The sequence below is a fragment of the Cupriavidus sp. 05T42 genome, assembly GCF_056396345.1.
The window spans coordinates 1-57,275 of record NZ_JBFTLH010000025.1 but is presented as its reverse complement, the minus strand read 5'-3'; the positions used below and the strand labels follow the sequence as shown (position 1 = coordinate 57,275).

Annotated in this window: 54 protein-coding genes (1 of these 54 running past the window's edge); 40 read left to right on the top strand and 14 right to left on the bottom strand. The window is 68.0% G+C overall.

The window, feature by feature from the left end; all coding sequences use genetic code 11:
* The 3 genes from AC1EJR_RS24550 to AC1EJR_RS24540 form a co-directional block, all read left to right on the top strand.
* Window positions 1-333, top strand: the 3' portion of a protein-coding gene (locus tag AC1EJR_RS24550) for a TetR/AcrR family transcriptional regulator (RefSeq protein ID WP_441644811.1). Its footprint begins 297 nt before the window's first position; only the last 333 of its 630 coding nucleotides appear in the window; the start codon falls outside the window, past its left edge; the stop codon is at window positions 331-333.
* A gap of 78 nt (window positions 334-411) precedes the next feature.
* Complete coding sequence (locus AC1EJR_RS24545; protein ID WP_092296451.1) at window positions 412-1,335, top strand: bifunctional helix-turn-helix transcriptional regulator/GNAT family N-acetyltransferase; 924 nt, start codon at window positions 412-414, stop codon at window positions 1,333-1,335.
* Window positions 1,332-2,303 (top strand): DMT family transporter, encoded by a 972-nt coding sequence (locus AC1EJR_RS24540; protein ID WP_477147692.1) that lies wholly within the window; start codon window positions 1,332-1,334, stop codon window positions 2,301-2,303. The genes AC1EJR_RS24545 and AC1EJR_RS24540 overlap by 4 nt, the downstream gene beginning before the upstream one ends.
* On the opposite strand, the gene AC1EJR_RS24535 is transcribed toward AC1EJR_RS24540, so the two are convergent.
* Complete coding sequence (locus AC1EJR_RS24535; protein ID WP_477147691.1) at window positions 2,226-3,101, bottom strand: LysR family transcriptional regulator; 876 nt, start codon at window positions 3,099-3,101, stop codon at window positions 2,226-2,228. The genes AC1EJR_RS24540 and AC1EJR_RS24535 overlap by 78 nt on opposite strands.
* Before the next feature lie 96 nt (window positions 3,102-3,197).
* Here AC1EJR_RS24535 and AC1EJR_RS24530 point away from each other — a divergent pair, with 96 nt between their 5' ends.
* From AC1EJR_RS24530 to AC1EJR_RS24510, 5 genes are read left to right on the top strand one after another with little or no spacing between them, the layout of a single operon-like run.
* Complete coding sequence (locus AC1EJR_RS24530) at window positions 3,198-4,076, top strand: HpcH/HpaI aldolase/citrate lyase family protein (protein WP_477113787.1); 879 nt, start codon at window positions 3,198-3,200, stop codon at window positions 4,074-4,076.
* Window positions 4,077-4,125: 49 nt separating this feature from the next.
* Entirely contained in the window at window positions 4,126-5,121 is a 996-nt protein-coding gene (locus tag AC1EJR_RS24525) for a tripartite tricarboxylate transporter substrate binding protein (protein ID WP_092296442.1), read from the top strand.
* A gap of 26 nt (window positions 5,122-5,147) precedes the next feature.
* The gene (locus AC1EJR_RS24520; RefSeq protein ID WP_477147690.1) at window positions 5,148-6,356 is read left to right on the top strand and encodes a CaiB/BaiF CoA transferase family protein; all 1,209 of its coding nucleotides are present in this window, start codon (window positions 5,148-5,150) and stop codon (window positions 6,354-6,356) included.
* A 28-nt stretch (window positions 6,357-6,384) separates the two neighbouring features.
* On the top strand, window positions 6,385-7,239 hold the full coding sequence (locus AC1EJR_RS24515) for an amidohydrolase family protein (protein WP_477113786.1): 855 nt from the start codon (window positions 6,385-6,387) through the stop codon (window positions 7,237-7,239).
* 33 nt (window positions 7,240-7,272) lie between these two features.
* Entirely contained in the window at window positions 7,273-8,238 is a 966-nt protein-coding gene (locus tag AC1EJR_RS24510) for a tripartite tricarboxylate transporter substrate binding protein (RefSeq protein WP_092296436.1), read from the top strand.
* Here the strand turns inward: AC1EJR_RS24510 and AC1EJR_RS24505 are convergent.
* Window positions 8,210-9,157 (bottom strand): 2OG-Fe(II) oxygenase, encoded by a 948-nt coding sequence (locus tag AC1EJR_RS24505; RefSeq protein ID WP_477147689.1) that lies wholly within the window; start codon window positions 9,155-9,157, stop codon window positions 8,210-8,212. The genes AC1EJR_RS24510 and AC1EJR_RS24505 overlap by 29 nt on opposite strands.
* A gap of 383 nt (window positions 9,158-9,540) precedes the next feature.
* On the opposite strand from AC1EJR_RS24505, the gene AC1EJR_RS24500 reads away from it, so the two are divergent.
* From AC1EJR_RS24500 to AC1EJR_RS24490, 3 genes are all read left to right on the top strand, one after another.
* Window positions 9,541-11,691, top strand: a complete 2,151-nt coding sequence (locus tag AC1EJR_RS24500; protein WP_477147688.1) for an alkaline phosphatase family protein — start codon at window positions 9,541-9,543, stop codon at window positions 11,689-11,691.
* 115 nt (window positions 11,692-11,806) lie between these two features.
* A complete protein-coding gene (locus AC1EJR_RS24495) occupies window positions 11,807-13,192 on the top strand; it encodes a cytochrome-c peroxidase (RefSeq protein ID WP_092296427.1) in 1,386 nt (461 codons plus the stop codon).
* Window positions 13,189-13,857 (top strand): hypothetical protein, encoded by a 669-nt coding sequence (locus tag AC1EJR_RS24490; RefSeq protein ID WP_092296424.1) that lies wholly within the window; start codon window positions 13,189-13,191, stop codon window positions 13,855-13,857. The genes AC1EJR_RS24495 and AC1EJR_RS24490 overlap by 4 nt, the downstream gene beginning before the upstream one ends.
* 10 nt (window positions 13,858-13,867) lie before the next feature.
* Here the strand turns inward: AC1EJR_RS24490 and AC1EJR_RS24485 are convergent, their stop codons facing one another.
* From AC1EJR_RS24485 to AC1EJR_RS24460, 6 genes are all read right to left on the bottom strand, one after another.
* The gene (locus AC1EJR_RS24485) at window positions 13,868-14,548 is read right to left on the bottom strand and encodes a GntR family transcriptional regulator (protein WP_441593325.1); all 681 of its coding nucleotides are present in this window, start codon (window positions 14,546-14,548) and stop codon (window positions 13,868-13,870) included.
* 80 nt (window positions 14,549-14,628) lie between these two features.
* Window positions 14,629-15,630: a TRAP transporter substrate-binding protein gene (locus tag AC1EJR_RS24480; RefSeq protein WP_092296418.1), complete on the bottom strand. Its 1,002-nt coding sequence runs from the start codon at window positions 15,628-15,630 to the stop codon at window positions 14,629-14,631.
* Between the two features lie 83 nt (window positions 15,631-15,713).
* Complete coding sequence (locus tag AC1EJR_RS24475; protein ID WP_477147687.1) at window positions 15,714-16,979, bottom strand: TRAP transporter large permease; 1,266 nt, start codon at window positions 16,977-16,979, stop codon at window positions 15,714-15,716.
* 1 nt (window position 16,980) lies between these two features.
* On the bottom strand, window positions 16,981-17,631 hold the full coding sequence (locus tag AC1EJR_RS24470) for a TRAP transporter small permease (protein WP_477147686.1): 651 nt from the start codon (window positions 17,629-17,631) through the stop codon (window positions 16,981-16,983).
* A gap of 120 nt (window positions 17,632-17,751) precedes the next feature.
* Window positions 17,752-18,693 (bottom strand): dihydrodipicolinate synthase family protein, encoded by a 942-nt coding sequence (locus AC1EJR_RS24465; RefSeq protein ID WP_477147685.1) that lies wholly within the window; start codon window positions 18,691-18,693, stop codon window positions 17,752-17,754.
* A gap of 287 nt (window positions 18,694-18,980) precedes the next feature.
* Complete coding sequence (locus AC1EJR_RS24460) at window positions 18,981-19,829, bottom strand: amidohydrolase family protein (protein ID WP_477147684.1); 849 nt, start codon at window positions 19,827-19,829, stop codon at window positions 18,981-18,983.
* A 101-nt stretch (window positions 19,830-19,930) separates the two neighbouring features.
* On the opposite strand from AC1EJR_RS24460, the gene AC1EJR_RS24455 reads away from it, so the two are divergent.
* The 4 genes from AC1EJR_RS24455 to AC1EJR_RS24440 all read left to right on the top strand — a co-directional run bounded on the left by AC1EJR_RS24455 (window position 19,931) and on the right by AC1EJR_RS24440 (window position 23,015).
* Entirely contained in the window at window positions 19,931-20,701 is a 771-nt protein-coding gene (locus tag AC1EJR_RS24455) for a GntR family transcriptional regulator (protein WP_092296404.1), read from the top strand.
* Between the two features lie 35 nt (window positions 20,702-20,736).
* Window positions 20,737-21,711, top strand: a complete 975-nt coding sequence (locus tag AC1EJR_RS24450) for a tripartite tricarboxylate transporter substrate binding protein (protein ID WP_477147683.1) — start codon at window positions 20,737-20,739, stop codon at window positions 21,709-21,711.
* Window positions 21,712-21,756: 45 nt separating this feature from the next.
* Window positions 21,757-22,758 carry a Bug family tripartite tricarboxylate transporter substrate binding protein gene (locus AC1EJR_RS24445; protein ID WP_092296398.1) on the top strand — a complete coding sequence of 334 codons (1,002 nt, stop codon included), beginning with the start codon at window positions 21,757-21,759 and terminating at the stop codon, window positions 22,756-22,758.
* 62 nt (window positions 22,759-22,820) lie between these two features.
* Window positions 22,821-23,015 (top strand): DUF1059 domain-containing protein, encoded by a 195-nt coding sequence (locus AC1EJR_RS24440; RefSeq protein WP_092296395.1) that lies wholly within the window; start codon window positions 22,821-22,823, stop codon window positions 23,013-23,015.
* A gap of 65 nt (window positions 23,016-23,080) precedes the next feature.
* On the opposite strand, the gene AC1EJR_RS24435 is transcribed toward AC1EJR_RS24440, so the two are convergent.
* Window positions 23,081-23,299, bottom strand: coding sequence for a DUF2188 domain-containing protein (locus AC1EJR_RS24435; protein ID WP_092296392.1), 219 nt, complete (start codon window positions 23,297-23,299; stop codon window positions 23,081-23,083).
* A gap of 99 nt (window positions 23,300-23,398) precedes the next feature.
* Between AC1EJR_RS24435 and AC1EJR_RS24430 the strand changes: the two genes are divergently transcribed.
* Window positions 23,399-23,812, top strand: coding sequence for a MerR family transcriptional regulator (locus AC1EJR_RS24430; RefSeq protein WP_477113782.1), 414 nt, complete (start codon window positions 23,399-23,401; stop codon window positions 23,810-23,812).
* Here AC1EJR_RS24430 and AC1EJR_RS24425 read toward each other — a convergent pair.
* Window positions 23,781-24,716: a LysR family transcriptional regulator gene (locus AC1EJR_RS24425; protein WP_441593144.1), complete on the bottom strand. Its 936-nt coding sequence runs from the start codon at window positions 24,714-24,716 to the stop codon at window positions 23,781-23,783. The two genes, AC1EJR_RS24430 and AC1EJR_RS24425, sit on opposite strands and share 32 nt — an antisense overlap.
* 99 nt (window positions 24,717-24,815) lie before the next feature.
* Here AC1EJR_RS24425 and AC1EJR_RS24420 point away from each other — a divergent pair, with 99 nt between their 5' ends.
* The 6 genes from AC1EJR_RS24420 to AC1EJR_RS24395 all read left to right on the top strand — a co-directional run bounded on the left by AC1EJR_RS24420 (window position 24,816) and on the right by AC1EJR_RS24395 (window position 32,451).
* Window positions 24,816-25,805 carry an SLAC1 anion channel family protein gene (locus AC1EJR_RS24420; protein WP_092296386.1) on the top strand — a complete coding sequence of 330 codons (990 nt, stop codon included), beginning with the start codon at window positions 24,816-24,818 and terminating at the stop codon, window positions 25,803-25,805.
* 113 nt (window positions 25,806-25,918) lie between these two features.
* Window positions 25,919-26,209: a hypothetical protein gene (locus tag AC1EJR_RS24415; protein WP_092296383.1), complete on the top strand. Its 291-nt coding sequence runs from the start codon at window positions 25,919-25,921 to the stop codon at window positions 26,207-26,209.
* Window positions 26,210-26,388: 179 nt separating this feature from the next.
* Entirely contained in the window at window positions 26,389-26,691 is a 303-nt protein-coding gene (locus AC1EJR_RS24410; RefSeq protein ID WP_369823479.1) for a helix-turn-helix transcriptional regulator, read from the top strand.
* A 102-nt stretch (window positions 26,692-26,793) separates the two neighbouring features.
* Window positions 26,794-27,441 carry a LysE family translocator gene (locus AC1EJR_RS24405; RefSeq protein WP_441593138.1) on the top strand — a complete coding sequence of 216 codons (648 nt, stop codon included), beginning with the start codon at window positions 26,794-26,796 and terminating at the stop codon, window positions 27,439-27,441.
* 173 nt (window positions 27,442-27,614) lie between these two features.
* On the top strand, window positions 27,615-31,301 hold the full coding sequence (locus AC1EJR_RS24400) for an autotransporter outer membrane beta-barrel domain-containing protein (RefSeq protein WP_477147682.1): 3,687 nt from the start codon (window positions 27,615-27,617) through the stop codon (window positions 31,299-31,301).
* 22 nt (window positions 31,302-31,323) lie between these two features.
* The gene (locus tag AC1EJR_RS24395; RefSeq protein ID WP_477113780.1) at window positions 31,324-32,451 is read left to right on the top strand and encodes an NAD(P)/FAD-dependent oxidoreductase; all 1,128 of its coding nucleotides are present in this window, start codon (window positions 31,324-31,326) and stop codon (window positions 32,449-32,451) included.
* Here AC1EJR_RS24395 and AC1EJR_RS24390 read toward each other — a convergent pair.
* Window positions 32,361-32,897, bottom strand: coding sequence for an EF-hand domain-containing protein (locus AC1EJR_RS24390; protein ID WP_143093914.1), 537 nt, complete (start codon window positions 32,895-32,897; stop codon window positions 32,361-32,363). The genes AC1EJR_RS24395 and AC1EJR_RS24390 overlap by 91 nt on opposite strands.
* 193 nt (window positions 32,898-33,090) lie before the next feature.
* The gene (locus AC1EJR_RS24385; protein ID WP_092296370.1) at window positions 33,091-33,783 is read right to left on the bottom strand and encodes a type 1 glutamine amidotransferase domain-containing protein; all 693 of its coding nucleotides are present in this window, start codon (window positions 33,781-33,783) and stop codon (window positions 33,091-33,093) included.
* Between the two features lie 124 nt (window positions 33,784-33,907).
* Here AC1EJR_RS24385 and AC1EJR_RS24380 point away from each other — a divergent pair, with 124 nt between their 5' ends.
* The 3 genes from AC1EJR_RS24380 (at window position 33,908) to AC1EJR_RS24370 (ending at window position 36,385) form a co-directional block, all read left to right on the top strand.
* Window positions 33,908-34,810 (top strand): LysR family transcriptional regulator, encoded by a 903-nt coding sequence (locus AC1EJR_RS24380; RefSeq protein WP_441593129.1) that lies wholly within the window; start codon window positions 33,908-33,910, stop codon window positions 34,808-34,810.
* A gap of 384 nt (window positions 34,811-35,194) precedes the next feature.
* On the top strand, window positions 35,195-35,692 hold the full coding sequence (locus AC1EJR_RS24375; RefSeq protein ID WP_218158040.1) for a cupin domain-containing protein: 498 nt from the start codon (window positions 35,195-35,197) through the stop codon (window positions 35,690-35,692).
* Window positions 35,693-35,734: 42 nt separating this feature from the next.
* Window positions 35,735-36,385 (top strand): DsbA family protein, encoded by a 651-nt coding sequence (locus tag AC1EJR_RS24370; RefSeq protein WP_477105451.1) that lies wholly within the window; start codon window positions 35,735-35,737, stop codon window positions 36,383-36,385.
* Between the two features lie 15 nt (window positions 36,386-36,400).
* Here AC1EJR_RS24370 and AC1EJR_RS24365 read toward each other — a convergent pair whose 3' ends face one another.
* Both AC1EJR_RS24365 and AC1EJR_RS24360 read right to left on the bottom strand, forming a co-directional pair.
* Window positions 36,401-38,329: a sensor histidine kinase gene (locus tag AC1EJR_RS24365; protein WP_477147681.1), complete on the bottom strand. Its 1,929-nt coding sequence runs from the start codon at window positions 38,327-38,329 to the stop codon at window positions 36,401-36,403.
* A complete protein-coding gene (locus tag AC1EJR_RS24360) occupies window positions 38,322-39,029 on the bottom strand; it encodes a LuxR C-terminal-related transcriptional regulator (RefSeq protein ID WP_441593123.1) in 708 nt (235 codons plus the stop codon). Before AC1EJR_RS24360 ends, AC1EJR_RS24365 begins: the two co-directional genes overlap by 8 nt.
* A 392-nt stretch (window positions 39,030-39,421) precedes the next feature.
* Between AC1EJR_RS24360 and AC1EJR_RS24355 the strand changes: the two genes are divergently transcribed.
* From AC1EJR_RS24355 to AC1EJR_RS24285, 15 genes are all read left to right on the top strand, one after another.
* Window positions 39,422-40,606: a hypothetical protein gene (locus AC1EJR_RS24355; RefSeq protein WP_477147680.1), complete on the top strand. Its 1,185-nt coding sequence runs from the start codon at window positions 39,422-39,424 to the stop codon at window positions 40,604-40,606.
* A 408-nt stretch (window positions 40,607-41,014) separates the two neighbouring features.
* Window positions 41,015-41,590, top strand: a complete 576-nt coding sequence (locus AC1EJR_RS24350) for a Pvc16 family protein (protein WP_177219951.1) — start codon at window positions 41,015-41,017, stop codon at window positions 41,588-41,590.
* The gene (locus tag AC1EJR_RS24345; protein WP_441593119.1) at window positions 41,587-42,324 is read left to right on the top strand and encodes a hypothetical protein; all 738 of its coding nucleotides are present in this window, start codon (window positions 41,587-41,589) and stop codon (window positions 42,322-42,324) included. The genes AC1EJR_RS24350 and AC1EJR_RS24345 overlap by 4 nt, the downstream gene beginning before the upstream one ends.
* Before the next feature lie 24 nt (window positions 42,325-42,348).
* On the top strand, window positions 42,349-43,905 hold the full coding sequence (locus AC1EJR_RS24340; protein WP_477147679.1) for a phage tail sheath family protein: 1,557 nt from the start codon (window positions 42,349-42,351) through the stop codon (window positions 43,903-43,905).
* Window positions 43,906-43,961: 56 nt separating this feature from the next.
* A complete protein-coding gene (locus AC1EJR_RS24335; RefSeq protein WP_092296337.1) occupies window positions 43,962-44,420 on the top strand; it encodes a phage tail protein in 459 nt (152 codons plus the stop codon).
* 13 nt (window positions 44,421-44,433) lie between these two features.
* Window positions 44,434-44,904, top strand: coding sequence for a phage tail protein (locus tag AC1EJR_RS24330; protein WP_092296334.1), 471 nt, complete (start codon window positions 44,434-44,436; stop codon window positions 44,902-44,904).
* Between the two features lie 4 nt (window positions 44,905-44,908).
* Window positions 44,909-45,109 (top strand): hypothetical protein, encoded by a 201-nt coding sequence (locus tag AC1EJR_RS24325; RefSeq protein WP_477147678.1) that lies wholly within the window; start codon window positions 44,909-44,911, stop codon window positions 45,107-45,109.
* Complete coding sequence (locus AC1EJR_RS24320) at window positions 45,110-45,808, top strand: LysM peptidoglycan-binding domain-containing protein (protein ID WP_092296328.1); 699 nt, start codon at window positions 45,110-45,112, stop codon at window positions 45,806-45,808.
* 3 nt (window positions 45,809-45,811) lie between these two features.
* Window positions 45,812-47,599, top strand: a complete 1,788-nt coding sequence (vgrG, locus tag AC1EJR_RS24315) for a type VI secretion system tip protein VgrG (RefSeq protein WP_477113777.1) — start codon at window positions 45,812-45,814, stop codon at window positions 47,597-47,599.
* A gap of 98 nt (window positions 47,600-47,697) precedes the next feature.
* Window positions 47,698-47,970 carry a PAAR domain-containing protein gene (locus AC1EJR_RS24310; protein ID WP_255370870.1) on the top strand — a complete coding sequence of 91 codons (273 nt, stop codon included), beginning with the start codon at window positions 47,698-47,700 and terminating at the stop codon, window positions 47,968-47,970.
* 2 nt (window positions 47,971-47,972) lie between these two features.
* The gene (locus AC1EJR_RS24305) at window positions 47,973-48,392 is read left to right on the top strand and encodes a GPW/gp25 family protein (protein WP_092296319.1); all 420 of its coding nucleotides are present in this window, start codon (window positions 47,973-47,975) and stop codon (window positions 48,390-48,392) included.
* An 11-nt stretch (window positions 48,393-48,403) separates the two neighbouring features.
* Window positions 48,404-52,588, top strand: a complete 4,185-nt coding sequence (locus tag AC1EJR_RS24300; protein WP_477147677.1) for a hypothetical protein — start codon at window positions 48,404-48,406, stop codon at window positions 52,586-52,588.
* Window positions 52,578-53,396, top strand: a complete 819-nt coding sequence (locus AC1EJR_RS24295; RefSeq protein WP_477147676.1) for a hypothetical protein — start codon at window positions 52,578-52,580, stop codon at window positions 53,394-53,396. The genes AC1EJR_RS24300 and AC1EJR_RS24295 overlap by 11 nt, the downstream gene beginning before the upstream one ends.
* Complete coding sequence (locus AC1EJR_RS24290) at window positions 53,393-56,014, top strand: hypothetical protein (RefSeq protein ID WP_477147675.1); 2,622 nt, start codon at window positions 53,393-53,395, stop codon at window positions 56,012-56,014. Before AC1EJR_RS24295 ends, AC1EJR_RS24290 begins: the two co-directional genes overlap by 4 nt.
* A partial coding sequence (locus AC1EJR_RS24285; RefSeq protein ID WP_477147674.1) for a contractile injection system tape measure protein occupies window positions 56,011-57,275 on the top strand: 1,265 nt, incomplete at its 3' end. The genes AC1EJR_RS24290 and AC1EJR_RS24285, both read left to right, overlap by 4 nt.

The window sequence follows — 57,275 nt, the reverse complement described above, 5'->3', positions numbered from 1 at the left end:
GAGCATCGCGCGCTGGCTATCCTGCGTGCTTATTTCGGCACATTGCAGTGCGAGCCCCGCTCGGCCCGGGTGTTCCTGGTGGAGATCCGGGGCGTGAGCCGGTTGGTGGACGAGGCGCTGGGGCGGTCCCTGCGCGAATTCGGCGGACTGCTCGCCCGGACGCTGCTGCCGGGTGCGCCCGAGCCCGATCCGATGCTGCTGGCCGGCGTGGCGGGCGGCATCATCCACGTGGCGCTGCACTGGATTCGTCACGAGCATGTGCCGGAGGTGGATACGGTGGCCGCTACCGCGCTCCAATTGGCGCTGGTGTTGAAACTGGGCGCGAGGGACTGAGCGCGTCCATCGGAATTTCTTGATTTATTTGCCTGAGGCAACAAATAATTTGCCTCAGGCAAATAAATCGTCCCCGACATGTCTCCCAATCCGCAAGTTCTTGCGCGCGCCGAAACCGTGCGCCGCTTCAATCGCTTCTACACCCGCCAGATCGGCCTGCTGCACGAGCATCTGCTGGAAAGCGAGTTTTCTCTCACCGAAGCCCGGATCCTCTACGAGCTGGCCCATCGCACGGGCCTGACCTCGTCCGACCTGTGCCGCGAACTGGGCCTGAACGCCGGCTACCTGAGCCGGGTGATCGCCGGTTTCGAGAAGCAGGGGCTGGTCGCCAAGACCCGCTCGCAGGCCGATGCCCGCGTCAGCGAGCTGGCGCTGACCGATGCCGGCCGGGCCACCTTCGAGGTACTGAACCTGGCCTCGCGCAACGAGGTGACCGCGATGCTGGGCCGCATGACCGAGTCCACCCAGCAGCAACTGGTGGACGCCATGACGCAGATCGAAGCCCTGCTCGGCGAATCGACCCCGAGCTACATCCTGCGTGACCCGCAGGCGGGCGACATGGGCTGGGTCGTGCGCCAGCAGGCGGTGCTGTACACGCGCGAGTACGGCTGGAATAGCGAGTTCGAGGCGCTGGTGGCGGAGATCGTCGCCAAGTACCTGCGCGACTACGACCCGAGCGCCGAGCGCTGCTGGATTGCGGAGAAGGACGGCAAGGCGGTGGGTTCGGTGTTCGTCGTGCGGCATGACGCGGAGACCGCCCAGCTACGCATGCTCTATGTGGATGCCAGCGCGCGCGGGCTGGGTATCGGCCATCGGCTGGTGGATGAGTGCCTGCGCTTCGCGCGCGGGGTGGGCTACAAGCGGATGATGCTGTGGACCAACGACATCCTGACCGACGCGCGCAAGATCTACGAAAAGGCCGGCTTCACGCTCGTGGAGGAGGAGGCCCACCACAGTTTCGGCAAGGATCTTGTCGGTCAGATCTGGGCGCGGGATCTGTGAGGGGCGACCCCTCGGCCATCGTCGCGGCCGCGCTGACTGGCATTCTGGTGGGCGCGGCGATGGTGTCGACCCGGGCGGTGTCGGCCGATGCGTCGCCAGCCACGTTGGCCTTCCTGCGCTATCTGATTGGCCTGTGCGTGCTGATCGGGCCGGCCTGGCTCGGCATGCGCGCCCGGACCCGCACCCGCTTTGCCCGGAAGGATGTGGCGGTGCTCGCCGGGCTGGGCGTGTGCCAGTTCGCCGTGCTGATCGTGCTGCTGAACCACGCGATCGGCGTGCTCTCGGCCGCCACCTGCGCGCTGGTTTTCTCGACCATGCCGCTGTTCACGATGCTGCTGGCCGTGCTGAGCGGGCAGGAGGCGTTCAGCCTGCCCAAGCTGACGGGGCTGGTTTGCGCCGTCTMGGGCGTGGCGGTGTTGCTGCATGGGGCGCCCCTCGGTGGCGTCGGCGGCGGCACACACCTTGGTGCGATGGCCGCGCTGATCGGGGCGACCGTGATCGGCGCCGTGAGCAGCCTGTTGGTTCGGCCCTTGCTGCAGCGCTATCCCGCCTTGCCGACCAGCGTGCTGGCGATGTGCGCGGCGGTGGTGTTCCTGCTGGCGCTCTGCGCGACGACCGGGCAGCCGCTGTGGCCGTCCCTGTCGTTGACGCAGTGGGGGCATGTCGCGTTTATCGGGCTGTCCAGCGGCGTGGGGTACTTTTGCTGGCTCTGGGCGCTGACGCGGCTGGAAGCGAGCCGGGTCGTCGGCTTCCAGGCGCTGGGGCCGGTGGCGGCGGCGGTGCTGGAACTGCTGGTGGGTCGCCAGTGGCCGTCGGGGTCGTTGCTGGTGTCGATTGCGCTGGTGGTCAGCGGGCTGCTGATCACCCAGCAGGGCCGCACGGTCGCGCGATCAGGTACCCGCCGCCAGCCGGGCCTGCTCGAGGAAGGAGCGGATCACGCTGGCCCCGGGCGACGTCCGGCGCCATAGCAGGCCGAAGCGGCGCGGCTCCGGCTCGATCGGCAGATGGAGCTTGGCGATATGGAGCCCGGCGGTCAGCGGCGAGGCGATGTCCGGCACCAGCGACACCCCGAGTCCACGGTCCACCATCATGGCGATGGCCAGCAGCGAACTCAGCTCGAAGCGCTCCTGCGCGGGCGTGATGCCGGCCCGGCGCAGGTAGTCGCTGGCCTGCTTGCCGCCGCCCAGGCTGCGGTCATAGCGGATCAGGGGCCGGGTGCGCAGGAGTTCGTGCGGATCGGCGTCGCGGTCCTGCGCCGGCGCCAGTACCACCAGCGGCTCCTGCCGCAGCAAATCCCAGGCGAAGGTCTTGGGAAGGGCGAAGGGCGGATGCAGGCAGACGGCGGCATCGAGTGATTCATCCTTCACCGCATCGAACAATTCGTGGGACAGCGCCGAGCGGATATGCACCGACACCCCGGGGTGCACCGCCGCGAACCGCGCGAGCGCGTCCGGCAGCAGGCTGTGCAGCGCGGTGTTGATCGTGCCGATGCGCAGTTCGCGTACGGCGTCCGCCTGATTCACCCATCCCCTCAGTTCATCCACTTCCCGCAGCAGGGTCACGCAGCGCTCCGCCAKCCGTCGCCCGGACTCGGTGGGCGCCACGGTACGGCCGGCCCGGCCCAGCAACGTGGTGCCGAGTTGCCGCTCCAGCACCTGGATCTGCTGCGAGATCGCCGCCGGGGTCACATTGAGCCGCCGCGCGGCTTCCGCCAGCGTGCCGGTTTCTACCACCAGCGCGAAAGCCTTCAGGTAAGCGGTTTCCATAGAATTTCTAATGTACGAACGTAGTAAAGGATAGTTTATCTTTTTCATCGGTTCGCGGACACTGCCTGTCACCCCCACGGAGATACGGTATTCGCCATGAGAAGCAAGCTGTTCGTGCCCGGTTCACGCCCCGAGTTTTTCGCCAAGGCGCTGGCGAGCGATGCCGACGCGCTGTCGTTCGACCTCGAGGATGCGGTGGCCCAGGAGAAGAAGGGCGAGGCCCGGGCGCTGCTGTCCGGCTTGCTGCGCGCCGCCGAGACGCGCGCCAGCACCAAGACGCTGATCGTGCGCGTCAATGGTCTCGATACGCCACATTTCGAGGCTGATCTGGCGGCGGTGGTCGTGCCGGGTTTGCATCTGGTGAACCTGCCCAAGCCGGAAAGTGCCGATGACGTGCGCCGCGCGGCGGCGGCCATCGACTGGGCCGAACGGGCCAATGGGTTTGGCGATAGTGATGCGAAGGTTGGACTGCTGCTGAATATCGAAACGCCCCGGGCGCTGCGGCTGGCCGCCGAGCTGGCGGGCGCCCATCCGCGCGTGGCGGGCCTCCAGCTTGGGCTGGGCGACCTGTTCGAGCCGGCTGGCGTACATCGACGCAATACGGCGGCGATTGCCTCCGCCATGTTCGCCGTGCGGATGGCGGCCGCCGAGGCCAATGTCTATGCCTACGACACGGTGTTCGCCAATATCCGCGACACCGAGGGCTTCCGCGCCGAGGCCGAGATGTCCCGCCAGATGGGCTTCCTGGGCAAGAGCTGCATCCACCCGAGCCAGATCGCGCTGGCCAACGAAGTCTACCGGCCGTCCGACGAGGAAATCGCCCACGCGCTGCGCGTGGTGGTGGCTGCCGAGGAGGCGGACGCCAAGGGCGTGGGCGCCTATGTGGTGGACGGCAAGATGATCGATCCCCCGTTTGTGCGCCGCGCGCAGGCGATTGTCGAGATTGGCCGGAAGCTTGGATTGATCGCCGCCTGATCGGATTCCCCGCAGTATCTATATAAAAAACACACAGGAGACAAACACCATGACGAATCCATCGTCGCTGCGTGCCGTGGCATGCCTTGGCCTGACGGTTGCTGCAACGGCCGCGATCTCTGTGCCGGCTGTGGCCGTCGCCGAGGGCGCCTACCCCTCCAAGCCCATCACCCTGATCGTGCCGTACCCGCCGGGCGGCTCGAACGACATCTTCGCGCGCATCGTGGCCAAGGAGATCGGCGAGGAACTGAAGCAGCCCGTGGTCATCGACAACCGCCCCGGCGCGAGCGGCAACACCGGCACCGGCCTGGCGGCCAAGGCGGCGCCGGACGGCTACACGCTCGTCGCGGTGTCCTCCAGCATGACCACCAACGCGGCCATCCAGAGCAAGCTGCCGTTCGACGCCGTGAAGAGCTTCGCGCCGGTGGCGATGGTGGCCCACGGGCCGTTCATCGTGGCGGTCAGCAATGACTTCCCGGCCAAGACGCCGCAGGAGCTGGTCAACGCCATCCGCGCCAATCCGGGCAAATACAACTACGCGTCGTCCGGCCCGGGCAGCGTCAACCAGTTCGGCACCGAACTGCTCAAGGCGCAGGCCGGCAAGCTMGCCATCACCCACGTGCCGTACCGGGGCATGGGCCCGGCCGTGACCGACCTGATCGGCAACCAGACGCAACTGCTGATCTCCAGCGGGCCGTCGCTGCTGCCGATGGTGCGCGCCGGCAAGGTCCGCGCCGTGGGCATCACCAGCCTGAAGCCCAGCCCGATTGCGCCGGATCTGGTGCCGATGGCCACCGCCGTGCCCGGCTACGAGTTCGAACTCTGGTGGGGCTTCCTGGCGCCGGCTGGCACCCCGCCGGCGATTGTCGCGCGGCTCAACGCGGCGGTGAATCAGGCGCTGGCCAAGCCCGCCGTCAAGGAGGCGATCCTGAAGGAAGGCGCCGAGGTCACGCCCGGCACGCCGCAGAAGTTCGCCGAGACGATTGCCGCCGATGTGACCCGCTGGAAGGCGCTGGCCAAGCAGCAGAACATCGTCGCGGATTGAGTATTTAGAGAATTTTCGGAGTGAGTATGCAACCCAACACCAAGGGCCAGACCGAGGGCCAGGCGGGCGGTTTCGGCGCGCCACGGGCAGGACAGCCCGGTCCGCTGAGCGGCGTACGCGTGCTGGACCTGAGCGCCTATATCGCGGGGCCGTACGGCTGCTCGCTGCTGGCGGATCAGGGCGCGGACGTGATCAAGGTGGAGCCGCCCGTCGGCGACAACCTGCGCAAGTACCCGTCCACGCTGGAGACGGAGTCCCGCGCCTTCCTGGGCGTGAACCGCAGCAAGCTGGGCGTGGTGCTCGACCTGAAGGCTCCGGCCGATCTGGAGCGACTGCTGGCGCTGGTGCGCGAGGCCGACGTGCTGGTGCACAACTTCCGGCCCAGCGTGCCGGGGCGGCTGGGGATCGGCTACGCGCAGTTGGCCGCCGTCAATCCGCGCCTGATCTACTGCGCGGTCACCGGCTACGGCGAGGCCGGGCCGCTCAAGGACAAGGCCGGCTACGACCAGGTGCTGCAAACCATGACCGGCATGTGCACGCTGCAGGGCAAGCACGGCGGGCCGCCCGAGATCCTGTACGGCTCGGTGGTGGACTACTACGCCTCGGCGCTGGTGGCGGGCGGCGTGGCGTCCGCGCTCTATGAGCGGGAGAAGAGTGGGGTGGGGCAGTACGTGGGCGTGTCGCTGCTGCGCGCGGCGCTGACCATGCAGTMAGCCCGGATGGTCTGGGCCGATTCGGAGCCCCGCGACGTAGGGCGCGACATGCGCTCGGGCGGCATCACCGGCATCCATCCCACCCGGGACGGCTATCTCTACATCTCGGCCAACACCCCGCACTTCTGGCGCGCCCTGTGCGAGAAGACGGGTTTGGGGGAATTGCTCTCCACCGACCGCTACGACAGCGTGCGCAAGCGCGCCCAGCATCAGGGCGAGATCCTGCCCAAGCTGCACGCGGCCCTGCAGCAGCGGTCGGCGTTGGAATGGGAGGCCGAGTTCGGCGAGGAAGTGCCCTGCGCGGCGGCGCGCTCGGTGGAAGACATGTTCGATTTCCCGCAGGTGCTGGCCGAGGAGATGGTGACGACGTTCGATCACCCGGTGGTGGGCCGCTATCGCGGCTTCACGCGCGCCGTGAAGTTTGGCCGCACGCCGGGCCCGGAGCCGTTTGCCGCGCCGGCGCTGGACCAGCACGGGGACACCGTCCGCGAGGCGGCCGACCGGCTGGCTGGCCGTGGCTGAGGGGGAGACTGCGGGTGGCTTCCAGCCCGTGCCGAACAGTTCGGCCAGCGCCGCGCCACGCAGCACGGCATGGCCGGACGCCTGCGACGCCCATCTCCATATCTACGACTCGCGTTTCCCGGGCATCGCCCCGGCTGTGGCCAACGCCACCGTGGCGGACTACCGGCGCGTGCAGGCGCTGCTGGGCACGCGTCGCGCGGTGATCGTCCAGCCCCGCTGCTACGGCACCGATCACGGCTGCACCCTCGATGCGATTCGGCAGCTTGGCATCGCCAGCACGCGCGGTGTGGGGGTGGTGCGGCCCGATGTGTCCGACGAGACGCTGGAGACGCTCCATGCCGGCGGTATCCGGGGCATCCGCTTCTCGTTGTACACCCCGGCCCACGCCGTGGTGGGCTTCGAGATGGTGGAGACGCTGGCGCACCGCATCGCCGAACTGGGCTGGCATCTGCAACTGCACTGGACTGCCGACCAGATCGTCGCCCATGGCGACCTGCTGGCGCGGCTGCCCACGCCGCTGGTATTCGACCATCTGGCCCGCCTGCCGCTGCCCGGCGGCACGGCGCACCCGGCGTTCGCGCTGGTGTCCAGGCTGCTGGCGGAGGGCCGTGCGTGGCTGAAGCTGTCGGGCGCCTATCTGGATTCGATGGTCGGMGCCGGCGGTGGGTATGCCGACATCGCGCCGGTGGCCCGTGCGTGGGTGCAGGCGGCGCCGGAGCGGCTCGTCTGGGGCAGCGACTGGCCCCATTCCACCGAGCCGCACGCCAAGCCGGACGATGCCTTGCTGTTCGACCTGCTGGCCGATTGGGCCGGCACCGAGTCGGCGCGCCGCCGCATCCTGGTGGACAACCCCGCCGCGCTGTACGGATTCGAGGCCGCGTAAGCCGGTCCATAGAACTCAAGAACGGAGACAACCATGAGCAAGACCCTGCAACGCCTCGGCAAGGCCGTGGCGACCCTGGCTGCGGCCGTGCCGCTCGCCGCTTTCGCCTTCCCGGACAAGCCCATCCGCATGGTGGTGCCGTACTCGGCCGGCGGCGGGGCGGACAACACCGCGCGGGTCGTCGCCCAGAAGGTGGGCGAACTCCTCGGCCAGACCGTGGTGATCGACAACAAGCCGGGTGCCGGCGGCGTGATCGGCGCGGACGCCGTGGCGAAGGCCCCGGCCGATGGCTACACGGTGCTCTACGACGCCTCGGCCTTCGCCGTGAACGGCGCGCTGCGCAAGCTGCCGTTCGACCCATCGGCCGATTTCATTCCGATCTCGCTGGTCGCCACGGCGCCCCAGATCCTCGTGGTGGCCATCAACGCGCCGTACAAGACCGTGGCCGAGTTCATCGCTGCMGCAAAGAAGACGCCCGGCAAGCTGACCTACGCGTCCGCCGGCGCTGGCACGGGTTCCCATCTGGCCGCCGAGATGTTCAACGAGCAGGGCAAGATCGAATTGCTTCACGTGCCATACAAAGGCGGCGCGCCGGCGCTGACCGATGTGATGGGCGGCCAGGTGGCGTCCTACTTCGGCAATACGGCCTCTACGCTCCAGTACGTGACCGGCGGCAAGCTGCGCGCGCTGGCGGTGACCTCGAAGACGCGCCTGAAGGCGCTGCCCGATACGCCGACGCTGGCCGAGAGCGGCATGCCGAACTACGAGGTGCTGGAGTGGAACGGCGTCTTCGTGCCCAAGGGCACGCCGCCGGACCGCGTGCAGACCATCGCGAACGCGGTGCAGAAGGCGGTGGCGGACCCGGCCGTGCGCGCCAAGCTCCAGCAGGCCGGGCTCGATCCGGTCGGCAACACGCCGCAGGCGTTCAAGAGCTTCCTGCACACCGAATCGACGCGCTGGCAGGCGCTGGTCAAGGCGCGCGGGATTCGGGTGGAGTAAGTTCCTGGCGCTCGGCTTCGGCGGCGTGCACGAAGCGCCGCTGCCGCATCCACTTCGTCGCCACCCATTTCTCGCCGGCCAGCACTTCGGCGGCTGCATGCAAGGTGCGGCCGTCTAGCTGGCCGTGGTCGTCGCAGTACTCGAAGTACAGCGCATTGCCCTTGCGCGGCACCACGGACAGGCCGATCTCGGGGAAGAGCGTTTCCCCGCCCGCCGGCACGTCGTTCAGGTAGATCACCATCGTGCTCACACGCTGCCCGCTGCGCGCAATCKACGCCCGATTGGCGGCGTTGTTCGGCATCAGGAAGTCGAAGTGCGGGCGGCTCTGCGCCCCCGGGGCGTAGCGCAGCACCTGCAAGCCCTCGCCGTTCTCCATCGGCATCTGCATCAAGGCTGAAATGCGGGCGTCGAGCGTAGCCAGCCACGGCGCCTCGGCCAGGCGGAAGAACATGCCCTCGCTGGTGCGGTCCGGGCTCACGATGTGCTCGCCGGTGCGCGGATCGACAAGGGTCGATGGCGCGAGGCGAGGCCGCGCCGCCGCCATCAATGCATCGCACTCACCATGGCTGAGCACGCCTTCGAGCACGGCCACCACGGGGCGCTCGGTGCGGGATAGCACGGGTACGTCGCGGTCGCCACCGTGCAGCACCGACGCACGCGGCAGCCGGGGCTGGGCTGGCGCCGTGGCGGGGGCGGTGCGCTCCACCGTGATGCTGCCCTCCGGCATTGGCAGTCCCTCGCGCAGCACGCGGGCGAAAGCCTCCACCAGTTCGCGCGCCACGTCCGGCGCAAAGCGCTGCGCGGCCAGCGCGCGCACCAGTTCATCCGGACGGCCGCCGCGCTGCAAGGCCTGCACGATCCAGTCGCGCAACTCGGCGGTGAAATGCAGCGTGGCAAGCTGGCGCGGCGGGGTAGTCAAGGATTGGGGCGAGGCGTGCATGGGACGGCATGGGTAACGGGCGGCGCCAGTATCCCGGCATTGCGCGCGGCATGCAACCGGTTGCCGGCTTGAAATTTTCTGTAATTTTCGTGTGGTACCGGAGCAATCAAACGGTCATATTTGGCTCCTAGGATCAGGGCCGCTGCACACATGACAGGGAATCGCGTACCGGCTTTCCCCCGTCGAAAAACTCCCTCGCGCAGGCGGGCCACCCGCCAGAACCATCGCGACGGGGCGGGCTTTTGGGTGCGGCACTCCAACGATACCCACTACATATCGCCCTAGCCCGGCGAGCCAAAAATACAATGCACCCAAACCACCACAGCTTTGTTCCGTTACTCACGGCGCTGGCCGCAGCCGCCATGCTGACCGCCTGCGGCGGCGATGACGGCGGCACCCCGGCCGCGTCCACGCCCAACGCCACCCCGGCCACGGTCAGCGGCAGCGTGATGGGCACGGCGATCAAGAACCCGACTGGCGTCGCCCAATCGTCCGCCACGGGCGTGGACTACGCCAAGAGCAGCACGGGCGATGCCGTCCAGCAGACCATCGTCCCCATCGCCTATGCCAACGCCACCGTGTGTGCCGATACCAACGGCAACGGCGTGTGCGACAGCGGCGAAGCCGCCACGCGCACCGGCGCCGATGGCCGCTTCACGCTGACCACGGCGGCCACGAGCCTGGTGGCCGTGGTCGGCACGGACGCCACCTACACGGACGCCAGCGGCGCCCCGGCCAAGGTCGCCAGCAAGCTGGTGCTGCGCAGCGCGGCCGACCAGGCGGCAAATGGCGCTCAGGTAGTCATCAGTCCGTTATCGACGGAAGTGGTGCGCCTGACCGAAGCCGAATCGCTGACGGTGGCCGATGCCAAGACCGCCATCGCCAGCCGCCTGAGCCTCACCGGCGGCACCGCCGATGTGACGGTCAAGGCCGATGACGTGCTGGCCCTGCCGGCCAGCGTGGCCGACGCCCACGCCGCCACCGCGCTGCTGACCGAGTCGAACACGCTCGCGGGGCGCTACACGCTGGCCTCGAAGATCCTCGACCGTGGCTTTATCAGCGATGCCGCCACCGATCCGGTCACCACGCTGAAGGCTGCGCAGGACGCTGCGTTCAACCCGGAAGGCATCCCGCGCTACGACCACCTGTTCGTGGTGGTCTTCGAGAACCACAGCAACCAGACCATCGACGATCCGGCCTACCCGAACTTCTACAAGTACCTGAACCAGGAAGGCAACAAGGCGGCCAACTATTTCTCCACCGGCAACCCCAGCGAGCCGAACTACATCTCGCTGGCCAGCGCCGACGACTGGGGCGTGGCCGACGACAACGCCTGGAACTGCCTGCCGGCCGGCGACACCGCCAACCAGCCGACCGACGTCTACCAGCCGCTGGCCGCCTGCAACGCCGACACCAAGGTCCACAACCTCAAGGGCCGCCGCAACCTGTTCACGGCGATGTACAACGCCGGCATGGGCACGCGGGTGTACAGCGAGTCGATGGACCCGGGCCAGGACCCGCGCAAGGACGGCGCCGGCAACGCGGCCATCACCGCCGTCAACGTGACGTCCGGCGCGGGCGCCACCGAGCCGATGATCTCCAGCCTGTACAAGACCAAGCACCACCCGGCGGTGAATTTCGACGAAGTGCGCAATCGTCCGGACTTCTTCAAGAACCTGAACCGTACCGTGGGCGGCGGCCAGTGGGATGCGGCCATCCAGACCTATGCGCAGGGCCACGGCATCACCTGGAACACCCACCAGTTCGAGGATGACCTGAAGAGCGGCGACGTTGGCGCGCTGAACTACATCGTCCCCGACCAGTGCGATKACATCCACGGCACCGGCTCGGCGGTGGCGGACTGCACCTCGGGCGTGCCGGGCATCAAGCGCGGCGACGCCTACGCCAAGTACCTGGTGGAGACCATCAAGGCATCGCCGGTGTGGCAGAACACCAGCCGCCGGTCGGCCATCGTCATGCTGTTCGACGAGGGTTCGAGCTTCTTCGGCAGCTCGTCGTGCTGCGGCTGGAACGTGGGCGGTACTGCCACCAGCGGCGCTCCGCTGGACGAAGGCATCACCACGGCGATTCCGCGCTACAACGGCGGCAACAAGGGCGATGGTCCGACCATCTTCGGTCTGCTGACCAACCAGCCGGGCGCGCCCAAGCAGGTCATCGACTCGGATGCCTACAGCCACTTCTCGTTCGTGCGCACGATGCAGGACATGTTCGCGCTGGCCGACCCGGGCGTGCCGACGTCGTACATGAACCGMTCGAAGTACACCGAGCAGTACATCGCCCAGAACCTGGCCAATCTGGCCGAGTACTCGGGTAGCGCCAACACCCACTTCGATTCGGTGCGTCCGATGAACCACAACTACGTGGTCAAGGCCGGCGATATCGTCTCGGGCGGCGCCACGCGCGGTGTGAGCGGCAGCGGCACGCTGAGCGGCGGCAACACGGCCAGCGGGCCGGATGCCACGCAGACCAATATCTGGGCGATCAAGTCCTGATGTGGCGGGGCGCCGGGCGCGCGGCGCAGGCCGTCGCCCGGGGCCCCGATCTTCTTATGGTGCGCAACCGGGCCTGGCCCGGCTGTGCGCCCGGCTGCCACCGCTGATCCAGACCATGTCCCACTCCATTCTTGCCGCCAGCCTGCTGGCGGCCGCGTGTGCTGTCACGCTCGTCGGCTGCAAGCCGGCCACCGAGACGGCGCCGCACGCTGCCACGCCAGCCAAGGCCGCGGTGCAGACCGTTTCCGCGCCGGCGCCATCGGCTCCGGCATCGCCCCTGTCACCCGCCGCGCAGCTCGGCGCGAAGCTGTTTTTCGATCCCTCGCTGTCCGGCACGGGCAAGATGTCCTGCGCCACCTGCCACGACCCCAACCACGCCTACGCACCAGCCAATGACCTCTCGGTGCAGCTGGGCGGGGCCGACGGCAAGGCGCCGGGCACGCGCGCGGTGCCCACGCTGATGTACAAGGAGTACACCAACGCCTACTCGGATACCTTCGAGAACCCCGACATGGTCAGCCCGCCCGGTCCCGGCGGCGGCCTGACCTGGGACGGCCGCGCCAACACCATCGCCGAGCAGGCCGCGATTCCGCTGCTGGCGTCCAACGAGATGGCCAATGCGAGCAAAGCCGCCGTGGTCGAGGCCGTACAGCACGGCGCCCACGCCGACGCCTTCCGCCAGACCTACGGCGCCACCGTGTTCGATGACACCGAGCGCGCCTTCACGCTGGTCGGCGCCGCGCTCCAGGCGTTCCAGGTGGAAGACCGCAGCTTCCACCCCTACAGCAGCAAGTTCGACCGCTACCGCAACAACAAGCTCGGCGGCGCGCTGACCGATGCGGAGGTCCGTGGCCTGCGCGTGTTCCTGGATCCCAACAAGGGCAACTGCATGGCCTGCCACCTGATCGGCGGTGGCAACGACGGCAGCCAGGACATGACGAGCGATTACTCGTTCGCCGCCATCGGCGTGCCGCGCAATATGGAGATCCCGGCCAACGCCGATCCGAAGTACTTCGACCTCGGCCTGTGCGGCCCGCTGCGCACCGACCATCGCCCCGGCAAGGACAAGGGTGCGGCGGCCACCTGCGGCATGTTCAAGACGCCGGTGCTGCGCAACGTGGCCACGCGCCACGTGTTCATGCACAACGGGGTGTTCAAGTCGCTGGAGGAGGTGGTGCGCTTCTACAACACCCGGGACACCGCGCCGGAGAAGTGGTACCCGCGTGATGCCCGGGGCCGCGTGAACAAGTTCAACGACCTGCCGGCGTCGTACCGCGCCAACCTGGACGACCAGATGCCGCTGGACTTGCGCAAGCCGGGGAGCGCCACGCCGATGACTGACTCGGAGATGCAGGACCTGATCGTCTTCCTGAAGACGCTGACCGATGGCTTCGTGCCGCCGGCGGGCACCGCCGAGAGCGGTCCGCAGGCCCACACGGTGGCGGAAGCCGCAGCCGAGAACGCCGCCCGGAACGCCGCGCACAAGGCACAGACGCCATGACCCCTTATTCCATCGACACCAAGACCATGAAACCGATCCTTTTCGCCACCCTTGCTGCGCTGGCTATGCTCGCCGGCTGCAGCGCCCCGGACGCCCCCAACGAAGCCAACTTCCGCGCCGCGCTGGAGAAGCAGCTCGAAGCCCACGGCGACCTCTGCATCGGCCGCCATAGCTGGCCCGTGGATGTGCCGGACCTGCCCGTGGCGGGGACACTGCGCGACGGCATCCAGATGCCCGCGCTCGAACATGCCGGGCTGGTGGCGCACACCAGTGCCGAGATGACGCTGCGTCACCAGAACGGCGAGACKGAAACCGTGAAGGCGCTGCGCTATGACCTGACCGACAAGGGGCGCGGCTTCGTCAATGCCCATCCCGGGACGGCAGCGAAAGGCACGGACACCGCCGAGCCGGATCTCTGCTACGGGCACGTCCGCGTGAACAAGGTGACTGGCTGGGACACGCCCAAGGCCAGCGGCGTGGGCGACAAGGCGGCGCACGCCACCACCACCGTTCGCTACACCTACATGCTCGATCCGGCCCCGTGGGCCAGTGACGCGGCGGTGCAGGGCGCCTTCCCGGTGCTGGCCCGCGTGGTGCGGGGCAGCGGCACGATGGAGCTGACGCAGCAGTTGGTGGCCACCAGCGGCGGCTGGCAGCCGATGTAAGGAGGGGAAATCAGGCGTTGACGACGCGGCGCGCGAAGCGCTCCAGGTAGTCCATCAGCCGCTCCGCGCCGTCGGCGGCTTCGGCTTCGTTACCGCTGGCGATGGCCTGCGCCATGACCAGGTGGGCCTGGGCGCCTTCGGCAATCTCGCCCTCGTGCTGATAGGCGTACCAGAAGCGCCGGCATTGCACGATCAGCGGGATCACCGCCTTGACCGCCGAGCGGTTGCGGCAGGCCGCGTGGTTCACGTGGTCCAGCGCCTGGTCGGCGGCCATGTATTCGTCGAGGTTGCCACGCTGGGCGGCCTTGACCATCTTCTGGGCGCTGGCGATCAGCGCCTTGCGCTGGGTATCGGTGGCGCGGCGCGCGGCATTGGCGGCAATCAGCCGCTCCAGCACGCGGCGCGTGGCCAGCACGTCCAGATGGTCCATGACGTCGATGGTCGAGACGATCAGCCCACGCCGGGGCTGCTGGAGCACCAGCCCCATCGACACCATGCGCACCAGCGCCTCCCGCACGGGCGTGCGGCCCAGCCCGGTGAGTTCGGCCAGCTCGGCCTCCACCACGGGGCTGCCGGGGGCGATCTCGAGCTTGGAGATCAGCGTCTCGATGCGGTCGTAGGCCACGTCGGCGGCGCGGCGCTTTTCACGGTTGTCAGTCTCGGCGCTCTGGTTTCTGGAAGGTGTCGGCATCTCGAACAGGTTGGCAGCGGGGGCGGCGGTCGACATTATGCCGTGACCGCCGCCGGGGGGCTCAGGGGGCCTTGGCGCACTCAGAGCGTGGCGCCGATCTTGCGCAGCTCCGGAATCGCCGGGGCCTTGGCCACCCACAGGGCGTCGAACTTCTGGATCGCCGGCGCCGGGTCGTAGTTGGCGACGCTCTTGAAATGGACCGACGATTGCTTGAGCTTCTCGATCAGCCCCGCCTCGGTGGTGACGATGTCGTTGATCTGCGCGGTCAGCGACTGCGTGACCAGCGCGCGCACGATGTCCTTGTCCTTCGCGTCCAGCCCTTGCCAGATCCGGCCCGAGACCAGCGGCGCGAACGGCATGAACAGCGCGTTCATCGGCAGCAGGGACTTGGAAATCTTGTCGTAGCGCTGGTTCCAGGACAGTTCGATGTCGGCCTCCAGCCCATCCACCTGGCCATTGGTCATGGCGTCGAACACAGCCGGCGTGGGGATCGGCGTGGGCGCGGCGCCCAGCATCGAATAGAAGTCGCGGTAGACCGGCGTGGGGTTGATGCGCAGCTTCATGCCCTTGAGGTCGTCCGGCGAATTGATGTCGCGCGTGGCGAACACGACCCGCATGCCGGTGATGCCCCAGCCCAGGCCGATGGTGCCGGTTTCGCGCGGCAGGGCGTCCAGCAGCTTCAGGGCCGCCGGCGTGCGCACCAGCTTGGCCACGCTGCTGGTGGAGCGCACCAGATAGGGCGCGTTGATGGCGGCCACGCTGGAGACGCGCGAGCCGAGTTCGGCCGCCTGGATCCAGCCCATGTCGAGCGCGCCGGACTGGAGCTGCTGCATCATCGCCGATTCATTGCCAAGCTGGCCCGAGTGGAACACGGTCACGGTCAGGCGGCCGTCGGTTTCCTTCTTGAGCGACTCGCCGAAGGCCACGGCGGCCCGGTTCCACGAGTGCCCGGCGGGCGTGATCAGCCCGAGGCGGAACTCCTTGGTCGTGGCGGCGCGCGTGGTCGAGGTGATGACCATGGGCGCGGCAACGGTGGCCAGCGCGGTGGTCTTGAGGAAACGGCGGCGGGTGATGAGGGTCATGGCGGCTCCTGTGCGGTTCGATGGGTAACGGCGAGGCGGATGGGACGGCTATGGATCGGGTTGGATCGGGTTGGATCGGTCGGCTAGTCCAGCAGGGCGATGGACAGGCTCGGGAACAGCGAGAGCAGCACCAGGGCCACGCAGCTGATCAGGAAGAAGGGCAGCGTGACCATGAACATCTTCCCCGGCTTGGCGCCGGTGACGGCGGAGGCCACGAAGAAGCTCAGCCCCACGGGCGGGGACATCAGCCCGAGCACGAGGTTGATGACGATGACCACCCCGAAGTGGCGCGGGTCGATGTGGTAGACCTCGGTGGCGATTGGCAGCAGGATCGGCACGGTCATGATCAGGCCCGGAATGCCGTCGATCACCGTGCCGATGATCAGCAGGATCACGTTGGCCAGCAGCAGGAATTCGACCGGGCTGTGGGCGATGGTCTGGATCCAGGCCGCCACCATCTGCGGGATCTTGCCGTAGATCAGCAGCCACGAGAACACGGCGGCGGCTGCCACCAGGAACAGCACGATGGCCGAATAGATGGCCGAGCGCAGCAGGATGGCCGGCATCGTGCGCAGGTCGAACTCCTTGGTCACGTAACGGCCGACCAGCGCCGCGGCCAGCGCGCCCACGGCGGCGGCCTCGGTCGGGTTAGCCACGCCGGCGAGGATGGAGCCGACGATCACCACCGGAATCAGCAGCGTCGGGCTGGCCTGGATCACGGTGGTGGCGCGCTCGCGCAGCGTCTTGCGCGCGCTGCGGGGGTAGTTGTAGAAGAGCCCCATGATGGCGATGATGATGAAGAACAGCACCGTCAGCAGCAGCCCGGGCAGGATGCCGGCGATCAGCATGTCGCCCACGGCCACCTGGGCCAGCACGCTGTAGACCACGAACATTACCGAGGGCGGGATGATCGGCCCCAGCATGCCGCCGTAGACGGTCAGCCCCGCCGCGAAGGTCTTGTMGTAGCCCTGCTTCTCCATCTCGGGCACCATCACCTGCGACATGATCGCCACCTGGGCCGTGGCCGAGCCGATGATCGACGACACCAGCATATTGGCCAGGATGTTGACGTAGGCCAGGCCGCCCTTGATCGAGCCGACGAAGGCCATCGACAGATCCACCAGCCGGCGCGTGATGCCGCCGCTGTTCATGATCTCGCCGATCAGGATGAACAGGGGGATGGCGATCAGGCCGTAGCTGTCCACGCCCGCGAACATCTGCGAGGGGAACGATTGCAGCAGCACGGTGGCGCCGGTGCTGAAGATGAACGCCAGTCCGGCCAGGCACAGGCAGATGCCGATCGGCACGCCGACCAGCATCACGCCGCAGAAGAAGAAGGTTGTCGGCATGTCAGTTCACCGTCTCGGAGTTGCCCACCTGGAACTCGGGGTAGGCGCGGCGCGGCGCCAGGTCGAGGTCTTCGAGCAGGTTGGCCAGCGCGTGCAGGCTCAGGGTGCAGGAGAACAGCGGCATGATCAGCTGGAGCACCCAGACCGGCCATTCCAGCGTCTGGGTGTGCTCGGTGTAGAGGAAGTTGAACGATTCGGCCGCGTACTCGCGGGCGTCGAAGCCGTAGCGGGCGATGCCGACCGGGTCCATCCAGACCCAGCACATCGCCAGCAGCGCCAGCCCGAACAGCAGCACGCCGCCCGTGGAGATGGCCTTGGCAGCGCGGGCGGCCTTCGGGGGCAGGTGCTCGGTGAGCAGCCCGACGGMAAAATCGAGCCGCAGGCGGGTCATGACCGACGCCCCGACGAAGGTCAGCCAGACCACCGCGTAGACCGACGCTTCGTCCACCCAGTACAGCGGCAGCCCCGCGTAGCGCGTGACCACGTTGAGCAGGATCAGCAGCACGAGCAGCGTCATCAGGCCGCCGAGCGCATGGCGCTCCACGGCGAGCACGGCGTCCGAGGCGCGCATCACCCAGCGCACCGGTCGCTTGACGGTGGCCGTGGCCGTGGCGGGCGCATCGGTGGCAGTGAGGGAGGGAAGGTCAGGCATGGCAGGCAGACTCCAGGACGAAGGGGGCGGTCGTGACGATCACGGACACGACGGCTGGTGCAAGTTGGATGCCTGCTGCGGCCCCGGGGGCCGCCGCAGGCATGCATCACGCAGTTGGCCTCATACCACCGACTGGTACTTCGCCGGCCGCGTCTCCAGCGCCTGGCGCACCACGCGTTCGACGAAGGCGCGCTCCTCGCCCACCAGCGGCAGGCGCGGGCGGCGCATGAACTCGGAGCCTACGCCGACCAGGGTGTCGATCAGCTTGAGGTTCTGCACCAGCTTGTTCGAGACATCGAGGTGGAGCATCGGGGTCATCCACTGATACAGCTTGAGCGCCTCGGCGAAATTGCCCGCTTTCATCAGGTCGAACAGCGCCACGGTTTCGCGCGGGAAGGCGCAGCCCACGCCGGCCAGCAGGCCGTCGCAACCCAGCGCCAGCCCTTCGTAGGCCAGGTCGTCCACGCCCATGAAGATCTGGTAGCGGTCGCCCAGGGTGTTGCGCAGGTCCGTCACGCGGCGGATATCGCCCGTGCTTTCCTTGATCGCCGCCACCCACTTGCAGTCGGCCAGCTCCACCATGTGCTCGGGCTTGAGGTCCACCCGGTAGGCGACCGGGTTGTTGTAGACCATCACCGGCTTCTGGGCGGCTTCCGCCATGACGCGCACGTTCTGCATCGCCTCGCGGGCATCGGCCACGTAGATCACCGAGGGCATCACCATGAAGCCGGCCACGCCGAGCTTGTTCGCGCCGTCGATATAGCGCAGCGCGTMTCGCGTGCTGGTTTCGGAGACGTTGGCCAGCACCGGGATGCGGCCATCGGCGGCTTCCACGGCGATGCGCGCCACGTCGAGCTTCTCCTCGAGCGACAGCGTGCTGGCCTCGCCCAGCGAACCGCAGGTCACCAGCCCGTGGATGCCATTGCGGATCTGGAATTCGATGTGACGACTGGTCCCCTCGGCGTCGATCCGCTCGTCGGCGTGGAACTTGGTGGTGATAGCGGGGAAGATGCCGGTCCAGCGGGGATTGGTGGCGTTGCTCGAATTGGTCGAATTGGTCACAGGGGACTCCTCGGTTGGGTCGGGTTGGGCTCGCAAATATCTGCTTAATATATTTAGGATATCTTCCAGCATTGGTCTAGCAAGAGCAATGCCAGTGAATACCCTGATAGCCGGCGCGCCCGGAATCCGGCTTGGGGACTGGGATTGGGGGAAATGGGGTGGGAAAGGCGGGCGGAAGGGGGGAGGAAGCCCGGGCCCCGGAGCGGGGCATGCCGTGCACCGCCGGCGGGTCCGGTGCACCGGCGCGGACGCGCCGCGTCAGCTAGATGGGCGGCTGTGTGGGCGCTTCAGCCCGCCAGTGCGAAGCCGTAGAGCGCGGCGGCATTGCGCCAGCGCAAGCCTTCCGACAAATCCGGCCGCTGTGCGAGCCAGGCCATCACCGCGCGGCATTCGTCGGCACGTGCGGGGGCCTCGTGGTTGGTCCACGGCCAGTCGCTGCCCCAGAGCAGGCGGTCCGGCCCGGCTATCTCGGCCCAATGCGCAGCCAGTGTCGGCCACTGGTCAGGGCTGGCCAGCCGGTAGGGCGCGCTGATCTTGATCCAGAGCGGGCGTCGCACGGCCACGGTGCGGGCCGTGTCGAAGACCGGGTCGTCCACGCCGAGCGGGCCGGGGCGGCCGAAGTGATCGAGCACGATGGGGGCCGGCGCATTGTCGAGCGCGGCATCGAGCGCGGCCAGCACCATCGCGCCGTCGCYATTGTTCRTGTGGACTTCCACGTGCCAGCCCAGCGCTGCCACGCGCTGGAACAGCGAGCGCCACGGCGCGGTGTCGATGCGCCGCCAGCCGGCATCGCCATACAGGTTCAGGCGGATGCCCCGGACCCCGGCGGCATCCAGCGTGGCGAGTTCGGCGTCGTCCACGGCCGGATCGACCACCGCCACGCCGCGCAGCCGCCCCGGCATGCGGCGCAGCGCAGCCAGCATCGCCGCGTTGTCGGTGCCGAGGAAGCTGGTCTGGACCACCACGCCGTAGGGGTCCACCGACGGGTCGCCCATCGACCCGCCCATCGACCCGACCATCGACAGCCAGTCCGCCAGCGACGCGGCGTAGGGCGGCCGGTAGCGTGCCGAAGCCAYGGCCACGCCGGCATCGAAGACATGGAAGTGGCAGTCCACCAGCGTCTGGCTTGTCGTCATCGGCACGATTCTCCTCTGTGCGGGTTAGCCCCGATATGGCGGGCTGGCCCGGTCCGGGTACTCTAGTCCTCTATAGGAGTGGAATCTAACACGGACACCAGATGCCAGACAATGCCACGCGCCAACCGGCCGCCGCCTCGGCAGGCATGAGCCGCTACGGGCAGATTGCCGCGCTATTGCAGCAGAAGATCGTCACGGGCGAGTGGTCGCCGGGCACTGCCATTCCGGCCGAAAGTGCGCTGGCGGGCGAGTTTGGCATCGCGCTCGGCACGATCCGGCAGGCGATTGCCGTGCTGGTGCAGCAGGGGCTGCTGGAGCGGGTGCAGGGCAAGGGTACTTTCGTGTGCACCGGGCTGACCGGGGGGAGCGGCGCCAGCATGATGCGCTTCTTCCGCTTCCGCTCGGAGGCCGATGCCGATGCGGCGCCCACGGCGGTGCCGCGCTCGGAGATCCTGTCCTGCCGCAGCGTGCGGCTGGACAAGGCCATGGCCAGCCGCTTCGGGCTGGAGGCCGGCGCGCGGGGTCTGGCCATCTCGCGCCGGCGCTGGGTGGCGGACACCCCGCGCCTGCTCGAATCGATCTGGCTGCCGTTGCCGCGCTGCGCGGCGCTGCAGGAGACGCCGATGGCCGAGTGGGGCGAGCTGCTCTATCCGCTGCTGAGCCAGCGCTGCGGCATCACCGTGCACCGGGCGATGGACGAGGTGACCTTCCGGCTGCTCGATGCCGAGGAAGCCGAGCTGCTCGCGCTGCCGCCCTCCCATCCCTGTGCGCTGGTCACGCGTCAGGCGTTCGATATCCAGGGCCAGTGCGTCGAATACCGGCTGACCCGGGGCGATGCCTATGCCTTCCGCTACACGGCCGAGATTCGCTGACCTCGCCCCAACATTGATTTGACGGAGACACCCCCATGCGTTCCCTGATCCCCCTCACGCTGGCAGGCCTGGCCTTGCAGCCGACCTTGCTGCACGCCGCCGACGCCGCCCAGCCGTGGCCGACGCGCCCGCTGACCATCGTCGTCACCTATCCGCCCGGCGGCGGTGCCGACCTGATGGCGCGGCTGATCGCGCCGGGGCTGGGACGGGAACTCGGCCAGACGGTGATCGTGGAAAACCGGCCCGGGGCGGGCKGGCAGATCGGCGCGTCGTACGTGGCCAAGGCCGCGCCCGATGGCTACACGCTGATGGTGGACGCGTCGTCCTACGCGGTGAACCCGAGCCTCTATCCGCGCCTGCCCTACGACCCCGCCAAGGCGTTCCGGGCGGTGGGCGTGCTGGCGCGCTATCCCAATGTGCTGGTGGCCAATCCCGCCTTCCCGGCGACGAACGTCAAGGACGTGCTGGCGCTGGCGAAGCAGAAGCCGGGCACGGTGGCGTTCGCCTCGTCGGGCAATGGCTCGGCGCAGCACCTGTCCGGCGTGCTGTTCGAGCAGCGCGCCAGCGTGGACCTGCTCCACGTGCCATACAAGGGCGGCGGTCCGGCGATGACCGATGTCATCGCCGGACAGGTGCCGCTGTTCTTCGCCAACGTGGCTTCCAGCCTCCAGCACATCAAGGCAGGCAAGCTGCGCCCGCTGGCGGTGACCAGCCATACACGCACCTCGGCGCTGCCCAACGTGCCGACCATGCAGGAAGCCGGCGTGGCGGGCTACGAGGTCTATGAATGGAATGCCGCCTTCCTGCCCGCCAACACGCCGGAAGCCGTGGTGGCCAGGCTGTCGGACGCGCTCCAGAAGGTCATGGGCAGTCCGGAGATCCGMCAGCGCGTGGCCGAGCTGGGCGGCGAGGTGGTAGGCGCCCCGCCGGCCGAGGCGGCGCGTTATATCGACACCCAGACGCGGCTCTGGGCCAAGGTCATCAAGGACGGTAACGTCAAGCCGGAATAAGCGCCGGCTTGACGTCGTAGCACACTAAAAACGAAGGAGACCCCCATGTCCACAGATTCCCCCTTTGACGCCGATCGCCGGCACCTGCTCGGGTTGATGGCTGCGCTGGGCGCCGGCGCCCTGGCGCCCACGCTGGCGCGCGCGCAGGCAACCTGGCCGTCCAAACCCATCCGGCTGGTGGTGCCGTTCGCGCCGGGCGGCAGTTCCGAGATCGTGGCGCGCTCCACGGCGGCGGAGCTGACCAAGCTGCTCGGCGTATCGGTATTCGTCGAAAACAAGCCGGGCGGGGCGGGCAATATCGCCATGGGCGAGGTAGCGCGGGCCGACGACAACCACACGCTGATCCTCGGCCATATCGGCACGCTGGCGGTCAATCCGTACATCTTCCCCAAGCTGCCGTACGACCCGAACAGGGACTTCCGGCCGATTTCGCTGCTGTCGAAGGTGCCCAGCCTGTACGTGGTGCACCCGGACCTGCCGGCGAAGAACCTCAAGGAGTTCGTGGCCCTGGCCAAGAGCAAGCCGGGCAAGCTGAACTACGGCTCGGCGGGCAATGGCAGCGCCGGCCACCTGGCTTTCGAGTACCTGAAGGCGACCACCGGCACCTTTATCACCCACGTGCCGTATCGCGGCAGCGGCCCGCAGATCACCGACCTGCTGTCCGGGCGGCTCGATGCGGCGGCGGTGGGCGCGCCGGCCATCATCCAGTTCATCAAGACGGGCAAGGTGCGCTGTATCGCCACGGGCACGGCGCAGCGCATTCCGCAGCTCCCCGATGTGCCGACGGTGGCGGAGCAGGGCTATCCGGGCTTCGAGATGACGCAGTGGTACGGGCTGCTGGCGCCGGCCTCGCTGCCGCAGCCGGCGGTGGCCAAGCTGGCGGAGGCCACGATCAAGGCGGTGAAGAGTCCCACCTCGGTGGAGCGGCTGGGCGCGGACGCCGCCCTGGTGGTGGGCAGCACGCCCGAGGAATTCGCCCGCTTTATCGCGGCGGAGCAGCAACGCTGGAAGCCGATCGTGGCGCGCGCGGGCATCAAGCCGGACTAGGCGTTGCCGCCGTCCTACCTATACTTCAAGGCACCGGCCCCAGGCCGGTGTCAGGAGGCGATATGGGACGCAAGTACATCGATTGCCGCGACTATCCGAGCGAGAAAAACTGCACTGTGGCGCTGAGCGCCGACAATGAAGACGAACTGCTCGAGGCTGCGGTCCAGCATGCGGTGGCGGTGCATCAGCATCAGGATTCCCCTGAACTGCGCACGCAGCTGAAGTCCTTGTTCAAGGAGGGTGCCCCGCCGGCCTGAGCGCCGGCGTTGTCAAGCGAGAGGCGGGACCGGCCAGCGGCTGATCCCGCACTTCCGGCGCGCGGCTAGCGGTCCTGATACGGGTCGTACCATGCCCTGCGCAGGTGCACGTCCCCATCGTGACGATGGATGTGCAACTCGGCGTGCTCGCGCCGGGCCATGTCCCAGCCGGCGGCGATGGCCGCTTCCATGGTCGTGAAGCGCTGGGGCTTGATATCGAGACCACCGAACTGCAGTGCCCAGCCATACTCGGCGGGCAGAACGCGAATGATGCGCGATTGCATATCGTTCTCTCTCCGTATTCCCCGCCATTTTCTTCCGTCAGATTTACCGCTAGGCTAGATCCGTACCAAGGTACGGAGTCAAGCGCAATGCATCACACCATGACAATCGGGAAGCTGGCCCAGGCCGCAGGCGTTGGCGTGGAGACGGTGCGTTACTACCACCGCTGCGGGCTGCTGCCGATGCCGGAGCGCGCGTTCGGCGCCGTCCGCCAGTATCCGGAGGCGAGCCTGCAGCGGCTGCAGTTCATTCGCCAGGCGCAGTCGTTCGGCTTCACGCTGGACGAAGTGCGAGTCCTGCTGCGGCAGGGCCATAGCGACACGTGCGGCACGGCCCGGGTGCTGGCCGAGCAGAAACTCGGGCTGGTGGAAGATCGATTGAAGGATCTGCTACGCCTGCGCGACGAACTGAAGACCCTCATTGCGCAATGCCACGCCAATGGCAGCGGGACGTCCTGCCCCTTGATCGATAGCTTGTCCAACGTCAGACGGCAATCGCCGCCACCCGGGCCCTGAGCCGGGGCGCGGCGAAGTCCAGGAAGGCGCGCAGCTTCAGCGGAAGGAGGCCCTGCCCGGTGTGGACCAGGCTGATGGGCCACGGCGGCGGCTCGAACGCTTCGAGCACGATCTGCAACGCGCCCGCGCGCAGGGCGCCCGCCATCTGGTAGGACACCACGCGCGTAATGCCCACGCCGGCCACCGCCGCATCGACAGCCGCCTCGGCCGTGCTCACGGCCAGCCGCGAACGCACCGGCACCGCAATCTCCGCCTTGCCCGCCTTCGCCCCCTTCGCCACCTTGCCCGCCGTGAAATGCCAGACCTGCCGGGAGGTCATCTGCTCGAACGTGATGCAGGCATGCTCGGCGAGATCCTGGGGGCGAGCGGGCGTGCCGTGCGCGGCGAAGTAGGCCGGGCTGGCGCACACCACCCGCCGGACGGTGCCGATCGGCATCGCAATGAAATTGCTGTCCGGCAGGTCGGCAATGCGCAGGGCGATATCGACATGCTCGTCCAGCAGGGCCACMACGCGGTCGGTCAGCACCATGCGGACGTCGATGTCCGGATAGGTTTTCAGGAAATCCGCCACCACGGGCAGCAGGTGCAGGCGGCCGAAGACGATGGGCGCCGTGATGACGAGTTCGCCCTTGGGCGCGGCATATTCGCCGGACGCGGCGCGCTCCGCCTCGCCTACCTCCTCGAGGATGCGCCGGCAGGCGGCCACGTAGGCGTGGCCGGTCTCGGTCAGCGAGAGCTGCCGGGTGGAGCGATGCAGGAGCCGGGTGTTCAGGTGCGCCTCCAGCTCGCCCACCTTCCGGCTCACGGTGGCAAGCGGCATCCGGAGCTGGCGCGCGGCGGCGGAAAAGCTGCCGGCCTCCACCACGGCCACCAGGATCGACATGGATTCGAAACGATCCGCCATATTCTCGATTTTTGGGAGAGTGATTCCCGATCGTGCCAGATTATCTTTATGGGTGGAAGGGCCTAGTATCGGGCGAACCCCTCAATCTGGAGTCCTGCCGTGTCCACGCTTTCGAACCCTCACCCCCAAACCCTGCGCAAATCCGCCTCCGTCAGGCACCTGCCCGTCAACCTGTTCGCGTCGGTGATGGGGATTGCCGGGCTGTCGCTGGCATGGCGGCAGGCCAGCCAGGCGTTCGGGGCCAGCCCGTGGATTGCCGATGTGGCCGGCTGGCTGGCGCTGGCTGTGTTCGTCGTGCTGGGCACGGGCTATCTGGTCAAGGCGGCGAAGTACCCGGCGGCGGTGGCCAGCGAGTACCGGCATCCAGTCGCGGGGAATTTCTTCGGCACGATCACCATCGCCATCCTGCTGCTGTCCACGGTGGTCGCCCCGCTGAGCCAGCCGCTGGCCGAGGGGATGTGGACCGTGGGCACCGTGGCGACGCTCGCCATCTGCTTCGCCATCTCCAGCCGCCTGCTGCGCGGCAAGATCGACGCGGCGCACGCCGTGCCGGCCTGGTTCATCCCCGGCGTGGCCACGCTCGATATCGCCGTGGCCGGCGCCACCATGCCGATGCCGTGGGCCCATGAGGTGAACCTGTTCGCCATGGCCGTGGGGACGATGATCGCGCTGCTGTTCTTCACGATGATCATGGCGCGCATGATCCACCACGAGCCGGTGCCGGCCGGCATGGTGCCGTCGCTGCTGATCCTGATGGCGCCGTTCGAGGTCGGCTTCCTGGCCTATACGAACATGACGCAGCGCGTGGATACCTTCGCCGCCTTGCTGTTCTACTTCGGCCTGTTCATCTTCCTGGCGCTGGCGCCCAAGGTGTTCCGCCGCGGCCTGCCGTTCGCCTCCGGCTGGTGGGCCATCAGCTTCCCGCTGGCGGCGCTGGCCATCGCCGCGCTGAAGTACGCGATGTTCGTCCAGGCCTGGCCGGTGACGGCGATTGCCATCGTCCTGCTGGCCCTGCTGAGCATCGCCATCGTGGTGCTGTTCGTCCTGACCCTGCACATCCTGTTCAACGGCGATTTGCTGGGCGGTTGATATAGATGCAAGCCCGGGGCCTGCCGAGGCCGCTGGCACCTAGACTGGTTCCGTTGCAGCTTATCTTTGCGCACTGCGCGAAAGGCCGGGGTTCAAGCATTGGAGGACCCATCATGCACACCGTCGTCAGAACGTATTCAGGAAGCGGCGCCAGCGAGCTATTCGACCTGCTGGCACAACACAAGGATGAGATCGAGCCGTTGATGCGGGAGGTTCAGGGCCTGCTCAGCTACACGCTGGTGCGCGGAGACGCCGGCGGCTTTTCGGTGACCACCTGCACCGACAAGGCGGGCACGGACGAAAGCGTCAAGGTCGCCAAGACCTGGATCGCGGAGCACGCTACCGGAATCTCCGTGGGCGCACCGACGATTACCGAAGGCACAGTGATCGTGCAGTCGAAGTGATGGATAGGGCAAGGCGCGGCGGTTCCTCGAAGGTAGAATCGCCGCCATGACTGGCCCCGATGACACCACCGAGTTCTGGCGCGACCCCGCCATGCCCTGCGCCGAGAGCCGCCGGGCGTGCCGGAGCCGTGCCGCCTATCGGCCGCACAGCCATCCGACCTGGTCGATTGGCGCCGTGGATGGCGGCGCCAGCGTTTTCACGGGGGCCGGCCCCGCGCCGGTGGCGCTGCCGCCAGCTCGCGGAACTGGCGGCGCTGGCCGGCCTGAGCCGCTACCAGCTGATCCGCGCCTTCCGCCGGGCCACCGGCATGACGCCGCACGCGTGGCAGGTCAACCAGCGCGTCAACTTGGCTCGCGACCGCCTGCGGGCCGGCGAAGCGATTGCCGAGGTGGCTTACGGGCTCGGTTTTGCGGATCAGAGCCACTTCCAGCGCGTGTTCAAGGCGCACGCCGCCGTGACACCGGCGCGGTATCGGGCCTGATCGGGCCTGATTGGGCCTGATCCTCCCAATCCTGCAATTTCCTTCAAGACGCGGCCCGCGCGGGGCGGCAGACTCCGGCGGTTTCCTCAGCGAGTCTGCGTCATGCACCTATTCCTCATCGTCGCCACGGCCCACTTTCTGGCGCTGCTATCGCCCGGCCCCGACTTCTTCCTGATCGCCCGTACCTCGCTGGCCGCCGGCTGGCGACGCGCCGCCGGGGCGTGCCTCGGCATCGCGCTGGCCAACGGCGTGTTCATCGCCGGGGCATTTGCGGGGGTCTCGGCGATGCGGGCCGACAGCGCGCTGTTCAGCCTGACGCAACTGGCCGGCGGCCTGTACCTGCTCTACCTCGGCTGGCAGTTCGTGCGGTTCGCCGGGACCACGCCCCTGGGAGAGGCAAAGGCGGGCGGCGGGGCGGCGACCGGCTTCGCGCAGGCGGTGGCCAGCGGCTTCCTGTCCGGCATCCTCAACCCCAAGAACGCCTTGTTCTACGCCAGCCTGGCCGCCATGCTCAGCGGGCCGCACGCCAGCGCGCCGTGGAAGGTGGCGTACGGCGTGTGGATGTTCGCCGCGGTGCTGGGGTGGGACCTGCTGGTCGCGGTGTCCATCGGCCACCCGCGCGTGCTGCGGCGCTTCGCCCGGGCGCTGCCCAAGCTGGAGCGCGCGGCGGGCGGCATGCTGATGGTGTTCGGGGCGGGAGTGCTCGTGGCGGTGGGCCGGCGGGCAGTCGGCGCGGTTCAACGTCTTTAACTCGCTTTGCCAAAAGTTTCACTTGCCCGACAGATTTGACATTCCATACTGGTTCGACCACGTCTGACTGTGACACGGGAGACTCTATGGGCCGGCCGGCACGTTGTGTGAGGACGCGGATCGCGCTGGGCGCCGCAGCATTGTTCCCCTCGGCCCTGCAAGCGCAGACGTCCATGTGCAGTACGAGTATCAGCGGAACGTTCTCGGTGGGCGTGTTCTGCCAACCGGCTGCGGGCACGCCATCCAATATCGGCACCTTGACGGGCACCACGTTCAATACGACGACCGGGGCCAGTATCCGGGCGACCACGTCCGCAGCCAACGCCACGGCGACCGTGGCGGGCACGACCATTACCAACCAGCCGGCCGCCGCAGCAAACGGGGTGACGGCCCAGGTCACCGGCACGGTAACGGCCGGCAATGCCGCCGCAAACATCGATGGCGGCACCACGTCGATCACCATGCAGGGCGCTGGCCTGGACGGGATTGGCGTGATCAACCTGAGCCCGGGTAGCTCGACGATTACGGTAACGTCCGGCACGACGCTCAACGTGACGAACCGGGTCACCGGCAACGAGCACGATGGGCTCGACATTACTGCCAACGGCGGCGGCAGCGCCACTATCGTGCATCAGGGCAGCGGGACCATTTCGACGGTCGGTGGCCATGGCATGAACCTGAAGACCACGGCGACCAGCGCGGGCGCGGTCTCGGCCACGGTCGGCAGCGGCGTGACCTTCCTTATCGACAACACCACGGCAATCGAGGATCCGTCGGACCCGGGTCTCGAGGCTGGCCCCGCCAATCATGCCGGCATACGCGCCTACAGCCCMGGCAGCGGCACCATCACCATCGACAGCAACGCCACGGTCCGCGCCACCGCGACCAATGCGTTCGGCATCATGACCGATGCCGGCACCGGCACCACCCGCATCCGCAACGGCGGCGCCATCACCACCGACGGGCTGAACGGCTTCGGCATCCGATCCAGCACGCAGGGCGGCGACGTCGCGGTGGTCAACGAGGGCGCCATTTTGGCCACGGGGCAGGCGGGCCATGGCATCTATGTCACGTCGGGACTGAACACGTCCGGCTCGCTGTCGGTCGACAACCGGGCGCCGATCACGGTTGGCGCCACGGGGAATGCCGAGGGCTCACGCGGCATCTATATGATCGCCCGGGCTGGCGGGACGGCCACCGTCACGGGCACTGGTGACATCACGGTGTACGGCAACCCGGCGACAGTGCGCGCCTTCGGCATTACCGTGGGCGCGGAAGCTGGCGCCGTCACCGTCGACTATTCGGGCAACATCACCACCTACGGCGATGGCTCGGCCGCCATTCGCGCGCATTCCGTCAGCGGCAATACGCAGGTGACCTACACCGGTGCCCGCCTCGAAACCTTCAACGGCAATGCCAACGGGATCTACGCCACCACGGGTGCGGCGACCAACACGGTCGGCATCACGGCGCAGGGCACGATCATCACGCACTCGGACAATGGCGGTGGAGAAGGATCCGGCGGCGGCTCGTTCGGTCTGCAAGGCACCAGTCTGGGCGGCGACGTCGACATCAATTTCCTGAGCGGCAGCATCGACGTGAATGGCAGCGGCGCGGCCATCGTGGCGGGCAGCGGCTACAACGGCGGTACGGGGCTGGGGAAAGTCACCGTGCAGAATGCCGGCACGCTGACGGCGCGCGGCAACGCCCAGCGTGGGATCGCCACGCTCTCGGGAACGGGCGCGCAGACTATCATCAATCGCGGCGCGATCCAGACGCTCGGCGCGATCGACGCGCAGGGCATCCTGGCGCGGGGCAGCGGCGCGGCGGCGATGTCCGTCGTCAATGAAGGGGCGATCTCGACCGTCGGGAACAATGCGTCGGGCCTGGAGATCACCTCGGTGGGCGGCGCGGTCGATGTGCAGAACCTCCAGCCGGTTCGGGCGGGATGGGGCACCAGCGCGGGCATCGCCACGGCCGGGCTGACACAGGCCGTGCGGAATGCGTCCTCCATCGAGGCCCTGAGCGATCAGGCCGTGCGCGCCGACAGCAACGGCTCGGCGGGATCGTTCCGGCTCGACAACGCTGGCACGATGACGGGCGTGGTCTCGGCGGCGACGTCGGACGTCACGCTCAACAACAGCGGCACGTGGAACCTGCGCAGCTTCGCGGATAGCACGGGAAGCGGTTCGCGGGATAGCTGGAACGTCGCCATCGCCAACCTCGGCACGGGCTTGAACAACACGGTCGACAACACCGGCACGCTGGCGCTGGCCGCGCAGCCGGTGAGCGGGGCGGGCGGCACGCGGCAACCGGCGGACGCCATCGTCACCTTCAACCCCGCCGGCGCCTACCTGCCGCTGGGCCAGGCCGCCAACACGCCGGTGGCTGGCGGCGCGGTGCAGGGACAAATCCTCGGCGTGCGGACGTTCACCAACAGCGGCACCATCGATCTGACCGGAGGCGGTGCGGCGGTCGGCAACGTCCTGGTGATCGGGGGCGGCCAGACGGCAGGGCAGTACGGCGGGGGCCTCTATGTCTCCAATGGCGGGACGCTGAAGCTCAATGCCGTGCTCAATGAGGGAGGGCCCGCCTCCCGTGCCGACATGCTCGTGGCGGATGCCACGGCGACCGGGGCCGGCGGTGCCACACGGCTCCGTGTGAACAATGTCGGGGGGCAGGGCGCGCTCACGGTCGCCAACGGGATACCGCTCGTGGAAATCCTGAGCCCCGTGGCCACCGACAGCGCTCCCGGTGCCTTCGCGCTGGAAGGCCGCGCCGTGGCGGGCGCCTACGAATACCGGCTGTTCCAGGGCGCGCCGGATGGCAGCGCGGGTAACGTCTGGTATCTGCGGTCCGAGCAGGACCCAAATCCAACCCCAACTCCGACGCCGGGCGGGGCGCTCTATCGGCCCGAGGTGGCGGCCTACCTCGCCAATCAGCGCCTGGCTGGCCAGATGTTCGTCCATAGCCTCCATGACCGGCTGGGTGAGCCCCAGTACGTGGAAGGGCAGGATTTCGACCACGAGAACGACAAGCCGCGGTCGGGCTGGCTGCGCGCGGTGGGCAAGTGGGAGGGCAGCCGCAGCAGCAATGGTGTGTTCAAGACCAGCACGGACGCCTTTCTGCTGCAAGGGGGCGCCGAAATGGCCAAGTGGAAGGTCTTCGGCGAAGCCGCCCGCGCCCACCTTGGCCTGATGGGCAGCTACGGCAACGCCTGGACGGACGCGCAAGCGCAAGGCAACGCCTTCCGCGCCAAGGGCAAGGTGGAAGGCTGGAGCGTGGGCGCCTACGGCACCTGGTACCAGAACGATGAGCACAAGCTCGGCGCCTACGTCGACACCTGGTTCCAGTACGGCTGGTTCACCAATCGCGTGGAAGGCGACCTGCTGCCGGTGGTCCGCTACCATGCGCAGGGTTTCGCCGTATCGGCGGAGGGCGGGTATGCCATGCCGCTGCGCAACGATTGGGTGATCGAGCCGCAAGGGCAGCTGATCTACGTCGGCTACAGCGAGGACGACATCACGGAGCCGAATGGCACGCGCGTGAGCGGGGCGGACTCGCACGGCTGGATCACGCGGCTCGGGGCGCGGCTGCATCGCACCTACGTCCGCGATGACGCGCGCAAATGGCAACCGTACCTGACCCTCAACTGGTGGCATACCAGCGTCGGCAGCAATGTCTCGTTCAATCAGCTTCCCGTGGGCAGCATGTACCCGGATAATCGGTACGAAGTGAAAATCGGCGTCAATGTGGATTTGCGCAAGCGCTGGACTGGCTGGACCAATGTGTCCGGCGCGTGGGGCGCGCAGAGCTTCTATCAGTATGTGGTGCGCKCCGGGGTGAAGTACACGTGGTAGCTGTCGTCAGGGCAAATAGAGCATGAAACTCGCGGTAATCGGACGGGGATTGATCGGCGCGGCGGCGGCGCGCCATTTGTCGAAGATGGGCCATGAGGTGGCGCTGATCGGGCCCGATGAGCCGGCCGACTACGCTGGCCATGCCGGGGTCTTTGGTAGCCACTACGATGAAGGCCGTATCACGCGGCAGTTCGATTCGACGCCATTCTGGCGGGACATGAACCGCGCATCGATTGCGCGCTACGGCGAGATTTTTGCGGAAAGCGGGGTCGAGTTCTATCGGGAAGTCGGCGTGCTTCACGTGGGCCCTCGCGAGAGCCCGGACGTGTCCTCCATCGGCGGCATTGCGGCGGAAGCCGGCATTCTTGTTGAAGCCTATGACGATGCGGGGCTCGCTCAGCGATTCCCGTACCTTGGATTTCCGGCTGGAACCCGGGGCTACTTCGAGCCGCAACACGCCGGTTATATCAGCCCGCGCCGCCTGGTCCGTGCGCAGACGATTGCGGCGCAGCGCGCCGGGGCGCGGATTCTCGGCGAACCCGCGCTCGGCATCTCGGAAAGCGCCACTGGCGTGACGATCCGGACGCGATCGGGCGATGTGGAGGTGGAGCGCGTTCTCGTTGCGGCCGGCGGACATACCCAATCGCTGCTGGGCCAATCCCTGGGTTTCGTGGTGTACGCACGGACTGCCGCGATGTTTCGGCTCGATGCGGCGGAGGTGCAACGCCTGGCCGGCATGCCATCGATGCGTTGTTTCGGACCCAAGGGTGCCGATCCCTATATCCTGCCGCCCATCCTCTATCCGGACGGCCAGACCTGGCTGAAGCTCGGCGGCGATCCGGTGGATATTCCCCTCGAAAGCGAGGGGAATATCCAGGACTGGTTTCGGTCCGGCGGCTCGATTCCCGTGGCGGAAGGGCTCGAAGCGCAGCTCCTCGAGCGTATCCCCGGCCTGCAAATCGAAGAACGGCGCGTCGTGCCCTGCATGACCACCTTCGGCACAACGGGCCTGCCGCGCATCGGGCCGCTTTCGGATCGCGTTACCGTTGCATTCGGCTGCTACGGCAAAAGCGCGAAGTGTTCGGACGAATTGGGCAGATTGGGATCCATGGCGCTGCTCGGTGAAAACCACGGGGTGCTTGCGGCTTGAAATATGCCGGCACGTACTTGCAATGCCGCCCCTTGCGCGCTGAAACGAGCCATTAACGCGTCTTGGTTACTGGCCGTTGCCACGCTGTTGAAGAATTCATCGAGGGGAATGCTGTCCTTGAATTCCGCGCCAGATACCTGACCGTCCTTGTCGATGTCCATGGCCTCATGGATGCTCGCCAGTTCCGCCTCACTCTTGCCGGCCAACTGCTTGCCCAGTTCGCTGAGGGATACCACGTTATCGCTGTTGAGGTCGGTGGCCTTGAGCTGCTCTGTCTTGAACGCGTCGACCATGTCCACCAACTTCAGGGCCATGCCCCGTGCCTTGAAACGATCCACGGCACCCGCATTCGCACTGGCCGTTTCCGCGGCCTGCGTGCGCCTGAGTGACGACGATGCCTGTGCACTGCGAATCGCATCGAGTCCACCGAGTCTGAGTTGGCTCATCAATATTTCCTTAGGAGAAAAGTGATGCCGGGGAATTCCGGCGCTGACGATTCTAGGCAGTGCGATAGGTCGCAATGCGCGAAAAAGGGGGTGTTTACTAAGTCACTTTGAATCTGCCGAGGCATCTTTCAAAAGAAGGCCGCCACGTTGTCAGTTATCAAGGGAAACATGGCAGTTTCCCTTGATMAGCGCGTCATGCGCGCGCCAACTCGACTTGCCCGCGGAGCGCGGCGACGATGGCCTCGCCGACGGCGCTGCCCGATGCCGGATTCTGGCCAGTGATCAGGCGACCATCGACCACGAGCTTGGACTGCCACGGATCGGCGGAAGCGAACTCGGCGCCTGCCGCGCGCAGCGCATCCTCCAGCAGGAACGGGACGTCCGCCTTGGCGTAGCCCTCTTCCTCGGCGTTCGAGAAGGAGGTCAGGCGGCGACCCTGGACCAGCGGCGTGCCGTCCTCAAGCGTGACGCCGAGCAGCGCGGCCGGCCCGTGGCAAACGGCGGCGACGATCTTGCCGCCGTTCCAGGCGCGCAGCACCGCACGCTTGACGTCGGGGTCGTTTGCGATATCCACCATGGGGCCAAGGCCGCCGGGGAAGAAGATCGCGTCGTAGTCCAGGACATCGACTTCCGAGAGCTTGCGGCTATGCGCCATGCGCCGGATCGCCTGGCTCTTGCTGAACGCGAGCTGCGCGGGATCGGTCTCGTCGTAGCCGTCGAACGGTGGGTTGCCACCGAGGGGCGACGCGTACTCCACGGCAATGCCGGCGGCGTCGAGCACTTCGAAGGGGTGGGCCACCTCCGGATAGAAGTAGCCGGTGGCGCGCTTGTTCGGCCCGATCTCGGCCGCATTTGTCAAAATGAACAGGACATGCTTGACGGTCATGATGAACTCCTTCTGGTCTGCATTTCGCCGCACAGCGCGGTTAAATGAACTGTAGCCAGACAGGCAGCCTGGGAGTAGATAGCATCGCATTGACACATTGGCTCATGGCATAAGACAATCGGCCATGGACCCGACCAATACGATCCTCGACGAACTCCGCGCGATGGCGATCTTCGCCACCGTCGTGCGCTGTGGCAGCTTCGCCGCCGCGGCGCGCTCGCTCGGGCTCACCCGCGCCGTGGTGAGCCACCACATCCGCGCCCTCGAAACGAAACTTGGTGTGCCCCTGGCCCAGCGCAGCACACGCAGCTTCAGCCTCACCCCGGCGGGGCAGGCGTTCCGCGTGCATTGCGAGCGGCTACTCGATGAGGCCGTGGACGGCATCCGTAGCATGGAGTTGATGCGCGCCGAGCCACGCGGCGAGGTGTGGCTGACCTGCTCGCACCACTTCGGCACCAAGCGGATCCTGCCGGCGCTGGTCGCGTTCCGGCGGCGCTATCCGGCGGTTCGCCTTCATGTCGCGATGTCGGATGCCAACGTGGATATCGTCCACCACGGTGTGGAACTGGCCGTGCGGGCGGGGCCGCTGGCGGATTCGTCACTGCTTGCTCGCCGCTTGCTTCGGGAAGCCACCATGCTGTGCGCATCCCCGGCCTACCTACGTCAGCACGGGGCGCCCGGTTCGGTCGAGGAACTGGACGGTCATCGCTGGGTCGTCTATCCGCCGAGCCAGCGCACCACGGTCGTACGCGCTGGCGGCAAGGACATCGAGGTCCCGGTGCAGGGCGATGTCGTGACGGACAGCGCCGCCTCGCGGCTCGCGTTCGTGCTCGCGGGTGACGGCATCGCCAGGCTGCCGGCCTACGACGCCGCGTCGCTCCTGGCCTCCGGCGATCTGGTGCGCGTGCTGCCAGACGCCGAGACCGCGCCGCTGGAGATCTTCCTGGTCCATTCGAAGCAGATCGGCCCTAGCGCCAAGCTCCTGCGGGACTTCCTGCTGGCTACCGCGAGCGAGGACAACTGGTGATCGATTTCGGATAGCCTCCGGCGAACCGCCTCAGGCCCGGGGCGGCTGTGTTGTTCCTGTCGCGCACGCTTCGTGGCGCCGGAATAGTGCTGGGCGGAGATTGCCTACCCGAAGCTGATCACTTCAACCGCCTATCCAAGGGCGGCCACTTCGCGGCCTGGGAACAACCGCAAGCGTTCACGGAAGACGTCCGCAAGAGCTTCATGTCGTTGCGATAGCGCGGACACGTGAGTCGGGGACTTTGGGGCGCGGACTTGTTCCACCATGTATCAATTCAAGTTCTCCTGGATGGCTTCATCGGGCCAATCCGCGCTTCTATAGTGCTCTCCATCGCTGGAGGCAAGGCAGCACGCCGATGCTTCAAGCACGTCAGGAGATAGACACATGACATTCTTTGCGAAACGCATCGGCGTAGGGTTGGCACTGGCCACCACCCTCGCGGCCGGGACTGGATGGGCGGCCGGCCTGTCGCCCACGTCCAACGGGGCCATCCTGCAGGAGGACATTCAGTGGTCGTCCTTCCCAGCCTTTCCAAAACGTGCGCGCCTGTCGGTGCTGGTCGGAGATCCGTCGGCCGCGGGGCCTTACGTGGTGCGCGTCAACGTGCCCGCAGGCGTGAAGTTGATGCCGCACGTGCATCGAGAGGATCGGGTCTACACCGTGATCTCAGGGGTGTTCTATATCGGTATCGGCGAGGAGTTCGAGCCGCAGAAGCTGGTCGCATATCCCCCGGGCAGCGTCATCGTGTTGCCGGGTGGCACGCCGCATTTCCACTGGGCCCGGTCGGGGGACTATGTCACCCAGGTAAGCGGGAATGGCCCGCTTGGGATCGACTACGTGAACGTCGAAGACGATCCGCGCCAGAAGGCACACATCCACTGAGTCGCAGCCTTGCGGCGAGCTAAAAAAGATTGAAGGAATGATATGGAACTGGTCTATGTTGCCGACCCGATGTGCTCTTGGTGCTATGGATTCGGCAAGGAATTGACGGAAGTCCGCAAAATCTTGCCCGATCTGCCGCTCCGGATCGTAGTGGGTGGCATCCGAGCGGGGGCCACCGATATCCTCGACGACGCCGGCAAGCGATTCCGCCTGCATCATTGGGGCCTGGTGGAGAACGCAAGCGGCCTGCCGTTCAATCGCGAGGGGCTGATGGCTCGGGAGAACTTCGTCTACGACACGGAACCCATCTGCCGCGCCGTCGTCACGGCTCGCCTGCTGGTCCCGCAGGGCGACCTCCTGACGCTATTCCGTGCCTTGCAGGAAGCGTTCTATGTCCATGCCCGCGACACCACCGACGGCAAGGTGCTAGCGGAAGTCGCCGCGCAAGCGCTGAATCGGCAAGGCCATGACGTCTCCGCGAAGACGTTCCTGGATCAGTGGTCCAGCGACGCCGCCATCGCGGCCACCATCGAAGACTTCCATACCGCACGCAGCTGGGGCATTTCAAGTTTCCCGGCGCTGCGCTTGCATCATGGCGGTCGTCTGTACCGCGTCTCGGACGGCTACGCACGAGCCGGCGATATCGCGCAACAACTGACGCGTGTGATCGATGCCGCCAGTGCGGCCGCTTGACGAAGGAGGAAGCCGCTAGCCCACATCCAGCGAAGCGGTCACCGGCGCAATTGGCAGGCTCAACGTGAACCACGTGCCTGTTGCGTCCGGCTCCCAGGATACCGCTGCATCGAGGGCCGACGCGCGGCGCTGCACGTTGGCGAGGCCTCTGCCGCCGTGTGCCAGTGGCACGCCGGTGGGGTCGAACGGCGTGCCGTTGTCGTGCACACGCACCATCACCACGTGGTCGTCGTGGCTGGTCTGCACGCGGATCGCGGTCGCGTGGCTGTGCTTGAGCACGTTCGTGAACACTTCCTGCAGGATGCGCAGGATGTGGAGGGCGCTCTGGGCGCCGAGCCACTGCAGCGGCGGGATGTCGTCGACGTCCCACGTAAGCGAGATGCCCGCGGCTTCGAGCCTCGACCCCAGCCGGTAGCGCAACGTGGCCAGCAGCAGCAACAGGTCCGTCGATACCGGTTCCAGCGAGTCAATTGTCAGCTTGAGGTCGTCGATGCATTCGCGCAGCACCTGGGCGATATCGTCGGCGCGCGCCGTGCCGGATGGGTCCTTCTCGACCATGCGCAAGGCGCTGATCAACGATGATCCGAGGCCGTCATGCATGTCCTGCAGCAGCCGCTGTCGCTCACGCGTCAGCGTCTCGCGGCGCTCCACATCGCGCAGTTGCCGATGGCTTTCCAGCAGTTCCGCCTCCCGCTGCGCCAGACGCAGCGAGAGGTTGGCGTTGGCCTGCGCCACCTCATCCAGCGCGCTGGTATAGCGGCGATACATCAGCACCATGAACAGCAGCAGCTGCACGCATCCCAGGTAGGACAGCAGGTAGATACCCTCGATATCGATGCGGTAGTTCTGCAGCAGCACGTCATGCACGGCGATCGGCGTGCTCATCGCATTCCAGGCCGAGAACGTCAGCGCCTCGCGCGACCTGGCTAGCCAGGCAGCCCGCAAGGCCGCAATCGACACCACGAGGTTCAGCGCCACCAGCAGCAACTGGGACAACGGGTAGAGGAACACCACATGCGTGAGCCACGATAGTGGCAGCGTGCTGGTGGCCAGGAACACGACCGAGCAGTACAGCGCGGCTTCCAGGCGCCGGTAGCGCAGGCCCAGATATCGGAAGATGAACAGGTAGCAGGCCAGGATCAGCCACGCGATACTGTTGAAGGCCAGCCAGCTGAACCAGGCCTCCGGAATCGGCAATGGGTCCTGGCCAACCAGATACTGGAGTGTGTGCAGGAAATAGGCCCCTGCGGCCAGGAAGCACAGCAGGTAGCGCGTTTCGTCGCGGCGCCGGAGCCAGACCAGCAACGAGAAGATGCCGACCGCAAGCAGGCCGCCGCTGGACAGATAGGGAAACTGCGTCTGGAGGAAGCTTCGTGCTGCGTAGCGCCAGAACAAGTMGTCGCGCGTGCCAATCCGCACCGACGACAGGGCGGCGCCGACCTGACCCACCACATCGATACGGATGACGATGTCGCGCGGCGCCTGCCCGAGTGCGATCCACAAGGGATAGTTGTAGCCGTTCCATACCGGCCCGCCGCGAGACTGCCAGAGCTGCTCGCCGTCCGCGTACACGGTGAGGCGTCCCACGGTCTGCCAGCGCGGCGCGTAGAGGTAGAGGGGTTCGCCGGCAGCGGCCGTGGCCGCCGGAAGCGCCAGTCTGACCCAGACCGTTTCGATCTGGCCTGACCCCACCTCATCGGGTGTCACGTGACGCGGCACGGCCATCGGCAGCGGCGTATCCCGCCATGCTTCGCCGGCGGCGGGCAGCGCGAGCTGCGGCGGAAGCCGGTCGAGCGTGCCGCCGGGCGTGATCCGTAGCTGCGCCGAGGTGATGTGCCAGGGCAGGACCTCCGCCAGCGCGCCCTGGAGCGAACCCGCCAGCAACAGGGCGAGGACGAAGGGGAGCCACCGCCGCCATGCCGGCGTGCCCGCGCCGTCAGTCATCGCGCAGCAGGCCATGTTGCCGGGCCACGTTGATGGCCTCGACCTTCGAATGGACGTCCAGTTTGACGTAGATGCGTCGGACATAGGTCAGCAGCGTATGTCTCGATACGCCGATCCGTTGCGCAATTTCGTCGTGCGAGAAGCCCCGCGTGATGTCGTTCAGGACCTCATATTCGCGCGGGGATAGGGCGGAAGGCTTCGGGCCGGCCGCTGCCTGGGGGGCTCGCACCGGCGCATCGGCTGGCGGCGCCTGCAGGCGGGACAGCACCTGGCGGGCGATCAGCGGACTGATCGGGCTGCCGCCCTGATGCAGTGACCGCAGCTCCCGCACGATATGGGCCGCCGTGCTGTCCTTGAGCAGGTAGCCGGTGGCGCCCGCGGCAATCGACTGCATGACGTGGCTTTCGTCGCCGAAGACCGTGGCCACCATCACATCGCAGCGCGGCCATGCCACGCGTGCCGCGCGGATGGCATCGATGCCGGACCCGTCGGGCAGCCCCAGATCGACAACGAGGATGTCTGCGGCAGGGGCCGATTGCAGCAGCGCCAGCCCATCGCACAACGTCGTGACGACGCCAGCGGTGCGCATGTCGGGCGCGCTGGACAGCGCCTCGAGGAATGCCGCACTGAAACCGGGATCGTCCTCGATCAGGGCGACGCGGATGGGCGGGGAAAGGGGAGAGGAGCGGTCAGTGGACACGGGAGGTCGAATGCGAGACGAACGGGTCGACGCACGACATGCAACGGCCCGTGCAGCCGCTATCCCCCCACGATCGTGGGGCATGACGGCTTGTCGCACGATCTGGGGACATACAGCCCGAAAACCCAAGGCTATGATCCAGCCGGATTGTTGCACGCACGGGACCGGATGCAAAGACGGCGCGCGCGGGCATGCACCAAAACAACAGGCTCGACGAGCCAACAGACTAACGAACGGGGAAGGGTCGCAGAATGAAACGGGAAACCTGGGTGAAGGCATGGGCGGCCCTGGCGGTCAGTGTTGCACTGGGCGCATGCGGCGGGGACGGGGGAAACAACGGGGGGAACGGCGCGGGCAGTGGTGGCGGTAACGGCGGCGCGGGGACGCCATCGATGCCCGAAACACCGAGCACCCCGGGCAATCCGGAGACGCCCGCGACGCCGCAGGCCGTGACATACCTCGGCGTGATCAGCTTTGGCGACACGCTTGCCGTGACGCTCGATGCCCCGGCCGCAGGCCAGGTTCGGATCCGCTTCTCCGATTCGGCGTTCGGGCTGGCTGGTGCGGTGATCGGCCACTACGTCAAGAACGGGAACGTCTACACGGTCAGCGCGCTCGAGGCCGACAGCGCCGAACCGCCGCCGGCTTTMGTGACCGCGCTGCTGGGCTCGGTGACCGCGTCGTTCACGGTGTCGGGCACCACGCTGACGGGCGAGATCTCCGGCCTGCCGAAACAGCTCGGCAACGGCAAGCTGTCGGGACAGGTCACGGCAAGCAGTGTCAGCACGCCGGTGACGGCCGCCGATCTGGCCGGTACCTACACCTTCCTGCGCGGACAATCCACGTACTACGCAAGTTCCGGAAACCTCCAGATTCAGTACGGCATGGGCGGTCAGATGCGCGTGGGCGCCGACGGTACCGTGCGGCTGTGCCAGGCTGGCACGTACAGCGACACCTGCAGCATGGGCCTCGCCGGCACACTCGCGTTGGCGGACCAGACGCGCTACCCGGGCGCCTACACGCTGACCCTGGGTGGCAAGGTCTGGGGACAGGTCTTCCCGCTGAAGACGAGCGGCGTCACTGCGCTGTACCTCGACCACCTTCAACTCGATTCCGCAGGCAACCGCATGACCGGCACGGGCGTCTTCCGGCCCGCCCAGACGCTGACGGCGAGCCAGATATCAGGGCAGTGGGTCTGCCGGCAGCCGGGCGTGTCGTATGCCGCTGTCACGGGTCTCGGCATTAGTGCCGCGCTCGATGGTTCGATGCAGGAGGAAGCGCTGACCATCTCCGGCACGGGTTCGGTCACCAGTGCCGGGACCGGACAGGTCGCCTCGCTGGCGCTGAATCGGGCCAACAACCTGCTGGGCGTCTCGTCGCCGGCCGCCATCCCGGGCACCATGTACGCGGACTGGACCGTGCCGGCGGTTCCGCCCAACACCGTCACGGGCCTGCGCACGCAGGTGTTCATGCCGCTCGACGAGAACAGCATGGCCTACTACGCCGAGGTGACCAGCAAGCCGACCGACCCGAGGAATTGGACGTTCGTCGTGCAGGGGATGTGTCGGAAGGGGTAGCTTGGGAAGCAACTGCCCGTAACCGAGATGGCATTTCCCGAACCAATAGGTTCTGACTGCCCCCCCACCGTCAGACAATCACCTACCCCTACAGAGCAATGTCAGGCGCAGGCCGTCTCTGACAATATCCGCCGACCGAGAAATCGGTAAGACCTAAATTCGCGTTCTGACCGCTGCCAATGCGCAGCGGTTTTTTTTTGTGCGTGTCACGCGTGCGCCGGGGGCCGCCAGTCCCCAGCGCCTACCTGAGATACCCCTCGAAAGTACTACCTAGGGATTTCCGAACCCGGGTTCAGACAATTACCGATGGCCGGCAGGTGTGGCGCCGCGCAACATCCACGCGGTCAAGCAGACGTCAGGTTGAAGGAGCCCAGTGGTGAAGCCAGTGATAGCCGGTCKGGAGCGGGTGTGATTGATACCGCGCTCGCCCATCTCGCCTTGCAGTTGAATCAGATGTTCCGCCGCCGCGTGGTGCTGGCGGAGGACATGGTCGTTGTGTCCAACCTGCAGGAGCTGGGGGGAGGCGCGGTGCCTTCGGTAGCCAACAAGCTGGTGCTGTTCCTGGGCGGGATCGAGCGCGATACTGCCGCGCATCGGGCGCGCGGCGCCGTCACGGCCGAGCAGGGCAGCCGCGTGGCCGGCGCCGAGCCGCTGTTCCTGAACCTGCTGGTGGTCTGCGCGGCCACGTTCAGTGGGCAGACTTACCCCGAGGCGCTGCGCGCCCTGGCCGACGCCATCACGTTCTTCCAGGCCACCCCGGTGTTCGACCATCAGAACACCCCTGACCTCGACCCCCGAATCGACCGCATCGTGCTCAATATCGAAAACCTGAGCACGGGCGAGATGCATAGTCTGTGGAGCATCCACGGCGGCCACTACCTGCCCTCGGTGCTGTATCGCGTGCGGCTCGTGTGCCTGGACCCCGCTGCGACGCAACGTCGCGACCCGCTGGTGGGGCGCCCCGAGGTGGGTGTTCGGCCATGACGTCCGGCTATCGTGCGGTCACCGCGCTGTCCATCCGACATTCGTACTTCTCCGCGGGATGGCCGGGCGCCTTGCACCTCGCGCCGGAGCCGCCCTCGGCAGCGCTGATGTCCCGTTTTGGCCTGCTGCTGCGCGGCGAGCCGCGCCGCTTCGTGATCATGGCGGAAGCCAGCCAGCTCGACACCTTCTGGCGCGCGCGCGACGAATGGCCTGAAGCCGGCCTGTCGTTCACGGCCCGCTCCGCCGATCCGCTCTGGGCCTACTACACCGACGTGCGTGCCCCTGTCTTTGCGGAAAGACCGACGACCGGTGCCCTGCGCGTGAATTTTCCGCTGGCCTCGCGCGATTGCCCGACGCTGGCCGACTGGCTCGCCGCCGCGCCACTCGACCATGTTATCGACGTGCCGGTGCGCCATACGTTCTGGAAATACCTGCTGATCGGCGACTGGGGCACGCTGGATACGCTGCATTGCGCGGATCTTGCCGGCGCGGTCAGCTTTGCCGAGCCGGTGCCCGAGACGCTGCCGGACGGCGCCACCGTGACTGCCATCCGCTCGGCCGCGCCGCTGCCGCTGGCGGAGCGCCCGCGCCACCGTTTCCAGCTGCGCCGCGCATCGGGTGCGGGCGCCCGCGTGCTGGTGCCGCGCCTGCCGATGGCAGCTCCTGTGGCGTTGCGCCGGGAAGTCATCGACGGTGCGCTGTGCGATGTATCAGAGATCTTTGTCAACCGCTAACCGTTTTCACCGGGAGAGTGTGCAATGGGTGCAATGAAGACGCCTGGCGTCTATATCGTGGAGAAGAACGCCTTCCCGAATTMGGTGGTGGAGGTGGCAACGGCCGTTCCGGCGTTCATCGGCCATACGCAGATTGCCGATAACCGCAACAAGCCGMTCAGCATGAAGCCGTGGCGCATCAGTTCCATGGCCGAATATCACCAGTACTTCGGCTTCTCGCCGTTTCCGCGCTTCACGATCGCCGAAAAGACCGATGCCTCGGCGATTGCCGCGTTCCGCGTGGCCGGCAAGGACTACGTGCTCGAGATGCCGGAAGGCAAGGACGGCGGCGGCTACATGCTCTATCGCGCGCTGCGCCATTTCTTCCAGAACGGCGGTGGCCCGTGCTACATCGTCTCCGTGGGCGACTATACGCAGGACCTCGACCTCGACAAATTCAAGGCTGGCATCGACGAACTGCTCAAGGAGCAGGAGCCGACCATGGTCGTGATTCCGGAGGCCGTGCGTTTCAAGGCCGCCGAATGCATCGACCTGCAGCAGGCCGTGCTGGCCCACTGCGGCGACAAGATGCGCAGCCGCGTGGCGATCCTCGACATCTGGGGCGGCGACAAGCCGCGCAGCGACCCCGCCGGCGATCCCGTAGCCGCATTCCGCAACGCGCTGGGGATCAATTTCCTGGATTTCGCCGCCGCCTACTACCCGTGGCTGAACACCACGGTCATCGGCGACAAGGACATCAGCTACGAGAACATCGCCAACCCGGACGTGCTGATGCAGTTGCTGCGCAGCGACCTGGGCCTGCCGGACACCTTGCCCGACGACGCACCGCCCAAGACGCGGGAACTGGCCGGCGCCGTCGCCGACATCGGCAAGGACTGGAGCGCCACCACGCCGCCGCTGACGGACGACGCCATCCTGACCAGCAAGGCGTTGCTGAACAAGACGCTGACTTCGGTCAGCAGCCTGTTCAACACCATCCTCAACGAAGTCAAGTACCAGTTGAACCTGCTGCCCCCGAGCGCGGCGATGGCCGGCATCTACACGATGGTCGACAACACGCGCGGCGTCTGGAAGGCGCCCGCCAACGTCAGCCTGGCCGGCGTGGTGTCGCCGTCGGTGTCGATCTCCGCGGTAGACCAGGAAGAGCTGAACGTCACCACGCAGGGCAAGTCGATCAACGCCATCCGCAGTTTCATCGGCGAGGGGGTGCTGGTCTGGGGCGCGCGCACGCTAGACGGCAACAGCCTCGACTGGCGCTATGTGAACGTGCGCCGCACGATGATCATGCTTGAGGAATCGTGCCGGCTGGCGGCCAAGGCGCTCGTTTTCGAGCCCAACGTGGCCAATACCTGGGTCACCATCAAGAGCATGATCCAGAACTTCCTGACCAGCATCTGGAAGCGCGGCGGTCTGGCCGGCGCGGTGCCGGAGGACGCGTTCAGCGTGCACGTCGGGCTGGGCGAGACCATGACGCCCGACGACATCCTCGAGGGCATCCTGCGCGTGACCGTGCTGGTGGCGATGGTGCGGCCGGCGGAGTTCATCGAGATCACGTTCCAGCAACAAATGCAGAAGTCCTGACGCCGGGTCGCGGGCAGGGTCCAAAGACAAATCACAGATAGCAAGGGAGAAGTGTCATGGCAGACGACGGCTCGGCACAGTCGAAGAACGTGTGGCCCATTCCGAAGTTCCACTTCCAGGTGAAGTGGGACTCCACGGTCATGTCTTTCGAGGAGGTCTCGGGGCTCGACGTCGAGGCCCAGCAGATCGAATACCGTTCGGGCGACAGCCCGGTGTTTTCCACGGTCAAGATGCCCGGGCTCAAGAAGTTCGGCAACGTCACGATGAAGAAGGGCGTTTTCAAGGCCGATAACAAGTTCTGGGACTGGTTCAACCAGATCAAGATGAACACCATCAAGCGCGTGCCGGTGATCATCAGCCTGCTGGACGAGACCGGCAATCCGACCATGGTCTGGACGCTGAACAACGCCTGGCCGGCGAAGATTACGGGTACCGACCTGAAGGCACAGGGCAACGAGGTGGCCGTGGAAACCATCGAGATCGCCCACGAGGGCCTGACCATCGCCAACAGCTGACGCGGGATCTTCCATGCAGAAATCGGCGCGCTTCGGCACCGACTTCACGCCGGTTTCGTTCGCCTTCTCGGTTGGCTTCACCAACATCGCCACCGGCGTTGACTGCTCCTTCCAGGAGGTGTCGGGCATGGACCAGACGATGGAGGTGGAGGACGTGCAGTGCGGCGGCGAAAACCGCTTCGTCTACAAGCTGCCGAAGGGCATCCGCCAGGACAAGCTGGTGCTGAAGCGTGGCGTGGCGGACATGCGTTCGCCGCTCATGCGCTGGTGCAAGTCGGTCCTTGGCGGCGGCTTCGTGCAGGCCGTGACACCGATGGACGTGAGCGTCTACCTGCTGGACGAGGTGGGCAACAAGGTACGCGGCTGGACCTTCCATGCGGCGTACCCGGTCCGCTGGGGCGTGGACGAGTTCCAGTCCACCAAGAACAACCTCGCCATCGAGACCATCGAGCTGGCCTACCTGAACTGCACGCGGGAGCTCTGAGCCCATGACGATCGAAGTCCGCCAGATGGTAATCCGCTCCRAACTCGGCAACGGCCAGCGGGGTGCGGCACCGGCCCGTGCCGAGGCCGAGCCCGATCCCGCGCAGTGCTGCGACGAGGACGAGGCCGCCAGCACGCGCCACCGCGAGCAGCGCGCGCAACTGCGCATGCTGCGGGCGCAGCTGGCCCGGCTGAGGGAGCGCTAGATGCCATTGCAGTCGGCCGAATTGACGCCACTCAAGATCACGGCCTGCGAGGACAAGGGCGGCGTGGTGTCGCCCCAGGCCGGCGCGGGCAAGTCCGTCTCGCTGCTGATCAACCCTTCGCAGCTGCGCCACGAGCGCAACACGTGCTTCAGCAAGGAGAAGCCGATGGGCGACACGGGCTCGGGCCGGCCGTTCAGCCATATGCAACCCGGCAAGCTTTCGTTCGCGGTGATCTTCGACGGCACCGGCGTGGTGCCGCGCCCGGCCAACAGTGCCGTGCCGGCCGAGGTGGAGGACCAGCTCAAGGCGCTGAGCGCCGTGATCTACGAGTACAAGGGCGTGCAGCATCAGCCCAGCATCGTCCAGATCCTCTGGGGCCAGCTTATCTTCACGGGCCGGTTGACCAGCTTCAGCACCGACTACACCATGTTCCGCCCCAGCGGCGTGCCGCTGCGCGCGACGGCCTCGCTCGCCTTCGACTCGTATACCAGCAGCAAGCAGGCCAAGCTCGAGGCGGACGCCAGTTCGCCGGACCTGAGCCACCTGGTGCAGGTGCGCGATGGCGACACGCTGCCGCTGCTGTGCGAGCGCATCTACGGCGACAGCCGCTATTACATGGCCGTGGCACGCTTCAATGGCCTGCGGCAGTTCCGTGCGCTGACGCCGGGCATGGCGCTACATTTTCCGCCGCTGGAGTAGCGCATGCCAACCTATCCGTCGATCGACACCGATGGCGTGCTGCGCCTCACCGTGAGCGCCAACGGCACAGCGCAGCCGGATCTCGCCGTGGTCTCGGTGACCGTGCGCCGCGCGTTCAACCGCATCCCATGGGCCGAGATCGTGATCCGCGACGGCGATATGCCCACCGGCACCTTCGCCTGCGGCGACTCCGCAGATTTCGCGCCCGGCAGCGTGGTGACCATCAGCGCCGGTTTCGGCAACGACGAGGCGCAGATCTTCAGTGGCGTGGTGATCCGCCACGGCGTACGCATCGAGGGCCAGAACGATTCGCGGCTCGTGATCGAATGCCGCGACGCCGCGGTAAAGATGACCGTTGGCCGCAACAATGCCAATTTCATCGACAGCACCGACAGTGACGTCCTGTCCACGCTGATTGGCGCACACGGGCTGACGGCCAAGGTCGACACCACCGTGGGCAGCTATGGCGAGATGGTTCAGTTCCACAGTTCGGACTGGGACTTCCTGCTGGCGCGCGCCGAGTTCAACGGCATGCTCGTCGACGTGGAGGACGGTACGGTCAACGTCCAGACGCCGCAGGCCGGCGGCGCCGTCGCGTTCGGCGTGACGTGGGGGCTCGACCTGTACGAGTTCGATGCCGACATCGACGCCCGGCTGCAGTACCAGTCGGTGCAAGCCACCGCCTGGGACCCGGCTGCGCAGGCCATCGTCCAGGGCGACGCGGCTGCGCCGGCGCCGTTCAACGCGCAGGGCAATCTCGACAGCGCCACGCTGGCCGATGTCATCGGCCTGTCCGTCATGCCGCTGCGCACGGCCACGACGCAGTCGCCACAGATGCTGACGAGCTGGGCCAAGGGCGTGCAGACCCGTGCCGAGCTGGCGCGCATTCGTGGCCATCTTCGCTGCATGGGCACGGCCCTGGCCCGGCCAGGTGTGCTGGTGCAGGTCAGCGGGGTGGGCCAGCGCTTCTCGGGCGCGGTCTACGTCACCGCAGTGGAGCATGCGCTGGTGGGCGGCTTCTGGCACACCGATGTCGAGTTCGGCCTCGATCCGGCCTGGCACCCCCTCCAGCACGACGTGGTGGCGCCGCCTGCGTCGGGGCTGCTGCCCGGCATCGGCGGCCTGCAGATCGGGGTGGTGCTCAAGCTGGACGGCGACCCGCTCAACGCGCAGCGCATCCAGATCTCGCTGCCGGTCACGCAGGCGCAGACACAGGGCGTCTGGGCCCGGCTGATCCAGGGCTATGCGTCGAACGGCTTCGGTGCCTTCTTCCTGCCCGAGGTCGGCGACGAGGTCATCGTCGGCTTTCTCAACGACGACCCCTGCCACCCGGTGGTGATCGGCGCGGTCTACAGCGCCAACCATGTGCCGCCGTATGCCATCGAGGCCGCCAACGACACCAAGGCCATCGTGACCCGCGCGCGCCACGTGATTGCGTTCGACGAGAAGAACAAGACCGTGACCATTACCACGCCGGGCAAGAACAAGGTCGTGTTCGATGACACCGCGCAGTCGATCCTGCTGCAGGACCAGCACAACAACAGCGTGAAGCTCTCGGAGGCCGGCATTGCCTGCGACAGTCCCTACGACATCACGCTCACCGCCCAGGGCAGCATCCGCATGAGCGCGAATGTGTCGATCGAACTGACGGCACAGGCCGACGTCAAGGCCGCAGGGCTCAATGTGCAATGCGAGGCACAGGTCGGCTTCACAGGCAAGGGCGGCGCCACGGCCGAGCTGTCCGCCGCCGGCCAGACCACGGTGCAGGGGGCCATGGTGATGATCAACTGAGCCCCACCGGCCGCCCCGCACCTTACTGAACCGAATCGAATCGAACCGAACCGAGCCCACTGCCTGCCGCCATGCCTCCCGCCGCCCGCTTGACCGACATGCACGCCTGTCCGATGCAGACCCCGGGCCTCCCGCCCATTCCCCACGTGGGCGGGCCGGTGATCGGCCCCGGCGTGCCGACAGTGCTGATCGGCAAGCTGCCGGCCGCCGTGGTTGGCGACAACGCGGTCTGCGTGGGCCCGCCCGACGTCATCGTGCAAGGCTCGGCCACAGTCATCATCGGCGGCCGCCCGGCGGCACGCGTGGGCGACACCACGGCCCACGGCGGCACGGTGGTGATGGGCCTGCCCACGGTCATCATCGGAGGCTGACGATGAACGAGACGAGTCCGTTCCTGGGCCGGGGCTGGCAGTTCCCGCTGCGCTTCGACCCGCGCAACGGCCAGGTCGGCATGGTGGCCGGCGTGGAGGATATCGAGGAAAGCCTGCGCATCCTGCTCGGCACCTATCCGGGCGAGCGCGTGATGCTGCCGGCCTACGGCTGCAGCGTACGCCGCGCGGTCTTCGACACCCTCAACGAGAGCACGCTGACCGAACTCAAGGAACTGATCCGCCGGGCGATCCTGTTCTTCGAGCCGCGCATCCTGCTCGAGCGGATCGACGCCGACGTGCTGCCGCTGGAAGGCCGCGTGGACCTGCAGGTGTGCTACATCGTCCGCACCACGAACACGCGGCACAACCTCGTCTATCCGCTCTATCTCGACCAGGCCACCGAGCCGGTCCGGATGTACTGAGGCGGCGCGGTATGTCAAACGGTACGCGTCAGGAGGACCGCCTGGCCGATGCGCTCGCATCGCACCACCTGCTGCCGGACGAGTTCGGTCTGGCGGACCGCCTGCGTCTCACCCTGGCGCAGGCGCGCGGGCTGCGCTTCGGGGCGGGCGGCGACGCCAACTGGGATACCGTGCTGCGCCAGGACGAATCCATCCTGCTGGCCGAGCTGGCATCGTTCCCGCTTGAGCGTCTGGAACGGGATTTCCTGGCCGCACTGGACAGCGAAGGCGAGGGCGCGCTGTGGGCGCGCATCTGGCAGCTGGTGCGCGCCTACGACGGCTGGTGCTGGTGGCTCGGCGGGCAGGGCGTGATCGCTCACGGCGTGGGGGACCAGCCGCCCGTGGCCGACGGCAACGGCATGGGCGATGCGCTACGCGAGGCGCTCTACGCACAGATCTCTCAGGGACTGGCGAGCGTGCTGCGCACCGGCATCGACGCCTTCGGCCACGGCGGCGGCACGCTGCACCCGGCCTGGGCGATGCCGGCCGGGCATAGCGCCCACGCCGACGCCCCCCTGGCCGGCACGTTGCCCGAAGACGATGCCGCCGCGCGGCGGCAATGGCTGCGCCGTGGCTGGCTGGCCATGCGGTTGGCCATCGCGCGGCTGCAGCCACTGGCACGCGCGCGGCTCGGTCCCAGCCTTGCCACCGGCCGGCACGAGCCCGCAATGGGCCTGCTTTTGACGGCGCTCCAGCTGTTCCAGTACAGCCGCGCGCCGCTGAACCGCTTTCCGGACCGGCTGATCGATTTCTACTACCGCGACGTGCTGCGCCTGTCCCCGCGCCCGGCGGTGCCGGAAGCGGTGCACCTGCTGCTGGGCCGTGCGCCGCGTTATGCCGGGCCGGTCGATATCGACGCCGGTACGCGCTTCCTGGGCGGCAAGGACGCGCAGGGCCGCGCGCTGGCTTTCGCCGCCGATACCGCGCTGACGGTGACCGATACCGCGGTCGCCATGCTGTGCAGCCTGCGTGTGGCGCGCGACCCGAGCATTTCGCCTGAGCGGGAATTCGACTATCCCACGCGCATCCAGGTCGAAACGCTGCCGCTCCTGCCGCCCGAGGCCGCGTATGCCGAACGTGCGCCGTGGTGGCCGCTGCTGGGGGGCGCCGTGCGCGACTCGGCCGCGCAGGCGCACGACGCGCGGCTCGGCTTCGCCATTGCCTCCCCGCTGCTGCGGCTGCGCGAGGGCCAGCGCGAGATCCGCGTCCGGCTGCAGCTGTCGCATCCGGCCAGCGACGATCCGGCGCTGCAACGCGCATTGCGCACCGCGCACGCGGCGCGCACCGTCGACTGGCTCGCCGATCTGTTCCAGCGCTACGCGGCGCGGGAGCGCCAGCAGTTTCCGCCACGCCCACGTCCACGCGCAACGCCGGCCCCCGCGCCCGCTGAATCGTCCGAGCCCGCCACGCTGGCCCAGGAAGCCTGGGCGCGCTCGCCGGATTTCGGGTCCGACGTGCAACTGGCCTACCTGCTCGCGGCCTGCCTGGCCTGCGCCGACGCCGAGCGGTTCGCGGAACGGCTGGGGCGGCTGTTCGCGGCCTGGCTCGTGGCAGGCGAGGAAGACCTGCGCGCCGCCGATCTCACCGCACTGCGCGCGCACGCCGCCAGGCTCGATCCGTCACGCGCGKGGCGCCGCGTGGAGATCGACGATCCGCTGATCCTGATCCACCCACCGCGCGACGCCGCGCAGGCCGGCGCGCTGCCGGACCGCGCGCTGATCTTCGAGCGGGTGTTCGCCGATGTCTGGCACGTCCAGTTGAGCGTGCCCACGGGTTGGCTGCGCATCGACACGGTCTTCACACGCCGGCGGCCCGGCAGCGGCGACCATGCCGGCGGGGCCATCGAACTGACGCTGCGGCTCGGCCCCGAGCAGCCCCCGGTGGTGCCGTGCCAGCCCGCCAGTCATGGCGCGCCGTGGCCGGCGCAAGCCGTGCTGCAGTGCATGCTGCGCACGCAGAGCCGGCTCTTTGCGCACGGCCTGCTGGCGCAGTACGCGGTCCACGATATGCGCCTCAGCGTGAGCGTGCAGGACATGCGCGACGTGGTGCTTTACAACCAGCTTGGGCGCCTCGACCCCTCCAAACCGTTCCTGCCGTTCGGCCCGACGCCTGCCGTCGGCAGCCATCTGGTCCTGGGMAGCGCCGAGTTGGCCTGCAAGCCGCTACAGGCGCTGCAGGTCGACCTGAAATGGTCGGGCCTGCCCACCGCGCCGGGCGGCTTTCCCGAGCATTACGCAGGCTATCCCGGCGACTGGTCGGCCAGTGACTTCGGTGTCGGCGCGCAGGTGCTGACCGATGGGCAATGGCGCGGTGCGGATACTGCGGTGCTGTCGCTGTTCAGCACGCACGACGGCGATGGCCGCGGCGAGCGCCTGGTGCCCGGCCACCGGCTGGTGTTCCCGAGCACGGTGCTGCGCCGGTTCCAGCGCGCGGCCGCACCGGTCGCCCCGGGCCAGCCGTTCCAGTATGGCCTCGGCACGCGCGCCGGTTTCTTCCGATTCGATCTGAGCCAGCCCGCCGGCGCGTTTGGCCACGCGGCCTATCCGGCGCTCCTCGGCGCAGCGCTCACCCGCAATGCGCGGCGCAAGCGCGCCGGTCCGCTCCCGCGCGAACCCTACACGCCGGTGCTGGAAAGCCTGTCCCTGCGCTACCAGGCCAGCCAGGACATCGACCTCGTCGGGGAGCCGAACGGCGGCCATGTCGATGGGCTGGTGCAGGCGGCCTATCACCTGCATCCGTTCGGCGTTTCGCCGATGGCGCGAGCTGGCGGCCAGCCGCCCGCGCTGCTGCCGCGCTTCCCCCATGACGGCAATCTCTACATCGGCCTGTCCGGCGGCAATCCACAGGGGGCGCTGAGCCTGTTCTTCCACCTGCGCAGGGAGGCAGCGGCCGGGCGCTGGGCCGATGCCGAGCCAGCCTTGCATTGGGCGGCGTGGCGGGACGGTGGCTGGCAGCCGCTGCCGGCGCACGCGCTGGTCAGCGACGGCACGCAGGGCATGCTGCGCCCGGGCATCGTCCGGCTCAACCTGCCGGCCGGCATGGCGGCGGACTGCCTGGCTGTGTCGCGTCCCGCCGGCCAGGCGTACTGGCTGCGGCTCAGTGCCGATTGGGGCWTCCTGCGGCTGGCGGGTCTCCATGGCGTGCACGCCCACGCCGTGCACGCCACGCGCTGTGTCCCGGCCGATGCCGGCATCGCCCCGGACGCGGTGCAGGTAGCCTTGCCGCCGGGCAGCATCGACCGCCCCGAGCGCAGCGTGCCGGGTCTCGGCGCGGTGGTGCAGGTCGGCCCGTCCGAGGGCTGGCGCGCCGCCGATCGCCCTGAGGCGGTGCGCCAGCGCGGTGCCGAGCGGTTGCGCCACAAGGCGCGCGCGGTCACGCGTTGGGACTACGAGCGGCTGGTGCTCGATGCCTTCCCGGCGGTGTGGAAGGCCAAGTGCTTCCCCCACCACGAGGTAACGATCGACGACGACACGGCGGCCAACCGCAGTACGCGCCATCGCCACCTTGCCAACCATCCCGGGCAGGTGCTGGTCGTGGTGGTGCCGCATCCGCATTCGGGCGACCTGTTTCGCAGCACCGAAGCCCCGCGCTTCGACGCCGCCGTGCTCGACGCCATGCAGCGCCACCTTCAGTCGTGTGCGCCGCCCGGCGCGGCCGTGCGGGTGCGCAACGCTGCCTACGAGCGCGCGCAGCTGCGCTGCATCGTGCAGCTGCGCGCCGACGCCCACCCCGGCGCGGCGGTGCGCCAATTGAACCGGGCGATCGTCGAATACCTGTCGCCGTGGCATGCGGACGGGCTCGGCGCGGAGTTCGACTGGAGCGTGYGCGCGGAAGCCGTGGAAGCGTTCCTGCGCGGCCAGCCCGGTGTGGMCGCCGTGGGCCGTGTGTCGATGCTCCATATCGTGCGCAACGACAGCCAGTTCAACGCGCTGCGCGACACCGCCACGCACGTGACCCACGGCGAGGCGCGCACGCTGCGCCCGGCGCAGCCGTGGAGCCTGCTGCTGCCCACGCGGCGTCACCTGATCGAGTTGCGCGACGAGGTCGGCCCGCTGGTGCCGCAGCGCACCGGCATCGCCCGGCTCGAGGTGGGCCATACCTTCATCGTGGGCCGTTCGCTGCCGACGTCTTCCGCGCAGGAGCGAGATGACCAGTAGGAACCGAGAATCCCTCAAACGCTATTTCCGCGAAGGCGCGCTGCCTGACGAGGACCATTTCGCCGATCTGATCGACTCGATGCTCAACATGAGCGACGAGGGCTTCCGCAAGACGGTGGAACATGGTTTCGAGGTCTATTCGCCGGTTGGTMACGATGCGTTGATCAGCTTCTTTCGCGACCAGGACCCCGAGCGGCCCGCTTGGCGCATCGGCTTCGGCGGTGAGCGCGACGCGCTGCTGGTGCAGGGCCGCGCGGCCGGTGCCGGTGAAGGGGAGGGCAAGGAGGAGGGCGAGGTGGGGCCGGCGCTGCTGTGCCTGGACCAGGCGCGGCGTATCGGCATCGGCACGGAGCAGCCTGCGGCCACGCTGGACGTGGCCGGAGCGGTGCGCAGCCGGGGGCGCCAGGGCGCGTTCGGGCGCACGCATGCGACCCCGCTGCGCGCCGACGGCACGTGGCAAGACCTGACCGACGACCTGGAGGGCTGTCAGGCGTTCGAGGTCATGGCCGGCGCGGGGCTGCGCGGCAAGGGCCGCTTCGGGATGGTCCACGCCATCGCCGTCAACACCTACAACCCCACGCTCGGACTGTTCGACTTCCTGAACCGCAAGCGCGGCATCCGCTGCACGCACGGCTACTACAGCCGCCGCTGCGACAAGCTCGAATTGCGCTGGACCGGCACCAGCGGGCGCAATGCCACGTACCGGTTGCAGATCCGCACCGGCTGCGATTTCGGGCCGGACGTGCAGATCCAGGCGCAGCTGACCCAGCTCTGGTTCGATCCGCACATGAGCGGAGGCCAGCCGTGAGCCGAACCAACCCCGCACCCATGACCGGGCCGATGTCGGGTCCGGGCGCTTCCACCGATCCGCCGCCACGCGGCACCGTGTTGCCACCCGGCGCAGTGGATGCCGACGCGCTCGGTACGGCCGCCATCGCACGGCTGTACGGCGACGCGCCGTTCAGCTATCCCGACCTGCGCGCGCGGGGCATTGCGCTCTCGCAGGCGGCCAGCGGCCAGCTCTGGACCGACTACAACCTCCACGACCCCGGCGTCACGCTGCTCGAGTCGCTGTGCTACGCGATGACCGAAGGCGTATTCGCCGCGGACGCCGACGTGGCCGACCTGCTGACCGCGCCCGATGGCCGCATCCATTACCGCCGCCACGCGCTCCACGGCGCGGAGGAAGCGTTGCCGTGCCGGCCGACCACCGAAGCCGACTGGCTGCGCTACCTGCTGGACCGCGTGCCGGCGGTACGCCAGTTGCGCCTGCGCATGCCCGCAGCGGACGGGCGGTGGCAGATGGCGCTGCGCGTGGCTGATGGCGACGGCGAGGCCGCCGCGCGCGACACCGTGCGCGCCTACCTGGCCCAGCGCAACCTGGCCGAGGATCTCGATGGCGCACCCGGCATCCTGCGCCCGCGCTGGTGCGCGCTGGAGATCCGCCTCAGCGTGGAAGGCCCGCGCGAGCTTGGCGACATCCTCGTCGAACTGGTGCGCCGCTGTGCCGACATCGTCGGTGCCGCGCCGCCGCGCCAGCCAGTGCAGGCCCGCCTCGCCCAGCGCGACGCCCAGGGCCGCGTGCTGCCCACCGACGAACTGTTCGACGGCCCCGCCGTGCAGTGCGGCTGGATGGCCACGGAAGACCTTCGGCACGATCCGGCCAACCGGCTTTACTTCAGCGACCTCGCACGCGCACTCCGCGAGATCGACGGCGTGGCCGACATCAGCACGCTACGGCTCGTGCCACTCGACGCCCCGGCCACGGACGTTACCCATGACGAGGCCGGCGACAGCCTGCCGTGGCAGGGCCCGGACTGGGCGCTGCAATTGCGCTGGCCGGAAGATGCCGATGCGCTGGCACGCTGGGAAGTCAGCCGGCGCGGTAGCCGGCTCCATCTGGATACCCATGCCCTGCTGGTACGGCTGGCCGATGCTCGGCAGGCGGCGCGCGTCGCCCTGACAGCGCCACGTACGGCGCCGTATGCAGGCCAGTTGCTGCGGCGGCCCACCGGACACTACCTGCCCGATGCCCCCTACCTGTCGAGCTGGCACCACTTGCCACCGCTCTATCGGGAGGCTCACCTCGCGCCGAAGGCCGACCCGGCACGGCAGGCCCAGTTCGGCGCCTATCTTGCCCTGCTCGAACAATGGCTGGCGCACGGCAGCGCGCAGACCCAGCACCTGCGGGCACTGTTCAGCGTGGCACGCGCGTCGGCCGACAGCTACTGGTGGACGCCGCTGGACGCCACGCACATCCCCGGCCTGGCCGGGGTGCCGGCCGACACGCCGGCGGCCGTGCAGGCGGCGCTCAGCCAGGAAGACGACGCACCCGAGCGACGCAGTCGCGTGCTGGACCTGATGCTGGCGCTGCACGGCGAATCGTGCGACCAGCACAGCATCCAGCGATTCGGCGTGTACTACGATAGCGCCGCCTGGCAGGCCCATCTGCTGACTTGCAAGCGGCGCTTCGTTCAGCGGATCGTGCGCCATACGCGGGACCGCGCCGGCGGCTTCGACTACAGCCGCCCCTCACTGGGGCGGCGGGGCAATACCGCGCCGCTGCAGGAGCGCGTGGGGCTGCTGCTCGGCTTCGCCGAGACGCACAGCCGGCGCCTCGCGGGCGTGCTGGCGCGCCACGGGCTGGCCCTCGACGAACGCCCGCCGCACGTCGCCCAGCCGCCCATCGCCCCCGCCACCCGCCCGACACCCCAGGCGGGCGCGCCCGACCACCCCGAGCTGCTGGTGATGTACCCGCCGGCACGCGCGCGGCTTGTCGCGCATTACGAGGAAGACCTGGCCGAGCGCCAGGTGCATGAACGGCTGGCTTTTCACTTCCCGCAACTGGCGCCGCAGGCGCTGCCGGCAGCACTGTTCCGCTGCGCAGTTCATGCCGGGCGTTATCACCGCGTGGAAGGGGCATCGGGGCCGGAACTGTGGTTGGGGCCGGACGAAGCGGGCCATTGGTGGCCGCTGCCGGTGCGCGACGGACCCGGCGGCGTGCTGGCACCCGCGCTCTACCTGCATGAGCTGGCCTGCCGCGTGCAGCGCGAGGCGGAAGGTCTTCATCTGGTCGAACACATCCTGCTGCGCCCGCTGGGGCAGGATGGCGGCCAGCCGGACGTGCCCGAAACCTTCTACGCCCACCGGATCAGCGTGGTGCTGGCGGGATGGACCGCACGCGGCGCGGACCGGAGCTTTCGCGATCTCGCAACGGAGACCATCGGTCTCGGCTGTCCGGCGCATGTCAAGCCGGACGTCCATTGGCTCGACACCACCGCGCTGGCCGCCTTCGAGCAAGAGTTCGCGGCATGGCTGGACGCCCGCATGGCCCACGCCCGCGACAGCGCCGCCGTGGCGCAGCTCGACGCCTGCGCCGCGCGGCTGCGGCGGCGGCTGGCCGCCCTGGCGGGAGACCAGCCATGAGGCAGGCGCATGCGATCGAGACGCTGACCTGGCACGCGCTGGGCTCCGACGACCGCGAGGCAGCGCGCGCCCATCAGGCCCGCCTCAGCGCGTTCCTGAACGGGCCCGGGCGGGCGACGATTGCCCGTGTGTTTTCGCGCCTCTCCGTGCCGGGCGAGGTGTGGCAAATTGAGCGGCTCGAAATCGACACCGGCCCGATGCCAGCGGATGGCAGCTTCGGCCAGTGGTCAGCCATTCTCGAGCGCCAGCTGGCCGACGCGCTGCATCACACACTGCATAGCGCGCGTCACGGCCAGCGCGGAGGGGGCATGCGTGCGGACGCCGCCGCGCTGGCCGGCATGGCGCCAAGGCCGGCGGACCACCAGCGGCTGGAGCACTTCCTCTTCTATCTGCGCCACGGACACCTGCCGTGGTCTCGCAGTGCGATGGCGGGGCGTGGGCTGTCGGCGTGGCTGGCCACGCTCGCACGGCGCACGGGGCCGCGCCTGTGGTCGTTGCTGCGCGCGCTGCGCCCCGCGGATTACGTGCTCGCGCGCCTGAGCCAGATCACGCCGTACCAGGGGTTGCAGGCGCTGGTGGCGATTCGCCATCGGGAACTGGCCGAGAGCCTCGACATGCTGGACGCGCAGATCCTCGCGCCGCTCCAGGCACGCGGTCGCCTCAGCGCCTATCAGGTGCAGCAGCTGCAGCAGGCGTGGCGGGTGGCGGCGTTCCGCACGCTGTGGGACCGGCACGCCGGGCACCTTGGCGCAGATGGCATCCAGCGCTTGCGGCGCGAGCTTGGCGCCGCGCTGGCGCGGCAACTGGGGCAGGGCGGACTGGGCGCGTGGCGGCCCGCACGCCGGCAACCACCGGGCCGCGCCAACGATGCCGCGCTCGCCCCCCTGCTGTTTGCTGGCGTCATCGACACCGTGGCTCCCGGCGCGATGCTGGCCCCGGTGCCTGCGCGCCTCGCCCCAGGCATGCCGGGGGGCGCGCCCGAGCACGCGCGGCGACCGCTGGATGCCGCGCTGGAACGGCTTGGCACCGCACTGGACGGTAGCGTGCCACTGGACGGCGCGGCGCTGGAGGTGCTGCTGCAGGATCTGTATCGACGCGAACCCGACGTGCTGCGGGCCCGGCTGCGTGGGCTGGTGCTGCGGGACGGGCAGGCCGAACAGTGGCTGGCGCGGCACGGCGCGCCGCTGACTGGCCGTGTGTTGCGGGCGCTCGCACCGCGCGACGACGCGGCKCGCGGCGCGAGCCTCGGCGTGCACTGGGC

Excerpts from the sequence above, each read along its gene's own strand:
- AC1EJR_RS24545 (WP_092296451.1), top strand. The coding sequence starts at position 412 with ATGTCTCCCAATCCGCAAGTTCTTGCGCGCGCCGAAACCGTGCGCCGC.
- AC1EJR_RS24530 (WP_477113787.1), top strand. The coding sequence starts at position 3,198 with ATGAGAAGCAAGCTGTTCGTGCCCGGTTCACGCCCCGAGTTTTTCGCC.
- AC1EJR_RS24495 (WP_092296427.1), top strand. The coding sequence starts at position 11,807 with ATGTCCCACTCCATTCTTGCCGCCAGCCTGCTGGCGGCCGCGTGTGCT.
- AC1EJR_RS24485 (WP_441593325.1), bottom strand. The coding sequence starts at position 14,548 with ATGCCGACACCTTCCAGAAACCAGAGCGCCGAGACTGACAACCGTGAA.
- AC1EJR_RS24480 (WP_092296418.1), bottom strand. The coding sequence starts at position 15,630 with ATGACCCTCATCACCCGCCGCCGTTTCCTCAAGACCACCGCGCTGGCC.
- AC1EJR_RS24455 (WP_092296404.1), top strand. The coding sequence starts at position 19,931 with ATGCCAGACAATGCCACGCGCCAACCGGCCGCCGCCTCGGCAGGCATG.
- AC1EJR_RS24445 (WP_092296398.1), top strand. The coding sequence starts at position 21,757 with ATGTCCACAGATTCCCCCTTTGACGCCGATCGCCGGCACCTGCTCGGG.
- AC1EJR_RS24440 (WP_092296395.1), top strand. The coding sequence starts at position 22,821 with ATGGGACGCAAGTACATCGATTGCCGCGACTATCCGAGCGAGAAAAAC.
- AC1EJR_RS24435 (WP_092296392.1), bottom strand. The coding sequence starts at position 23,299 with ATGCAATCGCGCATCATTCGCGTTCTGCCCGCCGAGTATGGCTGGGCA.
- AC1EJR_RS24430 (WP_477113782.1), top strand. The coding sequence starts at position 23,399 with ATGACAATCGGGAAGCTGGCCCAGGCCGCAGGCGTTGGCGTGGAGACG.
- AC1EJR_RS24415 (WP_092296383.1), top strand. The coding sequence starts at position 25,919 with ATGCACACCGTCGTCAGAACGTATTCAGGAAGCGGCGCCAGCGAGCTA.
- AC1EJR_RS24410 (WP_369823479.1), top strand. The coding sequence starts at position 26,389 with ATGGCGGCGCCAGCGTTTTCACGGGGGCCGGCCCCGCGCCGGTGGCGC.
- AC1EJR_RS24405 (WP_441593138.1), top strand. The coding sequence starts at position 26,794 with ATGCACCTATTCCTCATCGTCGCCACGGCCCACTTTCTGGCGCTGCTA.
- AC1EJR_RS24395 (WP_477113780.1), top strand. The coding sequence starts at position 31,324 with ATGAAACTCGCGGTAATCGGACGGGGATTGATCGGCGCGGCGGCGGCG.
- AC1EJR_RS24390 (WP_143093914.1), bottom strand. The coding sequence starts at position 32,897 with ATGAGCCAACTCAGACTCGGTGGACTCGATGCGATTCGCAGTGCACAG.
- AC1EJR_RS24385 (WP_092296370.1), bottom strand. The coding sequence starts at position 33,783 with ATGACCGTCAAGCATGTCCTGTTCATTTTGACAAATGCGGCCGAGATC.
- AC1EJR_RS24380 (WP_441593129.1), top strand. The coding sequence starts at position 33,908 with ATGGACCCGACCAATACGATCCTCGACGAACTCCGCGCGATGGCGATC.
- AC1EJR_RS24375 (WP_218158040.1), top strand. The coding sequence starts at position 35,195 with ATGACATTCTTTGCGAAACGCATCGGCGTAGGGTTGGCACTGGCCACC.
- AC1EJR_RS24370 (WP_477105451.1), top strand. The coding sequence starts at position 35,735 with ATGGAACTGGTCTATGTTGCCGACCCGATGTGCTCTTGGTGCTATGGA.
- AC1EJR_RS24345 (WP_441593119.1), top strand. The coding sequence starts at position 41,587 with ATGACGTCCGGCTATCGTGCGGTCACCGCGCTGTCCATCCGACATTCG.
- AC1EJR_RS24335 (WP_092296337.1), top strand. The coding sequence starts at position 43,962 with ATGGCAGACGACGGCTCGGCACAGTCGAAGAACGTGTGGCCCATTCCG.
- AC1EJR_RS24330 (WP_092296334.1), top strand. The coding sequence starts at position 44,434 with ATGCAGAAATCGGCGCGCTTCGGCACCGACTTCACGCCGGTTTCGTTC.
- AC1EJR_RS24320 (WP_092296328.1), top strand. The coding sequence starts at position 45,110 with ATGCCATTGCAGTCGGCCGAATTGACGCCACTCAAGATCACGGCCTGC.
- vgrG (WP_477113777.1), top strand. The coding sequence starts at position 45,812 with ATGCCAACCTATCCGTCGATCGACACCGATGGCGTGCTGCGCCTCACC.
- AC1EJR_RS24310 (WP_255370870.1), top strand. The coding sequence starts at position 47,698 with ATGCACGCCTGTCCGATGCAGACCCCGGGCCTCCCGCCCATTCCCCAC.
- AC1EJR_RS24305 (WP_092296319.1), top strand. The coding sequence starts at position 47,973 with ATGAACGAGACGAGTCCGTTCCTGGGCCGGGGCTGGCAGTTCCCGCTG.